General features: G+C 67.0%; 55 protein-coding genes, 1 tRNA gene and 1 pseudogene (1 of these 57 only partly in view). 32 read left to right on the forward strand and 25 right to left on the reverse strand.

What is annotated here, in order from left to right; all coding sequences use genetic code 11:
• Positions 1-313: 313 nt before the first annotated feature.
• From IU452_RS35780 to IU452_RS35790, 3 genes are all read left to right on the forward strand, one after another.
• Complete coding sequence (locus tag IU452_RS35780) at positions 314-1573, forward strand: AAA family ATPase (RefSeq protein ID WP_195113701.1); 1260 nt, start codon at positions 314-316, stop codon at positions 1571-1573.
• A gap of 84 nt (positions 1574-1657) precedes the next feature.
• Positions 1658-2095 (forward strand): Fur family transcriptional regulator, encoded by a 438-nt coding sequence (locus IU452_RS35785; RefSeq protein ID WP_195113702.1) that lies wholly within the window; start codon positions 1658-1660, stop codon positions 2093-2095.
• Positions 2096-2182: 87 nt separating this feature from the next.
• Entirely contained in the window at positions 2183-3655 is a 1473-nt protein-coding gene (locus IU452_RS35790; RefSeq protein WP_195113703.1) for a catalase, read from the forward strand.
• A 71-nt stretch (positions 3656-3726) separates the two neighbouring features.
• Here the strand turns inward: IU452_RS35790 and IU452_RS35795 are convergent, their stop codons facing one another.
• Positions 3727-4467: a TetR/AcrR family transcriptional regulator gene (locus IU452_RS35795; RefSeq protein WP_195113704.1), complete on the reverse strand. Its 741-nt coding sequence runs from the start codon at positions 4465-4467 to the stop codon at positions 3727-3729.
• A 154-nt stretch (positions 4468-4621) separates the two neighbouring features.
• Here IU452_RS35795 and IU452_RS35800 point away from each other — a divergent pair, with 154 nt between their 5' ends.
• A complete protein-coding gene (locus tag IU452_RS35800) occupies positions 4622-6142 on the forward strand; it encodes an MFS transporter (protein ID WP_195113705.1) in 1521 nt (506 codons plus the stop codon).
• A 54-nt stretch (positions 6143-6196) separates the two neighbouring features.
• Here the strand turns inward: IU452_RS35800 and IU452_RS35805 are convergent, their stop codons facing one another.
• The 3 genes and pseudogenes from IU452_RS35805 to IU452_RS35815 form a co-directional block, all read right to left on the reverse strand.
• Entirely contained in the window at positions 6197-6631 is a 435-nt protein-coding gene (locus tag IU452_RS35805) for a hypothetical protein (protein WP_228819331.1), read from the reverse strand.
• A gap of 466 nt (positions 6632-7097) precedes the next feature.
• Positions 7098-7727: a LutC/YkgG family protein gene (locus IU452_RS35810; RefSeq protein ID WP_195113706.1), complete on the reverse strand. Its 630-nt coding sequence runs from the start codon at positions 7725-7727 to the stop codon at positions 7098-7100.
• A gap of 227 nt (positions 7728-7954) precedes the next feature.
• A pseudogene (locus tag IU452_RS35815) lies at positions 7955-9142 on the reverse strand (transcription termination factor Rho, short form); the annotation flags it as partial.
• A gap of 725 nt (positions 9143-9867) precedes the next feature.
• On the opposite strand from IU452_RS35815, the gene IU452_RS35820 reads away from it, so the two are divergent.
• Entirely contained in the window at positions 9868-10899 is a 1032-nt protein-coding gene (locus IU452_RS35820; protein WP_195113708.1) for a tellurite resistance/C4-dicarboxylate transporter family protein, read from the forward strand.
• Here IU452_RS35820 and IU452_RS35825 read toward each other — a convergent pair.
• Entirely contained in the window at positions 10880-12532 is a 1653-nt protein-coding gene (locus IU452_RS35825) for a GMC family oxidoreductase (RefSeq protein WP_195113709.1), read from the reverse strand. The genes IU452_RS35820 and IU452_RS35825 overlap by 20 nt on opposite strands.
• 243 nt (positions 12533-12775) lie before the next feature.
• On the opposite strand from IU452_RS35825, the gene IU452_RS35830 reads away from it, so the two are divergent.
• Both IU452_RS35830 and IU452_RS35835 read left to right on the forward strand, forming a co-directional pair.
• Entirely contained in the window at positions 12776-14017 is a 1242-nt protein-coding gene (locus IU452_RS35830; RefSeq protein WP_324193017.1) for a cytochrome P450, read from the forward strand.
• Between the two features lie 61 nt (positions 14018-14078).
• Positions 14079-14564 carry a glutathione peroxidase gene (locus tag IU452_RS35835; protein ID WP_195113711.1) on the forward strand — a complete coding sequence of 162 codons (486 nt, stop codon included), beginning with the start codon at positions 14079-14081 and terminating at the stop codon, positions 14562-14564.
• On the opposite strand, the gene IU452_RS35840 is transcribed toward IU452_RS35835, so the two are convergent.
• Positions 14561-15910, reverse strand: a complete 1350-nt coding sequence (locus IU452_RS35840) for a cytochrome P450 (protein ID WP_195113712.1) — start codon at positions 15908-15910, stop codon at positions 14561-14563. The two genes, IU452_RS35835 and IU452_RS35840, sit on opposite strands and share 4 nt — an antisense overlap.
• Positions 15911-16195: 285 nt before the next feature.
• On the opposite strand from IU452_RS35840, the gene IU452_RS35845 reads away from it, so the two are divergent.
• Positions 16196-16618 carry a nuclear transport factor 2 family protein gene (locus IU452_RS35845; RefSeq protein ID WP_195113713.1) on the forward strand — a complete coding sequence of 141 codons (423 nt, stop codon included), beginning with the start codon at positions 16196-16198 and terminating at the stop codon, positions 16616-16618.
• A gap of 2 nt (positions 16619-16620) precedes the next feature.
• Here IU452_RS35845 and IU452_RS35850 read toward each other — a convergent pair whose 3' ends face one another.
• Both IU452_RS35850 and IU452_RS35855 read right to left on the reverse strand, forming a co-directional pair.
• Positions 16621-16860, reverse strand: a complete 240-nt coding sequence (locus tag IU452_RS35850) for a hypothetical protein (RefSeq protein ID WP_195113714.1) — start codon at positions 16858-16860, stop codon at positions 16621-16623.
• 1 nt (position 16861) lies between these two features.
• Complete coding sequence (locus IU452_RS35855) at positions 16862-17005, reverse strand: hypothetical protein (protein ID WP_228819332.1); 144 nt, start codon at positions 17003-17005, stop codon at positions 16862-16864.
• Positions 17006-17160: 155 nt separating this feature from the next.
• On the opposite strand from IU452_RS35855, the gene IU452_RS35860 reads away from it, so the two are divergent.
• The 9 genes from IU452_RS35860 to IU452_RS35900 all read left to right on the forward strand — a co-directional run bounded on the left by IU452_RS35860 (position 17161) and on the right by IU452_RS35900 (position 24206).
• Positions 17161-18186, forward strand: coding sequence for a helix-turn-helix transcriptional regulator (locus IU452_RS35860; RefSeq protein ID WP_324193018.1), 1026 nt, complete (start codon positions 17161-17163; stop codon positions 18184-18186).
• Positions 18183-18389: a DUF397 domain-containing protein gene (locus IU452_RS35865; RefSeq protein WP_195113716.1), complete on the forward strand. Its 207-nt coding sequence runs from the start codon at positions 18183-18185 to the stop codon at positions 18387-18389. Before IU452_RS35860 ends, IU452_RS35865 begins: the two co-directional genes overlap by 4 nt.
• Positions 18390-18571: 182 nt before the next feature.
• Positions 18572-18892, forward strand: coding sequence for a type VII secretion target (locus IU452_RS35870; protein WP_195113717.1), 321 nt, complete (start codon positions 18572-18574; stop codon positions 18890-18892).
• Positions 18889-19614: a WXG100 family type VII secretion target gene (locus IU452_RS35875; RefSeq protein ID WP_195113718.1), complete on the forward strand. Its 726-nt coding sequence runs from the start codon at positions 18889-18891 to the stop codon at positions 19612-19614. The genes IU452_RS35870 and IU452_RS35875 overlap by 4 nt, the downstream gene beginning before the upstream one ends.
• Before the next feature lie 5 nt (positions 19615-19619).
• Positions 19620-20117, forward strand: a complete 498-nt coding sequence (locus tag IU452_RS35880; RefSeq protein WP_195113719.1) for a hypothetical protein — start codon at positions 19620-19622, stop codon at positions 20115-20117.
• A 29-nt stretch (positions 20118-20146) separates the two neighbouring features.
• Positions 20147-20842, forward strand: coding sequence for a hypothetical protein (locus IU452_RS35885; protein ID WP_195113720.1), 696 nt, complete (start codon positions 20147-20149; stop codon positions 20840-20842).
• A gap of 118 nt (positions 20843-20960) precedes the next feature.
• Complete coding sequence (locus IU452_RS35890) at positions 20961-21533, forward strand: DUF3558 domain-containing protein (protein WP_195113721.1); 573 nt, start codon at positions 20961-20963, stop codon at positions 21531-21533.
• A gap of 55 nt (positions 21534-21588) precedes the next feature.
• Positions 21589-22104 carry a hypothetical protein gene (locus IU452_RS35895; protein ID WP_195113722.1) on the forward strand — a complete coding sequence of 172 codons (516 nt, stop codon included), beginning with the start codon at positions 21589-21591 and terminating at the stop codon, positions 22102-22104.
• 1340 nt (positions 22105-23444) lie between these two features.
• Positions 23445-24206, forward strand: a complete 762-nt coding sequence (locus IU452_RS35900; protein ID WP_195113723.1) for an ESX secretion-associated protein EspG — start codon at positions 23445-23447, stop codon at positions 24204-24206.
• Positions 24207-24688: 482 nt separating this feature from the next.
• Here IU452_RS35900 and IU452_RS35905 read toward each other — a convergent pair whose 3' ends face one another.
• Complete coding sequence (locus tag IU452_RS35905) at positions 24689-25252, reverse strand: TetR/AcrR family transcriptional regulator (RefSeq protein WP_195113820.1); 564 nt, start codon at positions 25250-25252, stop codon at positions 24689-24691.
• A 103-nt stretch (positions 25253-25355) separates the two neighbouring features.
• Between IU452_RS35905 and IU452_RS35910 the strand changes: the two genes are divergently transcribed.
• A complete protein-coding gene (locus IU452_RS35910) occupies positions 25356-26024 on the forward strand; it encodes a class I SAM-dependent methyltransferase (RefSeq protein WP_195113724.1) in 669 nt (222 codons plus the stop codon).
• Positions 26025-26039: 15 nt separating this feature from the next.
• On the opposite strand, the gene IU452_RS35915 is transcribed toward IU452_RS35910, so the two are convergent.
• Genes IU452_RS35915 through IU452_RS35955 form a run of 9 tightly spaced genes read right to left on the reverse strand, consistent with a single transcriptional unit; the run spans position 26040 to position 35016 of the window.
• Positions 26040-27113, reverse strand: coding sequence for a prenyltransferase (locus tag IU452_RS35915; RefSeq protein ID WP_195113725.1), 1074 nt, complete (start codon positions 27111-27113; stop codon positions 26040-26042).
• Complete coding sequence (locus IU452_RS35920) at positions 27100-27831, reverse strand: class I SAM-dependent methyltransferase (RefSeq protein ID WP_195113726.1); 732 nt, start codon at positions 27829-27831, stop codon at positions 27100-27102. Before IU452_RS35920 ends, IU452_RS35915 begins: the two co-directional genes overlap by 14 nt.
• Positions 27825-29090 (reverse strand): glycosyltransferase family 4 protein, encoded by a 1266-nt coding sequence (locus IU452_RS35925; protein WP_195113727.1) that lies wholly within the window; start codon positions 29088-29090, stop codon positions 27825-27827. The genes IU452_RS35920 and IU452_RS35925 overlap by 7 nt, the downstream gene beginning before the upstream one ends.
• Before the next feature lie 49 nt (positions 29091-29139).
• Positions 29140-30000: an LLM class F420-dependent oxidoreductase gene (locus IU452_RS35930; RefSeq protein WP_195113728.1), complete on the reverse strand. Its 861-nt coding sequence runs from the start codon at positions 29998-30000 to the stop codon at positions 29140-29142.
• A gap of 15 nt (positions 30001-30015) precedes the next feature.
• Entirely contained in the window at positions 30016-31524 is a 1509-nt protein-coding gene (locus tag IU452_RS35935; RefSeq protein ID WP_195113729.1) for an FAD-dependent oxidoreductase, read from the reverse strand.
• Positions 31521-31898, reverse strand: a complete 378-nt coding sequence (locus IU452_RS35940) for a carboxymuconolactone decarboxylase family protein (protein WP_195113730.1) — start codon at positions 31896-31898, stop codon at positions 31521-31523. The genes IU452_RS35935 and IU452_RS35940 overlap by 4 nt, the downstream gene beginning before the upstream one ends.
• Positions 31895-32776, reverse strand: coding sequence for an NAD(P)-dependent oxidoreductase (locus tag IU452_RS35945; protein ID WP_195113731.1), 882 nt, complete (start codon positions 32774-32776; stop codon positions 31895-31897). The genes IU452_RS35940 and IU452_RS35945 overlap by 4 nt, the downstream gene beginning before the upstream one ends.
• Positions 32773-33522 (reverse strand): SDR family oxidoreductase, encoded by a 750-nt coding sequence (locus IU452_RS35950; protein ID WP_195113732.1) that lies wholly within the window; start codon positions 33520-33522, stop codon positions 32773-32775. The genes IU452_RS35945 and IU452_RS35950 overlap by 4 nt, the downstream gene beginning before the upstream one ends.
• A 24-nt stretch (positions 33523-33546) precedes the next feature.
• Positions 33547-35016 carry an aldehyde dehydrogenase gene (locus IU452_RS35955; RefSeq protein ID WP_195113733.1) on the reverse strand — a complete coding sequence of 490 codons (1470 nt, stop codon included), beginning with the start codon at positions 35014-35016 and terminating at the stop codon, positions 33547-33549.
• Between the two features lie 324 nt (positions 35017-35340).
• On the opposite strand from IU452_RS35955, the gene IU452_RS35960 reads away from it, so the two are divergent.
• The 7 genes from IU452_RS35960 to IU452_RS35990 all read left to right on the forward strand — a co-directional run bounded on the left by IU452_RS35960 (position 35341) and on the right by IU452_RS35990 (position 41881).
• Positions 35341-36543 (forward strand): cytochrome P450, encoded by a 1203-nt coding sequence (locus tag IU452_RS35960; protein ID WP_195113734.1) that lies wholly within the window; start codon positions 35341-35343, stop codon positions 36541-36543.
• Positions 36543-37349: an SDR family oxidoreductase gene (locus IU452_RS35965; RefSeq protein ID WP_195113735.1), complete on the forward strand. Its 807-nt coding sequence runs from the start codon at positions 36543-36545 to the stop codon at positions 37347-37349. Before IU452_RS35960 ends, IU452_RS35965 begins: the two co-directional genes overlap by 1 nt.
• Complete coding sequence (locus tag IU452_RS35970) at positions 37349-37555, forward strand: ferredoxin (RefSeq protein ID WP_195113736.1); 207 nt, start codon at positions 37349-37351, stop codon at positions 37553-37555. Before IU452_RS35965 ends, IU452_RS35970 begins: the two co-directional genes overlap by 1 nt.
• Positions 37552-38100, forward strand: coding sequence for a nuclear transport factor 2 family protein (locus tag IU452_RS35975; RefSeq protein WP_195113737.1), 549 nt, complete (start codon positions 37552-37554; stop codon positions 38098-38100). Before IU452_RS35970 ends, IU452_RS35975 begins: the two co-directional genes overlap by 4 nt.
• A gap of 5 nt (positions 38101-38105) precedes the next feature.
• Positions 38106-39347: a hypothetical protein gene (locus IU452_RS35980; protein WP_195113738.1), complete on the forward strand. Its 1242-nt coding sequence runs from the start codon at positions 38106-38108 to the stop codon at positions 39345-39347.
• 22 nt (positions 39348-39369) lie between these two features.
• A complete protein-coding gene (locus IU452_RS35985) occupies positions 39370-40980 on the forward strand; it encodes an acyl-CoA synthetase (protein WP_195113739.1) in 1611 nt (536 codons plus the stop codon).
• 133 nt (positions 40981-41113) lie between these two features.
• Positions 41114-41881: an SDR family NAD(P)-dependent oxidoreductase gene (locus tag IU452_RS35990; protein WP_195113740.1), complete on the forward strand. Its 768-nt coding sequence runs from the start codon at positions 41114-41116 to the stop codon at positions 41879-41881.
• Positions 41882-42051: 170 nt separating this feature from the next.
• On the opposite strand, the gene IU452_RS35995 is transcribed toward IU452_RS35990, so the two are convergent.
• A complete protein-coding gene (locus IU452_RS35995; protein ID WP_195113741.1) occupies positions 42052-42873 on the reverse strand; it encodes a crotonase/enoyl-CoA hydratase family protein in 822 nt (273 codons plus the stop codon).
• A gap of 138 nt (positions 42874-43011) precedes the next feature.
• Here IU452_RS35995 and IU452_RS36000 point away from each other — a divergent pair, with 138 nt between their 5' ends.
• From IU452_RS36000 to IU452_RS36010, 3 genes are all read left to right on the forward strand, one after another.
• Entirely contained in the window at positions 43012-44610 is a 1599-nt protein-coding gene (locus tag IU452_RS36000) for a succinic semialdehyde dehydrogenase (RefSeq protein WP_195113742.1), read from the forward strand.
• Positions 44611-44846: 236 nt separating this feature from the next.
• A complete protein-coding gene (locus IU452_RS36005) occupies positions 44847-45365 on the forward strand; it encodes a DUF2231 domain-containing protein (protein ID WP_195113743.1) in 519 nt (172 codons plus the stop codon).
• A 19-nt stretch (positions 45366-45384) separates the two neighbouring features.
• Positions 45385-45834, forward strand: a complete 450-nt coding sequence (locus IU452_RS36010; RefSeq protein WP_195113744.1) for a hypothetical protein — start codon at positions 45385-45387, stop codon at positions 45832-45834.
• A gap of 59 nt (positions 45835-45893) precedes the next feature.
• Here the strand turns inward: IU452_RS36010 and IU452_RS36015 are convergent.
• The 3 genes from IU452_RS36015 to IU452_RS36025 all read right to left on the reverse strand — a co-directional run bounded on the left by IU452_RS36015 (position 45894) and on the right by IU452_RS36025 (position 48621).
• A tRNA-Pro gene (locus tag IU452_RS36015) sits at positions 45894-45967 on the reverse strand.
• Between the two features lie 56 nt (positions 45968-46023).
• Entirely contained in the window at positions 46024-47619 is a 1596-nt protein-coding gene (locus tag IU452_RS36020) for a hypothetical protein (RefSeq protein ID WP_195113745.1), read from the reverse strand.
• A 39-nt stretch (positions 47620-47658) separates the two neighbouring features.
• Complete coding sequence (locus IU452_RS36025) at positions 47659-48621, reverse strand: metallophosphoesterase (protein ID WP_195113746.1); 963 nt, start codon at positions 48619-48621, stop codon at positions 47659-47661.
• A 116-nt stretch (positions 48622-48737) separates the two neighbouring features.
• Here IU452_RS36025 and IU452_RS36030 point away from each other — a divergent pair, with 116 nt between their 5' ends.
• Positions 48738-49202 (forward strand): GatB/YqeY domain-containing protein, encoded by a 465-nt coding sequence (locus IU452_RS36030; RefSeq protein ID WP_195113747.1) that lies wholly within the window; start codon positions 48738-48740, stop codon positions 49200-49202.
• Between the two features lie 442 nt (positions 49203-49644).
• Here IU452_RS36030 and IU452_RS36035 read toward each other — a convergent pair whose 3' ends face one another.
• The gene (locus IU452_RS36035; protein ID WP_195113748.1) at positions 49645-52017 is read right to left on the reverse strand and encodes a penicillin-binding protein; all 2373 of its coding nucleotides are present in this window, start codon (positions 52015-52017) and stop codon (positions 49645-49647) included.
• A 378-nt stretch (positions 52018-52395) separates the two neighbouring features.
• Here IU452_RS36035 and IU452_RS36040 point away from each other — a divergent pair, with 378 nt between their 5' ends.
• Entirely contained in the window at positions 52396-52719 is a 324-nt protein-coding gene (locus tag IU452_RS36040; RefSeq protein WP_030516437.1) for a WhiB family transcriptional regulator, read from the forward strand.
• A 66-nt stretch (positions 52720-52785) separates the two neighbouring features.
• Here IU452_RS36040 and IU452_RS36045 read toward each other — a convergent pair whose 3' ends face one another.
• Together IU452_RS36045 and IU452_RS36050 are read right to left on the reverse strand one after the other, a co-directional pair.
• Complete coding sequence (locus IU452_RS36045; protein ID WP_195113749.1) at positions 52786-53991, reverse strand: ArsA family ATPase; 1206 nt, start codon at positions 53989-53991, stop codon at positions 52786-52788.
• A complete protein-coding gene (locus IU452_RS36050) occupies positions 53991-55028 on the reverse strand; it encodes an ArsA-related P-loop ATPase (protein WP_195113750.1) in 1038 nt (345 codons plus the stop codon). Before IU452_RS36050 ends, IU452_RS36045 begins: the two co-directional genes overlap by 1 nt.
• A 223-nt stretch (positions 55029-55251) precedes the next feature.
• On the opposite strand from IU452_RS36050, the gene IU452_RS36055 reads away from it, so the two are divergent.
• Together IU452_RS36055 and IU452_RS36060 are read left to right on the forward strand one after the other, a co-directional pair.
• Complete coding sequence (locus tag IU452_RS36055) at positions 55252-55416, forward strand: DUF4177 domain-containing protein (RefSeq protein WP_098698302.1); 165 nt, start codon at positions 55252-55254, stop codon at positions 55414-55416.
• Positions 55416-55803: the 5' portion of a RidA family protein gene (locus tag IU452_RS36060; RefSeq protein ID WP_195113751.1), read on the forward strand. It continues 80 nt past the right edge of the window; only the first 388 of its 468 coding nucleotides appear in the window; it begins with the start codon at positions 55416-55418; its stop codon lies beyond the right edge, outside the window. Before IU452_RS36055 ends, IU452_RS36060 begins: the two co-directional genes overlap by 1 nt.

The following is a 55803-nucleotide window of genomic DNA, read 5'->3' on the forward strand; positions in this document are numbered from 1 at the left end:
CAGTCGCTCACCTGGCGCTCGACACCGGCCGCATCTCCGGCGTCATCTTCGGAGATTCGGGCATAGATTCCAGCTAGTCGCTCTACCTGCATGGTTACCCATGCTACGGAGAACATTTCGAGTGGTCGCTCGTAGCGACGAAGGGTGCGGCCCGGGGCTGTCCCGGCGTCGGCAGTGTGGATCAACGCCCTGCGCCGCGGAATCTATTCCGCCACCGGCCATGTGATGTGCACAACTCGCGGAATCGGCTGGTTCGCCATCGGTGCCACCGCCTAGCATGCGGGGAACGATGTGCTGTGCGAGGGGGGAGACGATGACCGACGATCCGGTCCTGACCGAAATGCTCACCATGGTCGACCGCAACCCGGGTCTCCTGCCGCTGCGGGTACGCCTGATCGAGTTGCTGGCCGAGCGTGGCCGCTACTCCGACGCGCTCGCCCACTGCGCGACGGCGCTCGGACAACATCCGGGCAGTCCGGAGGTCCTGGCGCTGCTGCAGCAGTGCACGACAGCGCTGGCCGCGGGCGCGCCGGCGGGCCCCGCACCCGCCGCGCCCCCGCCCGATCCGCAGCCGCCGGAGGAGCAGCCGCGGCCGGGCTTCGACTGGGCCGCCGCCGAACGCGAGATGGGCGACATCATCGCCCCCGCCTTCATCGACGAGGGCCGGGCGACCGCGTACGCCGAGGGCGACGTGGGCCTGATCGAACGGCCGAAGGTGGCCCTCGCCGATGTCGGCGGCATGGAGAACGTCAAGCATCAGCTCGAGCTGTCGCTGCTGGGCCCGCTGCGCAATCCGGAACTGGCCCGGGCCTTCGGCACCAGCGCCCGCGGTGGCCTGCTGCTGTACGGGCCGCCCGGTTGCGGCAAGACGTTCATCGCCGCCGCGGTCGCGGGAGAGCTGGGCGCCAACTTCTATCCGATCGAGATCGCCGACATCCTCGACATCCACATCGGTGCCAGCGAACGCAATCTGCACCAGATCTTCGAGGTCGCGCGGCAGAACACGCCCTGTGTGCTGTTCATCGACGAGGTGGACGCGCTGGGACACAAGCGCAGCCGGATGTCGGGTTCGGCGGCGATGCGCACGGTGGTGAATCAGCTGCTCACCGAGATGGATTCGGCCACGGGCGACAACGAGGGCGTCTACATCCTCGGCGCCACCAACCATCCCTGGGATATCGACATCGCGCTGCGCCGGCCCGGCCGGTTCGACCGGATGATCCTGGTGACACTGCCGGACGCCGACGCACGCAGGGCGATCCTGCGACACCACCTGAAGGACCGCCCCATCGCCGGGATCGATCTGGGCAGGATCGCCAAGCGCACCGACGGCTTCTCCGGCGCCGACCTGGCCCACATCGCCACCTCCGCCACCCAGCTGGCGATGGCCGATTCGATCCGCACCGGCACCGTGCGCCCGGTCGGCATGGCCGATATCGAGACCGCCCTGGCCGGGATCAAGCCCAGCACCGGCGCATGGTTCGAGTCCGCCCGCAATGTCGTGGAGTTCGCCAACGCCGACGGCGCCTACGACGAGCTGGCCGCCTACATGCGCACCAAGAAGTTCCGCTGAGCCCGCGGGTGCCCGTGAGCTCGGGCACAAACATTACGATCGGTCTTTTCTTGACTTATTCCAGAAAAGGAGGAGACTGGGGTCATGCACACCGAAGGCTTCGATCCGCGCGAGCGACTGCGCGCGGCCGGTCTGCGGGTTACCGCCCCGCGGGTCGCGGTGCTGGATGCTGTTGTGGAACAACCGCATTCGGACGCCGATCGAGTGGCCGCCACGGTCCGCGGGCAGTTGGGTTCGGTATCTACACAGGCCGTCTACGACGTGCTGCGCGCCTGTGTGAATGCCGGACTGCTCCGGAGGATCGAACCCGCCGGTTCGGCCGCGCTGTACGAGGCCCGCACCGGCGACAACCATCACCACCTGGTGTGCAGGAACTGCGGCACGGTCGTCGACGTGGACTGTGCCGTGGGCCAGGCTCCCTGCCTCGATCCGTCGGATGCGCACGGCTTCGCGATCGATGAGGCCGAGGTCGTCTATTGGGGGCTGTGCCCAGACTGCCGTCGGACGCTCGACAACTCCTGACGGTCGATATCCCATCCCACCCGGGCAGCCCATACCCGGGTCCCGGCCGCGAGCCCGCCGGGATTGCTGAGCCCAAGGAGGCGACGAATGACCAAGCCGACCACCACCAATACCGGCACCCCGGTCGCCAGCGACAACGAATCGCTGACCGCGGGCACCGAGGGCCCGATCCTGCTGCACGACCACTACCTGATCGAGAAGCTCGCCCAGTTCAACCGGGAGCGGGTGCCCGAGCGCATCGTGCACGCCAAGGGCGCCGGCGCGTACGGCGAATTGGTCGTCACCAACGACGTGAGCCGCTACACCAAGGCCAAGCTGTTCCAGCCGGGCGCGCGCACCGAGTCGCTGGTGCGGTTCTCCACCGTCGCCGGTGAGCAGGGCAGCCCCGACACCTGGCGCGATCCGCGCGGCTTCGCGGTGAAGTTCTACACCGAGGACGGCAACTACGACCTCGTCGGCAACAACACGCCGGTCTTCTTCATCAAGGATCCGATCAAGTTTCCCGACTTCATTCGCTCGCAGAAGCGCTTGCCGGGCAACGGACTTCGCGACCACAACATGCAGTGGGACTTCTGGACGCTGCGCCCGGAGACCGCGCATCAGGTGACCTGGCTGATGGGCGACCGCGGCATCCCGAAGACCTACCGCCATATGAACGGCTACGGGTCGCACACCTACCAGTGGGTCAACGCCCAGGGCGAGCGGTTCTGGGTGAAGTATCACTTCCGGACCGATCAGGGCCACCAGTTCCTGACCCAGGCCGAGGCGGATCGCATCGCCGGAGCGGACGCCGACTACCACCGCCGGGATCTGTTGGACGCCATCGAACGCGGCGACTACCCGAGCTGGACCCTGTACGTGCAGGTGATGCCGGTCGCCGAGGCGGCGACCTACCGGTTCAACCCCTTCGATCTGACCAAGGTGTGGTCGAAGAAGGACTACCCGCTGATCGAGGTCGGCCGCTGGACGCTCAACCGCAACCCGCGGAACTACTTCGTCGAGATCGAGCAGGCCGCCTTCGAGCCCTCGAATGTCGTTCCGGGCATTGGCTTCTCGCCGGACAAGATGCTGCTGGGCCGGGTGTTCGCCTACGCCGACGCGCACCGCTACCGGATCGGCACCAACTATGCACAGCTGCCGCCGAACCGGGCCCGCGCCGCGGAGGTGAACACCTACTCCAAGGAGGGCGCGATGCGGTACGACTTCAACGCGCCCGACGTGCCGGTGTACGCGCCGAACTCCTACGGCGGCCCGCACGCCGATCCGTCGAAGGCTCCCGACGAGGCGACGTGGGGCGGCTTCGAGCCGGAGATGGTGCGCGCGGGCTACATTCAGCATCCGGAGGACAGCGACTGGGCCCAGCCCGGCACCCTGGTCCGCGAGGTCCTCGACGACGAGCAGCGCGACCGCCTGGTGGGCAATGTCGTCGGCCACGTGCTGGGCGGCGTGCAGGAGCCGGTGCTGAGCCGGGTGTTCGAGTACTGGAAGAACATCGACCCGGAGATCGGCAAGCGCATCGAGGAGGGTGTGCGCTCGGCCCTCAACGGAAACGGTAAGTAGATTCGAGATACAAAGGCCCGCACCGATTTCCGGTGCGGGCCTTTTGTGTTGTCAGCCGGAATCCCTGCGGATCAACGCTTTTCGGCGGTGCGCAGGCGCAACTCCAGGCCGTCCATGATCAGGCCGATTTCGCGGTCGAAGGCCTCGTCGCGAAATTGTGCCGAATCCCTGCCGCGGTACTCGACGTGGCGCTTGTGCATACGCGGGTAGGGCCGAGCGGCCTCCTCGGCCGCGGCCATGAATTGGTCTACCCATTCCTGCTCGCTGAGGCCGCTGCGCGCGGCGGTCATCAGGATCGTCGCCTCGCTTCCGGCGGTGCCGACCGCGTGGGAGAAGAGCGCGTTGGCGGCCAGGTCAACAGTGTCGTCGTCGAATCCTGCGGATTCGAGGATCTCCAGCATCGACTCGGACAGGCGCATCATGTTGGGCCCCAGCATGTTCAGCGCCGAGGTGCTCATCACCACTGTCATCCACGGGTGCCGCAAGATGGTCTCGCGCACGCCGTGCAACCCGATGAGCACCGTGTCCCGCCAGTTCTGTGGGTCCGGGTCCGGAATCGGCACGTCGCCCAGCACCTTGTCGACGGCCAGCTCGATCAGCTCTTCCTTGTTGGCCACATGGGTGTACAGCGAGGTGGCTCCGGCGTTGAGCTTGGTGCCGAGCCGACGCATGCTCAACGCGTCGAGGCCCTCGGTATCCAGTAGTTCGATCGCCTCGGCCACGATCAAGTCCCGGCTCAGCGCCGGAGTCTCCCGCCGTTGTCGCTGCGGACGGGACCACACCGTGGATATGCCCTGCGTCTTCGCGGCCATCGCGACTCCTCTCCTGTTCGAGGTCCAGCATAGCGCACTTGGCGCACAGTGTTCGGTATCGCGAACAACGTTTCTATTGCGCACGCTGTGCGATAACCGTACGGTGTTCGGCAAGCCCGCACGGTGTGCGGAACGGAGATTCGAAAGGCTTCCCATGGACAAGATCGAAACCGGGGTCGCGCGCAATCCGCGCCGCTGGCTGATCCTGATAGTGCTGTGCCTCAGCTCGTTGGTGCTGGTGATCGACAACATGGTGCTGACCGTGGCGATCCCGCAGATCGCGACCGATCTGCAGGCCGACGCTCAACAGGTGCCATGGATCATCGACTCGTATCTGCTGGTGTTCGCCGGGCTGCTGCTCACCTCGGGCAGCCTCTCCGACCGATTCGGCCGGCGGCTGGTGATGGTGATCGGCCTGGTGTTGTTCGGGGCGGCGTCCTTGCTGGCGGCGTATGCGAACAGTCCGGAAATGCTCATCGCCGGGCGCGTCGTGATGGGCATCGGCGGTGTGCTGATCATGCCGAGCACGCTGTCGATCCTGATCACCGTGTTCGACGATGCCGAGCGGCCCAAGGCGATCGCCTCATGGAGTGCGGTGGCCACCGTCGGCATGGTCGGCGGTCCGGTGCTCGGCGGTGTGCTGCTCGACCACTTCTGGTGGGGTTCGGTGTTCGTGCTGAACGTGCCGGTCGTGGTGATCGCGGTCATCGCCGCCATGACGTTGATGCCGGAGTCCAAGGGGCCGTGGCGCAAGCCCGATTACCTCGGCACCCTGCTGTCGGTCGTGGGTGTCACGGCACTGGTGTGGGCCATCATCTCGGTGCCGATGCACGGCTGGACCGACTCGACCACCCTGGCCGGTGCCGCTGTCGCAGTAATCGCCCTGGGCGGCTTCGTGATTCGGGAACTCAGCACCGACTCGCCGATGGTTCCGCTGCAGCTGTTCCGCAATCGGGTCTTCACCGGTTCCAGCTTCTCGCTGGTCCTGGTGACCTTCGCCAACGGTGGTCTGGTGCTGGTGCTCACCCAGTATCTGCAGTTCGTGCTCGGTTACTCGCCGATGCGCACGGCCCTGGCCTTCACGCCTATGGCGGTGACGCTGCTGGCCTTCAACGCCCTGGGGGCAACCCTGATGGGCAAGGTCGGGGCGCGTGCCGTCGCCATCGTCGGCCTGGTGGTCGTGGCCGCCGGTTTCGGGGTCCTGGCCGTGCTCGACGCGGGCACCGGCTTCTGGTTGCCCGCCCTGGCCATGGCGCTGCTGGGCGCCGGAGCCGGTCTGGCCATGCCCGCCGCGATCGCCACCCTGATGAGCGCCGTGCCGGGCGAGCACGCCGGTGTCGGCTCGGCGCTCAACGACACCTTGCAGCAGACCGGCGGCGCGCTGGGAGTGGCGGTGCTCGGCGCGATCCTCGCGGGCACCTACACCGACGAGATGCCGGACGGGGTAACACGGGCCGCCCGGGAGTCCATCGCGGGCGCATTCGGCACCGGCGATGCCGGAATCATCGCCGCGGCTCGCGAGGCCTTCACCTCCGGCATGTCGGCGGCCTTCGCGGTCGGCGCGGCAGGTGCCCTCGTCGCATCGGTGGTGGCCTTCCTGCTGATGCGCAATGCCGAACCGGTTTCGGCCGAGCAGGATTCGTCCGACACCGACGAATTGATCGAGGTGCGCTGAGTTTCGCCGAGTCGGTGTGCCCCGGCCCCGAAACGGGCCGGGGCACAGCCGTATTCACCAACTGCGACGAGCCCGCAGCGCCGCGATGCCGATCGCGAGGTCGGCCACGATCTCGAAAATTGCTGCGAACCAGGAGAATCCGGTGACGCGAGCCGAGGCCGGGGGATTGATGAAGCTGTCGCTGAGTGGGCCGAACCAGTCCGGAAGCAGATGGACGACGATGAATCCGGCGGCACTGGCGAAACCGACCGCGATGGCCGCCTGCGGAGCCCATCGGTGATGAACGAAGATCAGCACGATGGTGGCGATCGCCAGCACGGCCTGGATGGCGCCGAGCGTCATGACCAGCATCGAGATGGTGTTCATGCCGCGCCGCAGATGGTCGGCGCCGTGGACGGCGAGCGCGACCGCGAACACCACGGCGACCGATTGCAGCACAGTGGCGGTGGAGAGGGAGGATTGGCGCGGCTGCGCTGTCGAGTCGACCATGGCAACTCCGATCGAGTGCGATTGCCATTACTACTACATAGTGTAGTACGAGTCGCCCGACAGCGCGTCGTTTTACAGCAGGCCCCACCAATAAAGCAGGCAGGCCAATACGAAGACGACTACGGTGTCCATGGTCGCTCCCACTCTCCTTGACGCCGTTACCACCATCATTCCTCGAGATGGCGCGCCGCGCCGAAGACCAAGATCACAGCGTCACAACGGCCACGCCCCACCCGCCGGATGTGATCCTGCCGCCCCCTCTCGCGGCAGGAGCACGACCGGTGAGGCGGGTGTGGCCCGCCACCCCTCGTCGACGAGCCACACCCTTGTCCCACCCCCGGTGGTGGGCTTCCGGTGCCTTGTGGGGCAACCGGTGCGAGAGAAACGATGCCGGGGCGGGCTTGCCAGGGGCTTAAAGAGCCCTTGTGATCGCCGAAGGTGCAGGTAGGAACAGGTTTACGGACGTTCACTCGACGATGACGACGACCAGGCGGCGCGGGCCCTGCCCGGTCGGCACCGGGACGGCGTCGGTGTCGGCGGTGGCCGTCGGGCCGCGGAACCAGGTGATGGGCCGCTGCGGATCCAGCTTGTCGAGGACGTCCGGAAGGGTGGCGTCGATCTGTTCGGCGCGCACGATGCAGATGTGGCAACCGGCGGCCAGGGTCGCGGCACGGCCCTGGCCGGGTCCGCCGTCCAGGACGATGGTGGCGGAGTCGGCGACCGCGCCGGCACAGCCGGTGACCACGGCGTCGGGTTCGTCGGCCGCCACCAGGGGGTGATCGGTGACCACTCGATGCCCGTCGGATTCGGCCCAGGCGGTGAGCCATTCGAGGGGCAGGCCCTCCGGCGCCACCACCGAGTCGATGGCGTGGTCGTTCAATGCCTCGGTGACGATGGCCGGGATCTGCCTGGTGGACGCGCGGACCACGCGGGCACCGGATTCGCGCAGGCGTTCGGCAAACATTTCGACGATCGCGGGCCGATCTTCGGGCGCGTGACTGCGGTAGTGCCGCGGGAGCGTGACCGTGCGTTCGTCATCGGGCAGTGCCTTGAGGGCGTCGCGCACGCGGCGCAGCATCTCCTCCCGCGCAGTCATAGTTGCTTCTCGTTCGCGGCCGCTGCGGTGCGGGTTTTTGGCCTGCAATCACCGGATGGTTCGGTGCCTCCTCCGGTCCTGTTGTGCACCGGCAGTTCCACGAAAACCTCCAGATCGAGCCAGGTCGGCCCGGCCCACCCGGCGCCTTCCACGGACCCAGAGTATCGGGAAGAATCGGACACGGCCGTACCGGCCGGTTTACCAGGAAGTTTGCTGTCGCCACCGGGTCAGCGGGCGGCGGTGCGGATCTGGGTGAGGAATTCGGCGTTGGTCTCGGTCTGCCGCAGGCCGGTCAGCAGGAGTTCGATCGCGTGCTGCGGTTCGCGCCCGGCCAGGGTGCGGCGCAGCGACTGGATGGCGGTGAGTTCGCCGGGGGTCAGCAACAGGTCGTCGCGGCGGGTCCCGGATCGGTCGATGTCGACGGCCGGGAAGATGCGGCGATCGGCGACGTGGCGGTCGAGTTTCAGCTCCGCGTTACCGGTGCCCTTGTATTCCTCGAAGATCACCGTGTCGGCGACGGAACCGGTTTCGACCAGTGCGGAGGCGATGATGGTGAGCGATCCGCCGCCCTCGATATTGCGGGCGGCACCGAGGAATTTCTTCGGCGGGGCCAGCGCGGCGGCGTCCACACCGCCGGACAGCACGCGGCCGGATGCCGGGGTGGCCAGGTTGTAGGCGCGCGCCAGGCGGGTCAGCGAATCCAGCAGCACCACCACGTCGCGACCGGTTTCGACCAGGCGTTTGGCATGTTCGATCGCCAGCTCCGCGACCGCGACGTGCTCACGCGGCGGCCGGTCGAAGGTGGCGGCGGCGATATCGGCGGGCACCGCGCGGGACAGGTCGGTGACCTCCTCCGGGCGCTCACCGACCAGCACCAGCATCAGCTGGCATTCGGGATGGTTCTTGGCGATACCGTGCGCGATCGACTGCAGGACAGAGGTTTTGCCCGCCTTGGGCGGTGCGACGATCAGCGCGCGCTGTCCCTTACCGATAGGCATGACCAAATCGGTTGTGCGCGTGATCATCTCGTGCGGCTCGGTCTCCAGACGGAGACGATCCTGGGGATAGATGGGGATGAGTTTCTCGAAGTCCGGCCGTGACCGGGCCTGGTCGGGCGGCAACCCGTTGACGCTGTCGATGTGGACCAGCGGCGCCAGTTTGGCACCCTCGCGTTTCGGCCCGACAGTGCCGGTGACGGCATCGCCCCGCCGCAAGCCGAATTCGCGGATCAGGCGGTTCGGCACATGGGCGTCGCGCGGTCCGGGCAGATAGCCGTCGGTGCGCAGCGCCCCGCGATGCTCGGTGATGTCGAGGATTCCGCTCACCGGTGCGGTCGAGTCCACGGCGCTGCCGTCGGAACGAATTGTGTTGTGGGTCATGATATTTCTCCTGAATAACTGTTCATGGGTACGGCGAATGGCCGCGACTGCAGCAGAAGCTGCGGATGACGCCCCGGTCGTTCGCGGTGATTGCACTACCACCCGGACCACCGGGAAAATGAAGACCTTGTGGGCGGGACCAAGTCCACCTGCATCCACAAGCCGAAGACAACGCCTACGGTAGCGCCACCCTCTCCAACGCGCAACGCCCCACCTTTGTTCCAGCCGCACCCCTCGTCGGCATTAGCACCCGCTGTAGGGGGTGCAACAGGCAACAAGGGGTGCGCCTATGGGCCGGTCCGTTGCGCGCGTTGGGTGCAGGCGCGCAGTAGTGGTGTGTGGCTGCGCTGTGATGCCCCGCCGTAGTTCCCAGCCGCACCCTTTGTTGGTCTTCGCACCCCCTGCAACGGGTGCAAAGGGCAACAAGGAGTGCGGCTGTGGGTCGGGGGCGCCGAAGACCCGTGCGGTGGTGGCCTCGCTGCGAGGTGCACGGTTTGTGCGGGGTGCGCCTGCGGGCCGGTGCGAGGCGCGCGTTGAGTGGGGACGCGCAGTGGTGGTGTGTGGCTGGCGCTGTGATGCCGCGCCGTTGTCCCAGCCGCACCCTTTGCTGACGTTCGCACCCGTTGTAGAGGGTGCAAGTAGCAAGAAGGGGTGCGGCTGCGGGCGGGTGCGCCGAAGGCCAGTGCGGCGGTGGCCTCGGTGCGGGGTGCGGGGTGCGTCGTTGCGTGGGGGTGGGTGGGGGCGGTGCGAGACTGGCGCGTGTGGGCAGCAAATGGGTGGCGGCCGTGCAGAGGCTGAAGCCGGGGTGGTTTGCGGCGGTGATGGCGACGGGGATTGTGGCGCGGGCGGTGAGCGGGGCCGGGTGGGGGTGGGGTGGGGATGTGTTGCTGGGAGTGGAGATTGTTGCGTTCGCGGCGCTCGTTGTCGGGGCCCTGTTGCGCGTGGTGCTGTACTGGGGCAGCGTGGTTGCCGATGCGCGAAACCCCGCCACAGGGTTCACCTTTCTCACCTTCGTGGCTGCGGCGGCGGTGTTGTCGGCCGGTGCGGCCAAACATGGGTGGTCCACGGCGGCCCTGATCTTGCTTGCGGTGGCCGCGATGGCGTGGCTACCGCTGTGCTACCTAATCCCTGCGGCGCTGATGGTGCACCACGCTCCGCGCACGGCGGTGACCGGTGCCGACGGCACCTGGTTTCTGTGGGTGGTGGGCACCCAGTCCCTCGCGGTGGCCGCCACCGCACTGCCCGAACCGTGGGGACGACGGCTCGCCGTGCCGGCGCTGCTGTGCTGGTCGGTCGGCATCGTCTTGTACGGCGTGGTGGCGGCGCTGGTGCTCGGCACCCTGTTCGGAGGGCCGCTGACCGCCGCGAAACTCGTTCCGCCGTACTGGATCTTCATGGGCGCGACAGCCATCAGCGTCCTGGCGGCCGCGCAGCTGCTGGCCCACGACGCGACCACACTGATCACTCAACTGCGCCCGTTCATCGCGGGCGCCGCACTCACCCTGTGGGCCTTCGGCAGCTGGCTGATCCCGCTGCTGCTCGCCGCCGGAGTCTGGCGACATCTGATCCAGCACGTCACGCTGGACTACGAACCCGCCCTGTGGAGCATCGTCTTCCCCCTGGGCATGTACGGCGTGGGCACCAAGGAACTCGGCGGAGTCCTCGGCGAACACTGGATGGTCGCCTTCGGCCGCGACGAGGCCTGGATCGCCCTCGCCGCGTGGGCTGTCACCGCAATCATCCTGGTGCTCAGCGCATTCCGCCGCTCCCGCCTTACGACACCGCGCCCGTGATCAATTCGGCGCACTTCTCGCCGATCATGTAGCACGGCGCATTGGTGTTGCCGCCGGTGATGCTCGGCATGATCGAGGCATCGGCCACGCGCAGACCCTCGATGCCACGCACCCGCAGCTGCGGGTCCACCACGGCCCGCTCGTCCACGCCCATCCGGCAGGTGCCGACCGGATGATAAACCGAGTGCACGCGATTGGGGAGCTCGCGCCGCAGCGCGGTCTCGTCCCGGTAGGCAGGCCCCGGGGTGAACTCCTCGGTGACATCCCCGGCAATCGACTTGTCGGCCATGACTTCTCGAATCATCCGAATACCCTCGACCAGGAATTCGGTATCGGCCGGCTCGGACAGATAACCCGGATCGATCAGCGGCGCCTCGAGCGGATCGGCCGACGCCAGGCGCAGCTCACCGCGACTCTTCGGATAGATCAGAGTCGGGAAGATCGTCAGCCCCGCCCGCCGATCGACCATATGCAGTTTGTCCTCGTCCTGATTGGGCACCGGATAGTTCCACGGCAGAGTGTGAATCTGCATATCCGGAATTCCTTGGGCGAACGATGTTTTCACGAACCCGACCGCCTCGAACACGGTCCGCCCGAACCAGGAACTGCCCGGCCGCGCCAGCTCCCGCATGAGCCCGGCCGCGAAATGCGACGGAATACCCCGGTGCACAGCCTTTTTCGACAGAAAGGTCATCGGCACGAACAGGTGGTCGTGCAGGTTCTGGCCGACCGGAAGATCGGTGTGCACATCGATCCCCAGCTCCCGCAGCTGCCCGGCCGGACCGATCCCCGACAGCATGAGCAGCTGCGCCGAACCGATCACCCCGGCCGACACCACGACCTCTTTACCGGCACGAATGATGCGCCGCCCCGACTTCTCGATGATCTCCACACCCGTCGCCCGGCCGTTCTCCACCACGATGCGGGCCACGTGCGCACCGGTCACCACCCGCAGCCCCGAATTCGGCCGATTGGTGATGAAGCCACGAGAAGAGCTGTACCGCAACCCATCTCGCACACTCTGCTGGAAAATGCTGATGCCCTCCTGGGATTCACCGTTGTAATCGGCGATCTCGGGCACTCCGAGGGTATCTGCGGCCGCCTCCATGAACTGCTGGGCGATCGGGGTCAGCTCGCGCTGCCGGGTCACCTCGATCGGCCCACCCGCGCCGCGCAATTCGCTGGCCCCGCCCTCCCAGTTCTCCAGCCGCTTGTAAGCGGGCAGCACGTCGTCGTAGCCCCAGCCGGTGCAGCCCTCGGCGGCCCAGGAGTCGAAGTTGGCCCGGTTGCCCCGCACGAACAGCATCCCGTTGACCGAGCTGGAGCCGCCCAGCACCTTGCCGCGGGTCATCGGGATCAGCCGATCGTTGGCGTGCTTCTGCGGCACCGAGAACTGCTTCCAGGTGACCCGCTTCTTCAGCTGCGGCACCGTGTGCACCATCGTGATCATGCCGGGGACCGTCACCAGCCGGGTGTTGTCCTTGCGGCCCGCCTCGAGCAGGATGACGCTCGCGCCGTGCTCGACGAGCCGTCCCGCGACGGTGGCACCGGCGCTGCCTGCGCCGACGACGATGTAATCGGCCTCGGTGGCGGGCCCTTGCCCCGATGCAAAGGCGCGCGGAGAGTCGGTCATGTTCGGTTACCTCATCCTCGATCCGGTTCGTGCGGCAGGCGGCTGGGCTGGGGGCCGGAGGGCGCCCGGATTCACTGTAGAACAAGTTCTAAATTTTGTGCAGGTGTCAATACCAAGTGCCGCTGAGCGCTACTGCAACAGGTACTCGATTTTCCTGTAGCTACCTGCCTGTTCGTGATTCAATCGATGTAGAACTCGTTACATTTCTGCAGCGCCGCGACGATGCGGCCGCAAGGAGGAACCGTGTCTGTTCCAGCGGCAGCCGATCCCGGGATTCCGGCCGGATTCGACTTCAGCGACCCCGGCCTGTGGGCCACGCGAAGGCCGGTCGAGGAGTTCGCCGCCCTGCGCCGCACCGCCCCGGTGTGGTGGAACACCCAGACCGACGAGCAATCCGCACCCTTCTTCGACGGCGGCTACTGGGTGGTGAGCCGTCACGAGGACATCAAGGAGATCTCCCGGCACCCGGAGCTGTACTCCTCCCAACGCAAGGGCGCGATCATCCGGCTGCCCGGCGACACCACGCCCGAACAACTGGAGCTCACCGGCGCGATCCTGGTGAATATGGACCCGCCCAAGCACACCAAGATCCGCCGCATCATCTCCAAGGGCTTCACACCGCGGGCGGTCGAGAGCCTGCGGGCCGCCCTGACCGACCGCGCGGAACGAATCGTGCACGCCGCCAAGAAATCCGGCGGCGGCGACTTCGTCCAGCAGGTGGCGTGCGAGCTGCCGCTGCAGGCGATCGCCGAATTGATCGGCGTGCCACAGGAAGACAGGTTCAAGCTGTTCGCCTGGTCCAACGAGATGCTCAGCTACCACGACCCCGAGTACGGCGACTCCAACGCCGCCACCGCCGAAATCCTCGGCTACGCCTGGAATATGGCCGAGCAGCGGCGTGCCGATCCGCTCGGCGATATTGTCAGCCAGCTCGTCACCGCCGATATCGATGGCGAGGCGCTGGGTTCGGACGAGTTCGGCTTCTTCGTGATCCTGCTGACCGTCGCGGGCAACGAGACCACCCGCAACGCCATCACCCACGGCATGAAGGCCTTCGTCGATCATCCCGAGCAGTGGGAGCTGTTCCGTGAGCAGCGCCCGCGCACCGCCGCGGACGAGATCGTGCGGTGGGCCACACCGGTGACGGTGTTCCAGCGCACCGCGACCGAGGACGTCGAACTGGGCGGGCAGCATATCGGGGCCGGTCAACGGCTCGGAATGTTCTACAGTTCGGCCAACTTCGACGAGACCGCCTTCGACGAGCCGTTCACCTTCGACATCCTGCGCGATCCGAATCCGCACCTGGGATTCGGCGGCACCGGCCCGCACTACTGCGTAGGGGCGAATCTGGCGCGGCTGGAGATCGACCTGATGTTCAACGCGATCGCCGAAACCATGCCCCACCTGCGGCAAGTCGCCGAGCCGGAGCGCCTGCGGTCGGGCTGGATCCACGGCATCAAACACTGGCAGGTCGCCTATTCGTGACCAGCTTCCCGGACATTCGTACAGGGGCGTCGGAGAGGCGGACGCCCTATCATCGGGCCTTGTGACTATTCGTGACATTCCCGTGCGGACCCTCTCCGACGAACCCACCACCCTGGGCGACCTGATCGGCGACAAGGCGGCGCTGGTGGTCAACGTGGCCTCCAAGTGCGGCCTCACGCCGCAGTACACCGGTTTGGTGAAGTTGCAGCAGACCTACGGCCCGCGCGGATTCAGCGTGATCGGAGTGCCGTGCAATCAATTCATGGGCCAGGAGCCCGGCACCGCGGAGGAGATCGAGCAGTTCTGCTCGACCACCTACGGTGTGGACTTCCCGCTGCTGGAGAAGGTCGAGGTCAACGGCGAGGGCCGGCACCCGCTGTATGAGGAGCTGGTGCAGACCCCCGACGCCGAGGGCGCCGCCGGTGATATCCAGTGGAACTTCGAGAAGTTCCTGGTCGACCGCGACGGCAAGGTCGTCGCCCGCTTCCGTCCGCGCACCGAGCCCGAGGACCCGGCGGTCGTCTCCGCGATCGAGTCCGTCCTCTAACGTCGCCGCCGGTACCGCACCGCGCACGGCTGCTGCAATTGGACCACCATCTTGGAGTGGTCGTTGCGGTAGCTGTCGGACGGCTGCGCCATCTCGAATTCCCAGTCCCGCAACAGAATCGAGAAGATCGCCTTGAGCTGCATGAGCGCGAACGCCGCGCCGACGCAGCGGTGGCGGCCCGCGCCGAAGGGGATCCAGGTCCAGCGGTTGACCAGATCCTCCTGGCGGGGGTCGAGGTAACGACCCGGATCGAAGGCGTCGGGATCGGGAAAGTCCTCCGGCAGGCGATTGGACACCGCCGGGGTGGTGGCCACCAAGGCCCCCGGGGTAATGAGATTTCCGCACACCTCGAATTCGTCGCGGGCGACCCGCATGAGGATGATCAGCGGCGGATGCAGCCGTAGCGCCTCCTTCACCACCGACTCCAGCTGCGGAATCTGGCGCAGCGCATGGAAACTCACGTCCTTGCCGTCGGCGTAGAGCTCATCCAGTTCCGCAACGACCCGGGCGAGAACGTCGGGGTGCCGGAGCAATTCGATCACCGTCCACGCCGCAGTGCCCGAGGTGGTGTGATGCCCGGCGAACATCATGGAGATGAAGATGCCGGTGATCTCACTGGCCGAGAAGCGCGGGGTGCCGTCCTCGTCGCGGATGGAGACCAGCACGTCGAGCATGTCCCGATCCTCTTTGCCCACAGGAGGATTCGCGAGCCTGCGATCCATGATGGCTTGCACCAGCCCGACCAGCTGAGCGCGGGCCTCGTCGCGACGGCGGAAGCTGTCGATGGGGGCGTACGGATCGACGTAACACAGGGCGTCGGTGCCGCGTTCGAGCTCGTGGTAGAGGTGCGCGAACCGTTCGTCGAGCTCGTTGCGGAACTTCACCCCGATCAGACAGGCCGAGGACGTGTAGATCGTCAGTTCGGCGAAGAATTCGAGCAGGTCGATCTCGCCCTCATCGCCCCACCGCGCCAACATCCGATCTACTTCGTGCGCAATGGTTTCCGCATGCCCGCGCATATGCTCCCCGCGCAGCGCCTGATTGTGCAGCATCTCCTTGCGGCGCTCCGGCGGAGCATCGAACACCACACCCTCACCGAAGATCGGCTTCATGAACGGGTAGGCCGCGCTCTGATCGAGCTCGGCATCGGAGGCGCGGAAGAAGAATTCGTTGGCCTCGGCCCCGGACAGCAGAATCACATCCTTGTCCGCCAACCGAAACGCCCCCACATCCCCGCATTCGGCACGCACCCGCCGCATCAGCCCGATGGGATCAGTGCGGAACTCCTCCAGATGCCCGTGCCCATGCTCGCCCCCGGAGACCTGCCGCGGCTTGACCAGAGTCATCGGAAATCCCTTCCGCAGTACCGCATCCATCCCAGATGGACACCTGTCTGGACGCTACTACAGCCACCAGCCCACGGCAAGAACTCCCTCGAGCGAGCACTGAGGCAGGTGGCCTCTCGGGCGATGCCAGCACAGTTGCTCGGTGAACGATCAATGGCGGGGGGCACCGTCATTGTCATGATCTTGCTGGAAATTGTCATCTGAGCCGCTGGTGGCTGCTTGATTGCTGAGTCACTATGGGTTCTCTGGATCGCCTTGGCTGGGTAGTTACGAACGGAGTGCGTGATGACGGCTGGGAGAACCGCGGGAGAAAAACCCCTCGAGTGGCGGTCGGTGCGGGATGCCGACGGATTCGTCGCCCTGTTCGCCGCGGACGCCGTGGCGGCGATACCGCTGCCGCTACCCGGTTTCCCGGTTGTCACGGCGGGGCGCGAGGAGCTGCGGCAGGCGATTGCGGAATCGGGTATCGATGCGATCGGACTTCCGGATCTGCGCGTGCTCCGGCGTCGGCGACTGGAATCTCCGAACCATTCGCTGATCTATGTCGAGGGCCATCTGGTCCTCCGCGCCGGCAACCGCACCTATCGAACCGACTACATGGCCACCGCCATGCTTCGCGGTGGCGAGATCTCCTGGCTCGCGCTGGATATCACCTCTCCCGAGGCGGCGGAGGACACCCAGGGAGCTGTGGCTTATCCGGTGTTCTGAATTCATTGGCAGGGATCCGATTGCGCGGCACGCTGTTCGGCGCACATGGGACAGTCGTCGGGTGAATCGTTGGGGTGCAGGTGGCCCATATCGATCAGTTGGGTCCAGCAGGCGCGCAACATGTCGCAGGTGTGCAGCGTGCAATCGGCGTGCAGGCCGCTGTTGATCTCCTGATGCATCTGGGCCGGTGGCATCGCGTGACCGGGGTAGGAGTGCAGCAGAGGATTGACCGCCGGTCCCATGTCAGTACCCCATGTGCGGGACGTCGGCGGGTACCAGCTTTCCGGCTTCGATGAGCCTGTTCTTGGCCTGCGCCTTGACCGGACAGGACGCTGCGGCGCAGTCCTGGTGTATCTGCATGATCGCGTGTGCATATTCAATTGTCATTACCGGCAATTTGCTGTGATCGGTCACGGGAAGGCCGTACATGCTGCAACCCCCTGGAGTAGGTGCGTGTTTGGTGAACCCGATAGCCGGGGCCGGAACCGTCGCAGGGGCACAGGGATTCGGTAAGAAGCGGTCGGAACTTCCCGGCTATCGGGGTGTTTCAAGTAGTACGCTCTCAGCGGGCGGTCTGGAAGATTTCCGAGCGTGGGTGGGTCGAGTTTCTTTCAAAATTCCAGACCGAGCAGCAATCCGATTCCATTTTGACATCGTCCGATAGCGAGGCTAAGGAAATGTCCCTTGATACACCGGGTTCCACGCTTCCACGCAGGATGTTGGGCCGCGCTCTGAAGCGGCTTCGTGAGGGGGCGGGCGTACCACCGAAAGTCGCGGCTCAGACCATCCGCGTGTCGGCGCAGACCCTCTGGCGCATCGAGACGGGACAGCGGGGGCCACAGCTGAAAGAGGTTTATGTGCAGGCGCTGTGCCAGTTGTACGGAGCTGCGTCGGAGGAAACCATGAACCTGGTCGGACTGGTGGAGCAAGCCGAGAAGACGAACTGGTGGCAACCGTATGAGGATGTCATTCCGGATGTCTTCGCTCTGTTCATCGGTCTCGAGGAGTTCGCCCGTGAACTGACCACTTTCCAGCACACGCTGATGCCGGGTCTGCTCCAGACCGTAGACTACCGACGTGCCGGAGTCTGGGCACTGCAACCGCAGGCCAGCCCGACCGAGGTCGAACGCAACGTGGAGTTGATGATGCGACGGCAGGCGCGGCTCCAGGAAGATCGAGAGAACTTCACTCTGCACGCTCTGCTGGGCGAGGCCGTCTTGCGCTACCCGGTCGGTGGTCCTGCCGTGATGGGACGTCAAGCCCGGCATCTGCTCGATGTGGGACAGTTGCCGAACGTGTCGATTCGAGTGGTGCCCATCAGCAGGGGGATGCATATCGGCCTGCAGATGGGAGGCTTTGTGCTGATGGAGTTTCCTGAGCATCCGAGCCCCTACCTTTCGGAGCCTCCGGTGGTCTACGTGGAGGGACACACGGGTGCGCTCTACCTGGAGCGAGAGTCGGAGATCCGGCAGTACCGTTATGGCCTTGCGGGCGTCCGTCGCGTGGCATTGGATGAGATTGATTCCAGGGAACTCATAACTCAGATCGCGAGGGAGTACGAAGGGTGAGCATCGACCTATCCGGGGCGCACTGGTTCAAGTCGAGCCGCAGTAAGGATGCTCATGCATGCGTGGAGGTCGCGCACCTGAGTGAGGGCATGGTCGGAGTAAGGGACTCAAAGGACCGGTCCGGCTCGGCTTTGGTCTTCGCACCGGCCGACTGGGACGCCTTCACGGCGAAGTTGGCCGACGGGGAGTTCGATCGCTCCTGAACGGCCATATCCGCACGAAACCGCCGGAACCCCAGGTACTTTGGCTACCTGGGGTTCCACCGTTCCATGGCACTGCTGCCATGATCTGCGCTGGGGATGGAACCGTCGCCCGGGTCGCCGCGTCCAATGAGACAGGAGGGAGTCTGGATCCGACGTAGAGCAGGGGAGCAGCGAGGAATCCGATGGCTGAAGAGTTTCGAGTCGAACCCGACGACCTGGACAAGCTCGCGGGAGCATTCCGCGACCTTGCCGGTCAAGCAGCGGCGGCGTCGGGACATGCGACGAAGTGGTTCGACGTCAGTGCCGCGGAGACAGGGATCTACGTAGAGGTGAAGCGGATCGTCGACCAGATGCGGCAGAACCTGGAGGACAACTACAACCATCTGCGGACCTTGGCCGAAAGCTCGGCGACAGAACTCGGCAAGGCAGCCCAGATGTACCGGACCACCGACCGCGCGTCGGCGGCACGGCTGGACGCCACCTACCCGGGGGTGCGGCGATGACGCGCCCCGAGGAGACGCTGACTGCGCCTCGGGCCGAGGACCCGATGCCGGGGGTCATCCCGTTCTTCGCGGGCGGTAATTTCATCTCGCCTGCCTACTACATCTCGACGATCGTCAAGGGAGTCATCGGATTCGACATCTTCGGGTGGGCCTCCGAGAAGGTGCAGGGTGATTGGGAAGCGGTACGCAAGGCCGCCGAGGCGGCGGGCAATCTGAGCCGGTTCAACTCCGCATTCGCGGACTCGGTGCAGGCGGGGTGGCGGAATACGGTCGAACAGTCCTGGCACGGTGAGGCGGCGGGCTCGGCTGGAGCCTATTTCAATCAGCTGGCCGCGACCCTCGACTTCCAGGTCCGTCCGCTCGAGGAGATCGAGCGACAGTTGACGAATATCAGCACCGGTATGCGGGAGTTGGCTCGGCTGGTCGGCGACATTCTCCAGGACATCGCCGACTGGGGCCTCCTGTTGGGTGCGTCGATGGCCGCCCAAGCGGTTCTGGCGGCGACTCTCGTCGGGGGACCGGCGGCCGCTGCGCAGGCTGCCATATCCGCGACCTACGTGGTCATGATCATCCAGAGGGTGGACGCTGCCATCACGTTGGTGACACGGACGTATAAGACCATCTACGGCGGGATCGGCGCTCTGAACGTGCTCTCGAGCCAGACCATGCCGGATAAGCTTCCGCCACTGCCGAATTCGGCCTACAACCACCCTGGAGCGTGATTCGCATGGCCCAACCGTCCGAATTCGTCTTCGATGTCGCACGGGGTGACCTGGGGGTGTCGCGCCAACTGCGGCAGTCGCTCCAGGTGATCAAATCCGCGACCACCGACCCGGCCCTGCGCAGGCAGCTCGATGACGTGCTCGCCGGTCGCACCGGTATGCGGGAGTTCGGAACATCGGATGCATTCGCCAGGATTCTGGATCGAGTGCCCAGGCAGCAGTTCGATCGGGTTTTCTCGATGCCCGAAGAAGAACGGGAGAGGCTGGCCGCCCAGGGCCGGGCCGAACTGGAACGGCTTCGCAACGAGTCGCCCGAGCAGACCGCCTCGATGACACCGCCGCCGGAACCGCCTCGGCCGGGGCCTGCTTCGCCGAGCCCTGCGGGCGGTCATGTCATTCGCGGCACGCGAAAACCCAACCGCGAGCAGTTGTTCATCCCCGACGAACCGGATGACGACGATCGGTACTTCCAGGAACGACGGCAGCGTGGGTGGCTGGAGTGATGACAAGATTCTTCGGCCACAAGTGCGAGGTGGTGGTGCCGGTGCACCAGCGCCTCGAGTTCGACGTGGATCTGGAGGCGGCGGCCGACCCGGACGAGGCCGTCGTACTCCGGTTGTCTCAGGCACTACCCGATGTCTGCAGTACGCACGGTCGGTCTGCGGTGGAGCGACGCACCAATGACATTCGGTTTCGCCGGACAAGGAAGGGGTGGAGGCAGCGGACAGTGGGTGGTGACCTCCGGTTTCTCCTGGTCGGCATGCTTCGGGCCGCGGCGCAGATGCGGCGCCTGGACGAAGGCGCTGAAACCTTGCTGGAAGGCGAATGGCCGGTGTGCTCGAAGTGCCTGCGGAATTATCGGTGGTTCAACGGGATTGGGCACACCATCGTGGTGGCGGGCTTCGTCCTGATGTTCCTGTTGTTCGCTACTTGGTCGATGGGGTACCGAATTGTCGCGTTGGGAGTTGCGTTCTTTCCTGGGTGGCTTCCGATTGGATTGTTCGGGGCCATGTTCGCGTACACCCGGGCGAGGACGTTCCTTCGTGTGAAGCAGATCGTCGACAGGACGGCGGTGGTGATCCGTGCCCACCCGGACTTCGCGGCCGCGGTACCACAGATGGCATTGTCGGATGGGTCGAAGCCACATGGCAGCGCGCGGGAGCGATTCCTCGACCGTCTACTGAGGAGGCATCCCGCGCCCGAGCCGGGCGGCGCCGTGGAGCTCTAATGACCGGCCCGCCACCTTTGCGCGCTGGTCACCCGGCCGGTACGTTCGACACGAACTTGGCAGGGGGCGGAGAGCCGGTCCGGCCCCGGGCATCACGGCACCGGCGCAGGAGGACGAGATGGCCAGCTGGGGGAAGGTAATCCGAGGCGCGGCCCTCGGCTTGGGCGCGGTCGCTCTTGTGTCGGGGTGTAACTCCGGTGGTGGAGGGTCGAACGGGACGACGAGTGCGTCGGCGACGCCGACGATCGCGCCGGATGTCCCAGCAGGGTTCGATGCGTGTAAGGGCATCCCGCAGTCAGTTATTCAGTCGGAGCACTTGATCAAGCCGCAGGTCGACACGAAGGACGGCCGTGGTGGCACAAAGTGGCGCGGATGCATTTGGCTTCAGGCCGACGACGGATACTCCGCCACGATAGATACCACCAACATCACCCTGGCGATGGTGCGCGCGAACCATGAGTTCACTGTGGCCGAGGAGCTGACGGTCGCCGGGCGCGCTGCGATCACCTATCGCCCCAGCGGCCAGAAGAACCTGAGTGAGCACTGCCTGCTGAACGTTGAGATGGAAGGCGGCAGCCTCGAGATCAGCATCGTCAACCCGGCCTCACGCAAGACTGGGAACCAGGACTCTTGCGAGATCGCCAAACGTCTAGCACAGGGTATCGCTCCCGCGATCCCGGCTGGTGCCTAAACTTGAGCAGATCTCCGGCTGATTCTGGCTGGAACCACTGGGGAGGAACACGCACATGGGTGAGAATGCGGCGCCTGCGCCACCGGGGCCGTTGGCCAGCTTGATCAAGGATGCGCAGGACGGCAAGTTGACCGTCAGCTTCAGCCAAGAGGTGCGAGTCAACGCCGACGAGTTCGTCTATATCGAACGCGACTGCCAAGCATTCAAAGATGAGATCCGCTATCTTCAAGCTGTCGCTCAGAACATCTCCGATCGCGAGCACTGGGGTCTCGGTGAGACCACGGAGGGCCTGAACGCGGCGAGTACCTTGGTCGGCCGATTCCGAGGCAAGGCCAAGATCGTGGATCCTGGCAAGGACACGAATAACAACGTGTTCGACATTCTCGAGCAGCACTACAGAATAGTCGACGACATCCAGAATCTACACCGCACGATCGCTCAGAAATACATCGAAACGGATCAGGAGTTCGCCGCTCGGTACAAAGAGTTGATGGCGACTGTGGCGCCCAGCCCGATCGGTACGCTGACGGCGTCGGCGTGCGTTGAACCTCCTACATTGGGGCATTCATGACCGGGGCGTATGAGCCGCCGAAGATCTCCGGACAAGGGGAGTGGCGGGACAATTGGACCCACTGGAAAATCTACAATTCATTCGTATCCCTCGATCCGTCCGAGGCGAATAAGGGCTCCGACGAATACAAGCAGATCGCGCAGCGATGGTCGGCAGCAGTGGACTACTTCGCGGGCCGAATCCATCACTCGAGTTCAGCAGCGTGGGACGGTCCTGCCGCCGAGAAGTCTCGGCAAGTGATCGCCAATTACGCGCAGCGGGCCCTCGCGCTGAGCCAGCCGCTGCAGGATCTCGCCCAACGGGTGTCGCTGGCGGTAGATGGGGTCACCAACACCAGGAACGCCGTGGACCGGCCGCCTGACGGCGGCGCTCCTTGGAACCCGCGGAGCTGGAACCTGGGAGTGTGGCACGGTCCGAGTTCCGCTGCCGTGCGCAATGAGTGCGAGGCCGCCGCCCGAGAGGCTATGGCGAATTTTTACGGCGAGTCGTTCAAACAGGCGGATTTGCAGATACCGCTGCTCCCGGTACCCGAGAGCCCCACGAACCCGCTATACGAGCCGCCGGAGACGAAGCGAGACATCGGGATTGGCCCGGGTGTTCGTCCCGGCGGACCCGGCAACGACTCGGTCGGCCCAGGTGTCCCGGACCAGCCCGGGGATCCTCGGCAGCCCGGCGATCAGCCCACGGAGCTCCCGACTCAGGATCCGGCGGCTACCTCTCCCGCCGGTCTCGATCCGTCGGCGTCACCGACGACTCCGGCTGCCACCCTGCCAAGCGGGGCAAACCCCGGGGTGGGTACCTCGGCGGCGGGTACGCAAACCACTCCCAGCAGCTACTCGGGTGGGCCGGGCGGTGGCGTCGGCGGCTATGGAGGAATCGGTGGTGGTGCCGGTCGCCCCGGCGGCTTGTCTGGTGGCTCAACCGGTTCCGAGCGGGGCGGCCCGGGACGCAGCATGCCCGGTGCACCGGTCGCAGGTCCGGGCGCGGCAGCCGCCGCCGGTCGCACGATGGGTGGTCCCGGCGCGCCGGGTATGCCTGGGATGGGTGGATTGGGTCCTGGCCGAGGCAAATCCGAGGACGAAGAACGGAATCGTGAAGTCCCCGAGTGGCTTCGGAATATGGAGAACACCGAGGAACTGCTCGGCCCCACTCCGAAGACGATCCCGGGCGGCGTGCTCGGTGGTGACTCCACAGATCCGGAGAAGCCTTCTAGCTGACCGCCGATCGCGGCTGTTGCGCGGGCGCGGTGCTTCGCTGAATGTCCGGCCACCGCCGATTCCGTGGCGGCGGAGCGCCCAGGTCGGCAGTATCTGTTCCACGATGTGATTGGATGATCCAGGATGGCCGAATGGACTTGGGATCCGGATGATTTCGCGGTGCTGTGGTATAGCGACGGGAGGGATCGCATACCGCACCCACTGCACTACACGAGCCGTTTGGTTACCCAGGATGAGGTCGCCACCCACCGGGAGGCGGTGCGCGCCCGCTACGACACCGAGGAGACCGAGCGGATCAACCTCGCCCTGCATACCCTCGCCGAATCCGAGCTGCGCATCGAAATCACGGGCTACTCAACCGTTCTCGGTAAGGGTAGACCCCGCGAATACCGTGTTCTCGGTGCCCGCACGCCTTACCACGCGGTCATGCTCACCCAGACCGCCGCAGATGACGTGGACGGCCCCATCCGCTGTCGGTTGTTTCGCACGGAGCAGCTGCCCGGTCGTCTGGCCGCCATCCTGCCGTCGGCGCCTCCCGGAAAGGCCAAGCCGGACAACTTCCACGTCGAGGACCTGCGCTCGCGCAACCACGGCTACGGAAATACTCGGAACAGCCCGCAGGAACGGTTCGAACGCCTGACTCACCGCCCGTTCGACGGCACCGGCGTCGCCGGGCTGATCGCCGCACCCCTGTACCGCCGCTGCGACCCGTGGTATGCCTTCGGATGGTTCGACGTCACCGACGATGGCCGCTACCTGCAGCAGCAGTCCCGCGAACACATCACCATTCGCCCCGCCACCACCCAGGACCTCGCCAGACATTTCGAGGCGTGGATCGAGCTCGCCCTCCAACGACTCCGCGAGGACGAACCTGCCACCTGGTGACGAACTCCACTGAGCAAGCACTGAGGCAGGTGGCTTCTCGAACGATGCCAGCACAGTTGCTCGCTGAGTGATCTGAAGGATTGGGCGGCGAGGAGTGCGGCCACTTTCGTTGGCATGATCTTACGGAAATATGTCACCTTTCCCACTGGTAGCCACATGGTTGCCGGATGATTATGAACTCCCTCTATCGCCATGGCTCGGCAGTGACGAAGGAGTGCGTGATGACGAAAATGGCGACCGGTGTTCCCGGTCGGGGATCCCGTACCGCCGTCAGCGGCCTGGTGGAGAAGCCGATGGCGCTCTTGATTATGGTGACAGTTACATTGGGAGTGAATATCGCTGCGGCACGGGCGGATGCGGGGATGAGGGCCTTGCCCTACTCGGTCAACAGGTTTGTCGAGCGGCCGTTCGCGGCCATCGAATTATCCGACGGCAAGCATGTGAAGGTGTTGCTGTCATGGCCGCCGGCCGAGGCCCCGTCGTCAGCTCCGCAGGACCTGCAGAGCCGACTTTTCCAGGCGGTCGGCAATTTCCGCATAGGACGCGTAACCGACGCCCGCTCGGACCAGCGCACCCGCGTACAACAATTCCAGCGTCTCCACGGTGTCGGGGTCGGCTTCGTCGCCGAGGGCGTCCACGAGGCGCCTGCGGATCTCGGTGCCGATCCGCGTGCGCAGGTGGGCGACATCGGGATCGGTGCCCAGTAGCGCGCTCGTGACCGCACCGGCGAGTGCGGGTTCGTCGGCGACGAGCAAGGCAATCTGGCGTAGCACCGCCAGCGTTCGGGTGACGTTGTCGGCGCCGTCGTCCTTCGGCGGGGTCGTGGCGGCCAATCGGCGCCAGAAGACCTCGGCGACCAGGTGTTCCTTGGAGGAGAAATAGGTGTAGGCGGTGGCCGTCCCCACGCCCGCGGCGGCGGCCACCATGCGTACCGTCAGGCCCGCGAATCCCTCGCGCGACAACACTTCCAACGCGGCCCGGGTGAGCCGGTCGACGGTGTCGGCCTGCTTCTCGGTGAGGCGGCGGCGCGTGGCCTCCAAATTCACCGGCACGGGCTCGCTGGAAAGGGGATCGGACACGTGTCTGGATGCTACTATGAGGCGGCTTCGGGGGCAACTCGACTCGCCCCGGCGAGAAAGGCTTGCGTTCATGACTCGTGCCGATTCGGCGATTTCCAGGGATACGGCGAGATTGTTCGGGATCGCCGAGCGGACAACCGGTTTCATGCCGCCGGAGGAGGGGCGGGCGCTGTACGAGGCAGCGCGTCGTTACGGCGGTGCCGGCACAATTCTGGAAATCGGTAGTTATTGCGGAAAATCGGCGATCTATCTGGGTGCCGCCGCGCGCGAAACCGGTGCGACCGTGTACACCATCGACCACCATCGCGGTTCGGAGGAACATCAGCCGGGGTGGGAGTATCACGACAGTTCGCTGGTCGACCCGGAGACCGGGCAATTCGACACGCTGACCACCTTCCGGCGCTCGATCGTCCGCGCGGGCCTCACCGACACCGTCGTCGGTATGGTCGGCGCCTCGGCCACGGTCGCCCAGATCTGGCGCACGCCTCTGCAATTGCTGTTCATCGATGGCAGCCACACCGAGGAGGCGGCACAGCGCGACTACGACAGCTGGGCCCACTGGGTTGCCGCGGGCGGTGCGCTGGTCATCCACGACGTCTTCCCGGACCCCCGCGACGGCGGCCAGGCGCCGTACCACATCTACCGAAAGGCCCTGGAGAGCGGGAGGTTTCGCGAGGCGTCGGTGACCGGCTCGCTGCGAGTGCTGGAGCGCCCCGCCGGGTGCGGCGGGGCTGGTTAGATTCCGGTCGGGACCTCACTGGTGCGTGGGAACGCAATCGCAGGCGAAGCCGGTGGTGATATCGGCGGTACTGGCCAGGTCGCGGAAGATGCCGTTGCCCGGTGTGGCTCGGGACAGGGCGTCGGCGGCGAGGATCATGGCGGCGCCCGTCCACGTGGTGCGTTCCTCCGGCCAGCGCTTACCGTCGGCGAAAACCAGTCCGGTCCAATAGGAGCCGTCGTCTTCGCGCAGATGTTGCATGGACGCCAGTAGTCGGTGCGCGCGCTCGTGGTCGCCGAGGGTGTCCAGGGCCAGGACCAGTTCACAGGTTTCCGCGCCGGTCACCCACGGACGATCGTCGACGCAGCGGATGCCGATCTCGCCAACCACGAAGTCGTGCCAGCGAGAGGCGATCCGGGAGACGGCATCGGCACCCCGGAACGCGCCACACAGCACCGGGTAATACCAGTCCATCGAATAGCGGTCCTTCTCCGCGAACGCTTCGGGGTGATGGCGGATGGCATGGCCCAGCCGCAGCGCCGCAACCTCCCATTCCGGCTGCGAGTCTCCCAGGAATTCGGCCAGCGCCAGGGCGCACCGGATGCTGTGGAACATACTCGAACAGCCGGTGATCAGGGCCTCGGGCACGACTCCGGAAGCATCACGCAGCCAATAGATCTCGCCATTGCTGCCCTGCTGCAGAGACACCACATAGTCGATCGCCGCCCGCACGGTGGGCCAGAGTTCCACGGCGAAGGCGCGGTCGCCGGTGCAGCGCACGTAATGCCACACGCCTGTGGCTATATAGGCGCAGAAATTCGTGTCGGTATCGGCGTCCTCGACCGATCCGGACCGAAACTGCCTGGGCCAGGAGCCATCCGGCCGCTGTGTCCTTGCCGACCACTCGTAGGCGGCGCGAGCCTCGCCCAGCAGCCCGGCAGCGGTGAGCGCCATTGCGCCCTCGATGTGGTCCCACGGGTCGGTGTGGCCGCCGGTGAACCACGGGATCGCCCCGCCGCTCTCCTGTGCCGCGGCAATGGATTCGGCGGTCCGTCGGCATTGGGCGGCAGTAACGATGCCCGGGACCGCGGGCAGCTCAGGCGCCGGCACGCCGCACCGCCGGTTTCGTGAAATACAGCGCGACGCTCTTACCGATCACCGGGTTGAGCGCCGACTCGGCGATCCGAGTGATCCGCGGCGCTGCCATCATGTCCCACACCAGCATTCGGTGGTAGGCCCGGACGAACCGATTGTCGTCGTCGTTCACGCCGACCAGGCACTTCAACCACCAGTAGGGCGCATGCAGGGCGTGGGCGTGGGTGCCGTGCACGAATCGCAGAGCGTGGGCGGTGATCTCGGAGCGCAGCTCGTCGGCACGGTAGATCCGCACATGGCCGCCCTCGTTGGCGTGGTATTCGTCCGACAGCAGCCAGCAGATCCGCTCGGGCAGCCAGCGCGGCACCGTCACCACCAGCGCACCACCGGGCGCCAGCACCCGCACCAGCTCGGATATGGCCCGCTCGTCGTCGGGAATGTGCTCGAGGATCTCCGAGGCGATGACGACGTCGAATTCCCCGTCGTCGTAGGGCAGGGCGAGGGCATCGCCCTGGACCGTCTCGGCCTTCGCGCACGACGGCACCTCCCCGGCCTCGGCCATGGCGCCGAACATGACCTTCACATCGGCCAGATCGGAGGCACTCTGGTCGAAGGCGACGATATCCGCACCCCGCCGATACGCCTCGAACGAATGCCGCCCCTGACCGCAGCCCACATCGATGACGCGGGTGCCGGTCCGGATGCCCAGGCGGTCGAAGTCGACGGTCAGCATGCGTTCGCCTCCTCGGTTGTGCGCGTCCCCGCGTCGGTCCGGGGAGCGTGTCGTGCGATGGCCCGGTCGTAAACCGAAACCGTCTGTGCCGCCACGGCTTCCCAGCTGTACACGGCGAGTGCACGGGCGCGCCCGGCATGTCCGAGCGCCTGCCGTCGCTGTGATGAGTTCAGCAATCCGCCGACCGCCCGGGTCAATTCGTCGACATTGCCGGGTTCTACCAGGTGAGCGCAGTCGCCCACCACCTCCGGCAGGGCACCGGCCCGGCTGGCCACCAGCGGTGTTCCGCTGGCCAGCGCCTCCACCGCGGGGAGCGAGAACCCTTCGTACATCGACGGAATACACGCCAATTCCGCCGAGGCCAGCAGCTCGGCCAGTTCGAGATCGGACAGGCCACTGGAGACGGTGACGATATCGGACAGCCCAAGTTCGGCGATGAGCTTGGCCGTCGGCCCGTTCGGCTCCAGCCGGGCGACGAGCCGGAGCTCGATATCGTGCGTAAACCGCAGGCGCGCAACGGCTTGGAGTAGATGGCCGATGCCCTTGAGAGGCTTGTCGGCGCTGGCGACGGCGACGATCCTTCCGGGCGTGCGCAGCCCGCGTGGACGGAACAGCTCGGTGTCCACGCCCAGCGGCACGACGCGCAACTGCTCGGCCGCGACACCGAAATCGTCGGCGATATCCGCGGCCGATGACGAGGACACGGTGATGAGATCCGGAATCCGGCGTGCTACGTCCTTTTGCATTGTCAGGAATCCGTACCAGCGGCGGACGAGCAGTTTGCGCCGCCAGGGCGCCGCGGCGAGGTCGACCGCCCGGTCGCGGGTGATCGGGTGATGAATGGTCGCCACCAGCGGCAGCCGCTCCGCGATATCGAGCAGGCCATAGCCCAGGCATTGATTGTCGTGCACCACATCGAAATCGGCGACGCGCTCGCGCAGCAACCGTGCGGCGCGCAGGCTGAAGGTGCGCGGCTCCGGGAAACCGGCCGTCCACATCGTCGCCAGCTCCAGCAGATCGATCCGATCGCGGATCTCACCGGGCCGCGGCGTGCGGAACAGATCGGGCTCGCGATACAGATCCAGGCTCGGCACCTCGGCGAGCCGCACGCGCGGGTCGAGGTGCTCGGGATAGGGCTGACCGGAGAACACCTCGACGTCGTGGCCGAGTTCGGCCAGTCCACGGCTCAGGTGCCGGACGTAGACCCCCTGTCCGCCACAGTGGGTCTTGCTGCGGTAGGACAGCAGGGCGATACGCACTTTCTCGGCTCACTCTCCGAAGATTGAAGGATGAAGGGATACAGGCTGTTCAGGAAGTGAAGCCGGCGGGCTCCAGCTTGGCCGACAGTCTGTCGAGGTAGGCCAGGACGTCGGCCTCGGGCTTGTCGGGGAGGCCGTACAGCACGTCGGATACTCCGGCTGCCGCCCAGTCGGCGAGGCGCTGCGGCTCCGGTTTGCCGTCGAGGGCCACCACGCGCGGCATGCCGTCGCGCCCCGCGTCCTGCCACACCTTGGTCAGCAGCGTGAGTCGCTGCAGCAGCAGGTCGGGCTCGTAGGGGGTCGTGATCCACCCGTCGGCCGAGCGGGCGATCCAACGGAAACCCTGTTCGGTTCCGGCGGTTCCGATGAGCACCGGCAGCCGCGGCTGCACCGGTTTCGGCCACGACCAACTCGGGCCGAAGTTCACGAACTGCCCGTCGTAGTTCGCCTCGTCCTGCGTCCACAGAGCGCGCATGGCCTCCAGGTATTCGCGCAGTGCGGTCCGGCGTTTGCCGCCGGGGATGCCGTGGTCGGCGAGTTCATCGGTGTTCCAACCGAATCCGGCGCCCAGCGTGACGCGGCCGCCGGAGAGGTGGTCGAGGGTCGCGATGGTCTTGGCGAGGGTGATCGCATCGTGTTCGGTGGGAAGTGCGACCGCAGTGGCCAATTCGATGCGGCTGGTGACCGCGGCGGCGGTGCCCAAGGCGACCCAGGGATCGAGGGTGCGCATATATCGATCGTCGGGCAGGCTCGCATCGCCGGTCACCGGATGCGCCGCTTCCCGTTTCACCGGGATGTGGGTGTGCTCGGGCACGAAGAACGAGGCGAAGCCGCGCTCCTCGGCGGCGCGGGCGGCCGCGGCGGGCGTGATGCCGCGGTCGCTGGTGAACAAGACGATGCCGAAACGCATGGGGACGTGATCCTTTCAGTGCTGCACGGCTGCGGCCCGTGCGGCGGCCACGGTCGGGGCTGCGGCGGCGGCGCGACCTGCCCGGCGGCCATAGAAACTGCCGTCGCCGAGCGAGGAACCGCTGACGTAGCCGCCCGCGCAGATGCCGGAGGTGCAGCGCCCGGCTGCGTACAGGCCGGGGATGGGCTCCCCGGAGACATGCAGCACCCGGGCCTCGAGATCGGTGCGCAGACCACCCAGGGTGAAACCGGCGGTGAACCCGCGCATGTCGAAACCGGCCAGGGGAGTGCCGATCGGCCTGACCCACTGCGGCTTCTTGCCCAGCAGCGGGTCGTGTCCCTGCGCGGCGTGCCGGTTGTAGACCTCGACCGTGGTCAGCAGGGCACCCGCGGGCAGGCCCATCTCACTTTCCAGTTCCTCGACCGATTCGGCGGCCCAGGTGGGCGGCTGACGGAAGAACGGGGTCGAGGTCTCGGTGCCGAGTGCCTCCTCGAGCGCGGCCTCGTCGATGATCAGGAAGGCCTGATTGTCCTGCTGGATGAGGGTGGCCTGGCCGATCCGGCCGGGATAGGTGTCCTCGGGGATGTAGCGCTGGCTGCGGCCGTTGACCATGATGCCGCGGGCCATCAGCTGTGGATCGCCGAAGAAGGCGACCTCGGTGGCATCCATATGGGCCAGATCCGCGCCGAGGGCCTGGGCGATGCGGATGCCGATGCCGTCGTGCTCCTCGATGGCGGCGGCCGGGCGGCCGATCAGCCGGGGCGCGTAGTTCTCGATCATCTGCTGCTGATAGGCGAAACTGCCGGTGGCCAGCACGACACCGCGCCGGGCTCGGATATTGAGCACTGTGCCATAACGCTTGGCGACCACCCCGACCACGCGGTCGGTGTCGTCGACGACGAGGCGCTGAATGCGGATGTCGTATTCGGCTCGCACACCGAGCTTTTCGGCGGTGTCGGTGAGCGGCTTCATCAACATGTAGCCGCCGCCCTTCTCCCCGGTGCGCTTGTTCTGCATCTGCGGCAGATGTCCGCGCGGTGCGGGCGTGGCGATCTCGTTGAACGGCGCGGCGTTCTCCCCGCCGGAATACATCAGGCCCTCGTCGTGCGGTGGCTCCCACCCCGGTTCGCCCCAGAATTCCTCTTTGAACGGAACACCTTGGGCGACGAGCCAGTTGAAGTGTTCGACGCTGCCCTGGCAATAGTCGTGGATCTTGGCCTTGTCCACGCCCGGGCCGACCGCGGCCAGCAGGAACTTCTCCATGTTCTCCGGCGAGTCCTCGAAGCCCAGCGCCCGCTGCAGCGGGGTCCCACCGCCGAGGTAGATGAAGCCGCCCGACAGCGCGGCCGCGCCGCCCCAGCCGCCGGTGCGCTCGAGGACGAGCACATCGGCACCGGCCCGCGCGGCCTCGATGGCCGCGGCGGCACCGGCGACACCGTAGCCGGCGATCACCACATCGGCCTCGAGATCCCACGCGGTGATCGCACCGGCCCGCTGCGGGCGCACGGTGGCGATTTCGGTCATGATGGGTTGCTCCTCTTCTTCTCCTGCGCCACAACCTTTCCCACCACACCGTCGAGCTTGGTGCCCGCGGGCCAGCCGACGTAATGGCAGAGAAACAGGGCGATCTCGCGCAGCTGCTCCTCGGACAGTTCCGCATTGCGCAGCGCCGCACCGATCTGGATCTCGGCGATGTCGAACAGCCCCTGCGCGGTCAGGGCACCGAGCAGCAGCAGCCGCCGGTCCCGCACGGTGAGACCGGGCCGGGACCAGATGTCGGCGAACAGGTGGTCGGCGGTGACGGCGAAATGGGCGCCCGGCCCGTCGGAGAACTCCCAGCCGTACACCTCGGTCATCTTGGCCAGGCCGCGCTGTCGCCGATTCGGATCGTCGGTCATGACCGCTCCTTCGCGATATCGCCGGTCCCGACCCCGAGTCCGGGGCCGAGACGATCGAGAGCCATTCGAGCCAAGGGCAATTCGATACCCAGGCGCGCACCCAGCGCCAGTGCCAGCGACAGATCCTTCTCACCCAGATCGCGCACGTGGGTGAAAATCGGTGACCAGAAATCGTCCGGAGGCACCGGGGAGGTGGTGTCGCGCAGCATGATTGCGCCGGGCCCGCCGGTGATCGCATCGGAATGCCGGACCACCTTGCCCAGCGCGGTGATATCGAGTTCGGCCGCCTCGGCGAGGCGCTGGGCCTCGGCGGCGGCGGTGAACGCCACGAAATGCAGGAGGTTGCGCGCCAGCTTCATCCGGGTGCCCGCGCCGACCGCACCGGCGTGGATGACGAGGTCGGCCCAGCAGCCGAAGGGTTCGCGGACCCTGTCGTAGGCGGCGTCCGAGCCGCCGATCATGACCGCCAGCTTGCCGCGCTGTGCGGCCGGGGCGCCGCCGCTGATCGGGGCGTCGACGAATTCCACACCGGCCGAGGCGCAGTCGGCGGCCAGCTCGACCGCGGTCCGGTCATCGATGGTCGAGTGCACGGCGATTACGGTGCCCGGCTTCGCTGCGCGCAGGATGCCGTCGGGCCCGCCGACCACCGCGCGCACCTGAGCGTCGTCGACCACCACCACCGAGATCACCGTCGCGTGTTCGGCGACCTCTGCGGCCGTGGGCGCCGCTCGGGCGCCCGCCGCGGTGAACGGGTCCAGCACCTCCGGCCGCATATCGCAGACGACGAGCCCGCCCGGCCAGGACAGCAGGCGCTCGGCCATCGGCGCGCCCATATTGCCCAGGCCGATGAAGCCGACGGGAATGCTGCTGCCGGTCATGAGCGGAAGATCTGTCCGCCGTCGACATTGAGGATGTGACCCGTCACCCAGCTCGCCTCGTCGGAGAGCAGATACAGGCAGGCGCCGATCAGATCGTCGGGAGTTCCCATGCGCTTCAACGGAAGCCGCTTCACCATGTCCTCGACGATGCTGCCCGGAGTGACGGTCTTGGTGGCCTCGGTGTCGATCGGGCCGGGGGCGATGGCATTGATCCGGATGCCCGAACCGCCGAGTTCGTGGGCCAGCTGCTGGGTCAGGCCGTTGATCCCCGCCTTCGCCAACCCGTAGAAACCCGAGTACAGCCATGCGGCCGTGGAGGATTGGTTGACGATCGAACCGCCGCCCTTGGTCATGTGCGGCCACACCGCGCGGGTCACGTTCAGTGCGCCGTCGAGATTCACGCCCATGAACTTCTTGTAGTAGTCCCACGGCACCGTTAGCAGCAGATCGAGTTTCATCTCACCGTAGATGGCCGCGTTGTTCACCAGATGATCGATGCCGCCGAATTCGGCGACGGTGAATTCGGCCAGCGCGGCCGCCGATTCGGGATCGGACACGTCGACCCGGTGGAAGACGGCGGTGCCGCCGTCCGCGGCGATCTGCTTGGCGACCTCCTCGCCCTTGTCGGCGTTGAGGTCGGCGACGACGACCTTCGCGCCCTCGCCCGCCAGCGCCCGGGCATAGGCGGCGCCGATGCCCTGCGCGGCGCCGGTGACGATCGCGGATCGTCCGGTGAAGCGGGCCATGGTGAACACTCCTTATCGGCAGGCCTATTCGGCGGTCGCGATCAACTTGGTCTGGGTGTATTCCTCGAATCCGGCCACGCCGAGTTCGCGGCCGATGCCGGACTGCTTGTAGCCGCCGAACGGCGCGTCGGCGGCGTACCAGATGCCGCCGTTGACGCTGAGCGTGCCGGTGCGCACGCCCGCGGCGACACGGCGGATGCGTTCGGGGTCGGTGCCCCAGACCGCTCCCGAGAGCCCGTAGGGCGATTCGTTGGCGAGTCGGATCGCGTCGTCGTCGCCGTCGTGCGCAATGACGACCAGTACCGGCCCGAAGATCTCCTCCTGGGCCACCGTCGATGTATTCGGCACACCGGTGATCAGGGTCGGTTCGATGTAGTAGCCGCGGTCGACGGCCCGCGGCCGCCCGCCGCCGACCACGATCGTGCCGCCCTCGAACCGGGCGATGTCCAGATATCGTTCGACGCGGGCGCGCTGACGTTCGGAAATCAATGGCCCGCAGACGGTTCCGGCATCGGCGGGGTCGCCCGGCGCGATACCGCCCATGGTCTTGGCGGCGGCCCGAACGGCCTCGTCGAAGTGCCGGCGCGGCACCAACAGCCGAGTGGTGATCGCGCAGCCCTGTCCGGCGTGCACGCATACCGAGAAGGCGGCGTAGCGGCTCGCGGTGGTGATGTCGGCGTCGTCGAGGACTATGAACGCCGATTTGCCGCCCAGTTCCAGGAAGACCTTCTTCACACTCGCTGCGGCGGTGGACATCACCGTTCGGCCGGTCGCGGTGGAGCCGGTGAACGAGATCATGTCCACGCGCGGGTCGGCGACCAGTTGAGCGCCGAGTGCGTGATCGTCGGAGGTGACGATATTGACCACTCCGGTGGGGATGCCGGTTTCCTCGGCGATGACCTTGCCGACCACCGCGGCGCACCACGGGGTGTCCGGGGCGGGTTTGAGCACCACGGTGGCACCCGCGGCCAGTGCCGGGCCCAGTTTGGCGAAGTTGATCTGGTGGGGGAAGTTCCACGGGGTGATGGCGCCGACCACGCCGATCGCCTCGCGGCGCAGGGTGCGGGCGGTCTTGATGCCCATCGGGGAGGCGGTTCCCAGATCGGTGTCCCAGCAATAGGTTTCGGCCAGCTCGGCGAAATAGCCGAGATCGCCGATCGGGCCCTCGAGCTGTGGCCCGCCGGTGAGCATGCGCGGTGCGCCCGCCTCGGCGATGGTGATCTCGCGCAGTTCCTCGAGGTGTCCGCGCAGGGCGTCGCGCAGCTGCCGCAGACATGCCGCGCGGAACGAATGATCGTGGGACCAGCCGGTTTCGTCGAAGGCGGTGCGAGCCGCGGCGATGGCGGCGTCCATATCGTCGGCATTCGCATTGGCGGCGTGGCCGAGAGTTTCCTCCGTCGCGGGATTCACCGTGCCGAATACCCCGGCACCGCCCGGCACGAGTTTGCCGCCGATCAGCAGCGGTGTTCCGTCGGCGGTGACGAGCCTGCTCATCGGTAGCTCCCATCGTGTCTGGACACGTGTACGGACTCTACGGTCGAGGCCGCTTCCTGCGCAAGAACTTGTTTCAGTCAAATACCCGTCTCACCATTCCGGCGTGCTTTCGACCGGAATCATGAGATGGGGTGCGCCGGGATGGGGTAGTGGGAATGTCCCGCCTGGCTGGGAACGGCCATATCGCCGAGAAATTCGGCAACTCCCTGTTGGGATCGACACGACGGTGGTACCGTCCAGACACATGTCCAGGTGCGTGTCTTCCCGGTGGCCTCGAGCCGCTGTCGGAGGAATGAACTCGTTCTCGAAACCGGGGTGGTGGCGATGACCGCGGCCTCCTTGGAACCGCTCACGTTCGACCCCTACGACTACGTGTTCCACGAGGATCCCTACCCGGTTTATCGGCGGCTGCGGGCGGAGGCGCCGCTCTATCACAATCCGGATCTGGGGTTCTGGGCGCTGTCGCGGCATGCGGATGTCGCCGCGGGGTTCCGGGACGACGAGCGGTTGTCGAGTGCCAACGGTGTGTCGCTGGATCCGGCCGCCTGGGGGCCGAAGGCGCACAAGACCATGTCGTTCCTGGCGATGGACGATCCGCGGCATCTGCGCATGCGCCAGCTCGTCTACAAGGGTTTCACGCCGCGCCGGGTCACCGAAATGTCCGGCCGCATCCGCGAATTGACCCTGCAGCATCTGGAACCGGCGCTGCGGCAGGGACGGTTCGACTGGATCGAGGATGTCGCGGGCAAGCTGCCGATGGATGTCATCTCCGAACTGATCGGCGTGCCGGATGCCGACCGCGCCGAACTGCGGCGCCTGGCCGATCTGGTGATGCACCGCGAGGACGGCGTGCTCGATGTGCCGGTGGCCGCGATGGACGCCTCGCTGCAGTTGGTCGGCTACTACGCCGAGATGCTGGCCCAGCGCCGCCGCGCCCGCACCGAGGATCTCACCTCCGCGCTGCTGGACGCCGAGATCGACGGCGACAAGCTGACCGACGAGGAGATCCTGGGCTTTCTGTTCCTGATGGTGATCGCCGGTAATGAGACCACCACCAAACTGCTCGGCAACGCCTTGTATTGGGCCGCGGTCGATCCCGCGCAGTACGCGAAGGTCGCCGCCGATCCCGATCTGGTCGGGGACTGGGTGGAGGAGACGCTGCGCTACGACACCTCGAGCCAGATCCTGGCGCGCACCGCGGCGGTCGACCTCGAATTCCACGGCGGCACCGTGCAGGCCGGGGAGAAGGTGTTGCTGTTGGTCGGCTCGGCCAACCGGGACGAGGAGGTGTTCGCCCGCGCCGACACCTACGACATCGAGCGGTCCGACAAGGGCGCGCTGCTGAGTTTCGGGCGTGGTGTGCATTTCTGCCTGGGAGCCCACCTGGCTCGGCTGGAGGCGGGAATCGCGCTGCAGGAGTTCGTGTCTCGGGTGCGTGCCTACGACATCGACGACGGGGGTGTCGTGCGGGTGCACTCCACCAACGTCCGTGGTTTCGCGAAACTGCCGGTGGAGGTGCATCGGTAATGCCCAGGTTCGCACCGCACCCCGCGCGGAGACCGGCGCTCGTGGCCGGAGCCTCGTCGGGAATCGGCGCGGCCACCGCGGTGGCGCTGGCCGAGGCCGGTCATCCCGTCGCCCTCGGCGCACGCCGGGTGGAGATCTGTGAATCGCTGGCGGAGAAGATCCGCGCCGACGGGGGCGAGGCCTTCGCCTACCGGCTCGACGTCGCCGACGGCGGTTCGGTCGAGGAATTCGTCGCCGCTGCCGAAAAGGCCCTAGGCACAGCCGAGGTCGTGGTCTCCGGTGCGGGTGACCTGGAATTCGGGCACGTCTGGGAGATGGATCCGGAGAAGTTCCTCCAGCAAGTGCAGGTGCATCTGGTGGGCGCGCAGCGGCTGGCCCATCGCGTCCTGCCGGGCATGATCGAGCGCCGCCGCGGGGATTTCGTGGTGATCGGCTCGGATTGCGCGGACACCCCGCGGCCCGGTGTGGGTGCCTACAACGCCGCCAAGACCGGTTTGGAGGCCATGGCCCGTCAGTTGCGGATGGAGTTGGAGGGCACCGGCGTGCGCGCCTCGGTGGTCCGCCCGGGCCCGACCCAGACGGCCATGGGAATGAGCGCCGAGCCCGAAGTGATCGGGCCGCTGCTCGAGGACTGGGTGCGCTGGGGCTTCGCCCGCCACCCCTACTTCCTGCGGGCCTCCGATATCGCCGCCGCCGTGCTGGCGGTGGTGTCCGCGCCGCGGGGCGCGCATCTGGTGCTGGTCGAGGTGCAGCCCGAGGCCCCGCTGCGCGAGCCCGAAACCCCTGCGACGGAAGGGAACCGGTGATGCGCATCGTGGTGGATCTCGATCTGTGCCAGGGCCATGCCGTCTGCCAGGACGAGGCCCCCGAGCTGTTCACCGTGCCCATGAACGGCCAGGTGCAGATCCTGCGCTCGGATCCCGGCGCGGATCTCGACGCGGCCCGCGCGGCCGTGCGGTACTGCCCGACCCAGGCGTTGTCGATCGTGGATGAGGAAAACGGAGACCGATGATGGTTGCTCGTGACGAGCTGGACGAGATGGTGCGCCGGTGGGTGGAGGAGAACGAACGCTGTGAGGCGCAAGGGGATTGGCGACCTTTGGCGCAGATGTACACCGAGGACGCCACCTACGGGTGGAACTACGGGCCCACCCAGGAGTTCATGGCCGTCGGCCGGGACGAGATCCGCGAACTGGCCCTCGGGCAGGAGATGGCCGGGTTGGAGGGCTGGACCTACCCCTATCAGGAATTCGTCGTCGATGACCGTAGCGGCAGCGTGATCGGTTTCTGGCGACAGGTCAGCGACGCCACCCGCGCCGACGGCAGCCACTACTCCACGGCGGGCATCGGCGGCAGCTGGTTCCGCTACGGCGGCAATTTCCAGTGGTCGTGGCAGCGCGACTTCTTCGACTTCGGCAATGTGTCGGCGCTTTTCGCGGAGATGATCGCGGCCGACGCGCTCTCGCCAGGCATGCGCCGACGTATCCAGCGGTCCATGTCGGGCGAACCGCTGAAGGGGTGGTACCACATCGGTGAATCCCCGGTTCCCTTGTGGTGAGCGACATGTCGTCCAGCCGATTCGCCGAGCTGTCCCGGGCCGAACTGGCGGTGCTGGTCCCGGAGCTGCTGCTGTGCGGACATCTCATCGACAGGTCCGGTATGGCGCATTCCATCGCGGCATTCGGTCGCGACGGCATGGCGGAGATAGCCATCGAAGAGTGGCAGCTGGCCAGTCCGGTCTACACCCGGAGGATGCGGCGGGCGCTGCGCATCCCCGGGGACGGCGTGGACACCATATTCAAGGGGCTGCAGCTCGATATCGGCGCGCCCCCACAGTTCATGGACTTCCGGTTCCGGGTCGACGATCACGATCACGGCGAATTCTGGCTCGATCACTGCGGGGCACTGGCCGATGTCGAACCGATGGGGGAGGACTTCGTGGTGGCCATGTGCCACACCATCGAGGACCCCACCTTCGACGCGACGGCGTTGGCCACCAACCCCCATGCTCAGGTGCGGCCGATCCACCGTCCGCCGCGGCGACCGGCCGATCGCACGCCGGTGTGTGCGTGGACGGTCATCATCGATCCGGCGCACCGGCCGCCCGAGGAACCCGAGAATGCGGCTTTGATCGCCGAATCGGCCGCCGCCCGAGTCGAATTGGCGCCGATCGATCCCTCCGATCCGGGCTGCTCCGACTACGCCGGACCGCTGTTGAGCGATCTGCGGTTCGCCGACTTCTCGAAATCGGCGCTCGTCCGCCTTGCCGATGAGGTCTGTTTGCAGCAGCACCTGCTGACCCTGGGCTTCCTGGTCGCCGTGCGCTCGCGGACCGACCGGCCACGGACGACCGAGATCGCGCGGAAACAGTTCATCGGCATCGCCGGGCTCACCTCCGAGCGACTGCGCCGAGCCTTGTGTCTGGGCGGCGACCCGGAGGCTCTGGCGCGAGTGCTGCGCCTGCATCCGGCCTGGAATCCGTTGCCCTACATCGACATCGATATCGCGGTCCATCACGACAGCGTGGTGCTGCGGCTCGGGCGCGACTGTGCGGGCGTGGCCGACGGCGGCTGGCCCGCCCTGATCGATGCCGACCATCTGGACCCGGTGAATGCCATGGCTCGCGGCGTCGATCCGCACTACGACGCCCGCCTCCGCTCCGTCGACGACACCGAGTTGGTGATCGAGATCGGCGCGGCCGAACGGCCGTTTCCGCAGGCGCCCGAGGTCGCCGTCACCCGCTTCAGCACCGGCGCCGACTTCGTCTTCGGCGACCGCCGGCCGCTGCCGCTGACCGTCGTGTAACCCCCAGCGAGAGAGACCCGCCATGCCGAACAACTTCGCCGACCTGTTCGAGCACGCCGTCGACGCCATGCCCGATCGCGTGGCGCTCATCCAGGGTGGGCGCCGAAAAACCTTCCGCCAGTTGGAGAGCCGCGCCAACCAGCTCGCCCACCACTTGGCCGCCGTCGGCATCGGGGTCGGCACCCATGTCGGGTTCCAGATGCACAACAGCATCGAGACCATCGAAACCCTGATCGCCTGCTTCAAACTGCGCGCGGTGCCGATCAATATCAACTATCGCTACGGCGCCGAGGAGCTGCGCTACGTCTTCGACAACGCCGATCTGGAAGCGCTGGTCCACCACCGGTGCTACGCCCCGGTGGTCGATCAGGTGCTCGAACAGGCCCCGGCGATCCAATACGCGCTCGTCGTCGAGGACGATGCGGGTGGGGCGGGCCTGCCGAGCCGGTCGGTGCCCTACCAACATGCATTCGAAACCACTTCCACAGCACGGGATTTCGGCGAGCGTAGCGCCGATGACCTGTTCATGATGTACACCGGCGGCACCACCGGCCTGCCCAAGGGGGTGATGTGGCGGCAGGAGGACATGTGGCGGGTGCTCGGCGGCGGCATCGACTTCTTCACCGGCGAACCGGTCGCCGACGAATATCAGCAGTCCCGCACCGGCGCGCAGGGACAGCCGATGGTGTGGTTCGTGCTGCCGCCGCTGATCCATGCCGCGGCCATGATGCCGACCTTCACCGCGCTGTGGTCCGGGCAGGCGGTGATGCTGGAGCCGAGATTCGACCCCGCCCAGGTGTGGCAACAGGTGGCGCGGGAGCGGGCCAATATTCTCGTCATCACCGGCGATGCCATGGCCCGTCCGCTCCTGGACGCCTACCGGGCGGCGCCCGTGGACGCCTCGAGCCTGGTGAGCATCGGCTCCGGCGCCGCCCTGCTGTCCCAGCCGGTGAAGAACGCACTGCTGGAACTGTTTCCGCAAGCGATCCTCACCGATTCCATCGGCTCCTCGGAAACGGGTTTCGGCGGAATCGGGTTCGCGCAGAAGGACGACGATCCGGCGCGCGGACCGCGGGTGCAGACCGGGCGCGGGGCGGTGGTGGTGGACGACGACGGGCATCCCGTCGGTCCCGGCGGCGAGGGCTGGATCGCCAAGACCGGTTCGGTGCCGCTGGGCTACTACAAGGATCGGGCCAAGTCGGACAAGCTGTTTCGGACCGTGGGCGGCGTTCGCATGGTGGTGACCGACGATCGCGCCCGGGTCGAGGCCGACGGCGCGATCACGCTGCTCGGCCGCGGCAATATGGTGATCAACACCGGTGGCGAGAAGGTCTTCACCGAAGAGGTGGAGGCGGTGGTGAAGGCCCACGACGGTATCTACGACGCCGTTGTGATCGGTGTGCCGCACGAACGCTGGGGGCAGCAGGTCGCCGCCGTCGTCTCCGCCGAGGATGCGCGATCGGTCGATTTCGACGCCCTGGAAAGCCATGTCCGTACGCACCTGGCCGGGTACAAGCTGCCCCGCCGGATCTGGGTGGCCGAGGTGGTCGGGCGCACCCCCAGCGGCAAACCCGATTACCGCTGGGCCAAGGCGTACGCCGCGAGCCGCGAACCGGACCATCAGGTGGGCTGAGCAGCGACGACGGCCATCCCGCTCAACGGGATTCGACCCCGAAAGCCTGGAGCCCAGAACAAGAACGTGTTCTACTTTGGAGGTGTCGGCGGTGCCTGCTGCCCGACGCCATCGTCGATGCTCAGGAGGTTGGATGAGTAAGACTGCACTGGTGACCGGTGCCGCCAGCGGGATGGGGCGCATCGTGGCTCAGCGTCTGGCCGCGGCGGGGTATCGCGTGGCCGCGGTCGATCTGAACGAGACCGGGCTGGCCGAGACCGCTCGTCACTCGCCGAATACGAGCACCTACGTCTGCGACGTCTCCGATACCGACGCGGTGCAGGCGACGGTGGAGAAGGTGCGGGCCGATCTGGGGCAGATCGACCATGTGGTGCACGCCGCGGGCTTCGCGCGCGTGGGCGGCACGCTCACCCAGGACATTTCGGAAGTTCGGCGCTTGATCGAGGTCAACTACCTCGGCACGGTGAATGTGTGCCAGGCGGTGATCCCGGCCATGCGCAATGCGGGTTCGGGGACCGTCGTGCTGTTTGCATCGATGGCGGGCTGGCTGTCCTCACCCGGCTTGGCGGCCTACGCGGCCTCCAAATTCGCCGTCATCGGCTATGTCGACGCGCTGTATCAGGAACTGCACGGCAGTGGGGTGCGGCTACTGTGCGTGTGTCCGCCGCACGTGGAAACCCCGTTCCTGGAAGGGGTCCGGGCCGTCGATCCGGCGGTGCTCGCCGGGCGCAGCGGTATGTCGCCGGAGAAGGTCGTCGATGCCATGGAGAAGGCGCTGGCCAAATCCAAGATGCCCCTGTACATCTTCCCCGGCCAAGCGCACGTCATGGTGCTGGCGCGCCGCTTCACGCCGAACCTGTTGCGCAAGCAGATCATCCGCCTGGTGAAGCCGAACGTGTGATTCGACCGACGCAAGCCGCCCTGGTGTGGGCCGCCGCCATGTCGGCGTGGCCTCACACCAGGGCTGCGTGGCCTCACACCGTCCCGGCGTGGCCTCACACCGTCCCGGCGTGGCCTCACACCGTCCCGGCGTGGCCTCACACCGTCCCGGCGTTCTTTTCGCCGGGATCCTCAGCGGCCCTTGAACTCCGGCTTGCGCTTCTCGGCGAACGCGCGTGGGCCCTCCTTGGCGTCCTCGCTGCGGAAGACCGCCAGACCCAGCTCGGCGTCGATCTTGAAAGCGTCGTTCTCGTGCAGACCCTCGGTGTCGCGCATGGTCTTCAGGATCGCCTGCACCGCCAGCGGGCCGTTGGCGTTGATCAGCTCCGCGAGCTCCAGGGCCTTGTCCAGTGCGGTGCCATCGGGCACCACGTGGCCGATCAGGCCGATCTCCTCGGCCTCGCGGGCGGTGATGTGACGGCCTGTGAGCAGGATGTCGGCCGCGACGGTATACGGGATCTGGCGGGGCAGCCGCACCGCAGAGCCGCCCATCGGGAACAGGCTCCAACGCGCCTCGGACACACCGAATTTCGCGCTCTCCCCCGCCACGCGAATATCGGTGCCCTGGAGGATCTCGGTGCCCCCGGCGATGGCCGGACCCTCGACCGCGGCGATCAGCGGCTTGGTCAAACGACGGCCCTTGAGCAGGCCGGGCATGTAGGTCGGATCGAAGCCGCCGCCGCTGCTCATATTCTCGGCCGGATCCTGCTTGGTCATGGCCTTGAGGTCGGCGCCCGCGCAGAACGAGCCGCCCGCGCCGGTGAGGATGCAGGAGCGGATCTCCGGATCGTTGTCGACGGTGTCCCACGCCTGCACCATCAGCTCCAGCATCTCGCCGGACAGCGCATTGCGGACGGCGGGACGGTTCATGGTGACGATCAGCGTGGCCCCGCGCCGCTCGATCAGGGCATGCGGTTCTGTATTGCTACCGGTTTCAGTGGCTGCCGTCGCCATGGCCGACCCTCTTTCTCTGGGCGATTACCTGCTCTTTACCGAAGAAGTTACTCCGCGACATTGTCCCAAACAATAACGTGTTCTAGTTTGAAACATGGTGACCGCCGTCACGGGCGGCAAGTGGATGGAGAGATCCTTATGGCGACAACCACGCAGAGCGGCACGGCGACGCTGCCGCCGCGGATCACGACAGCGCTCATCGACCGGCTGACGGGGATGGTGACCGCGGGCGCGGCCGGGGAGAAGCGCGAACCCTACGAGATGATCGAGGTCTACACCGGCAAGGTCGTGGGTGAGCTGCCGCAGTCCTCACCCGAGGATGTCGCCGCGGCGGCCGCGAATGCCCGTGCCGCGCAGAAGGAGTGGGCCTCCTGGCCGCTGCGGCGTCGGCTGGCGGTGTTCGAGCGGGCACATGAGCTGATCCTGTCCGAGCAGGAGACCATCGCCGATCTGATCCAGATCGGGTCCGGTAAGACGCGCCGCATGGCCTCGGAGGAATCGTGCGATGTGCCGATGGTGATCAGCCACTACCTCAAGACCGCCAAGCGGGTGCTGAAGCCGGTGCGCCGCGGCGGCCCGATGCCGATCATCTCCACCTCGATCGAACAGCATCGGCCCAAGGGCGTGGTGGCGGTCATCTCGCCGTGGAACTTCCCGTTCGCGGTGTCGCTGTCGGATTCGGTGCCGGCGCTGATCGCGGGCAACGGGGTGGTGCTCAAGCCGGACAACAAGACTGCCCTCTGCGTGCTGTTCGGCGTGGAGCTGCTGTACAAGGCCGGACTGCCGCGGGGGCTCGTTCAGGTGGTGTGCGGGACCGGCCCGGATGTCGGGCCCAGCCTGGTGGAGAACTCCGATTTCGTCATGTTCACCGGATCCACCGCCACCGGTCGTGTCCTCGGTGAGCTGGCCGGGCGTCACCTCATCGGGTGCAGCCTGGAATTGGGTGGCAAGAACCCGATGATCGTCCTCGATGATGCGGATCTGGACGAGGTGATTCCGAGTGCGGTGTTCGCCGTTTACGGCAATACCGGGCAGGCGTGTATGCACATCGAGCGCATCTATGTACACGATCGGGTCTACGACGAATTCGTCCGCCGCTTCGTCGCCGATGCCGAGGAACTGGGCTCGAAGGCGGGGGCGACCTACGACTACACGCCCGAATTCGGTTCGCTGGTCTCGGTGGAGCAGATGCAGCGGGTGGCCTCGCACGTCGACGATGCCGTCGCGAAGGGTGCGAAGGTGCTCACCGGCGGTAAGCCGCGGCCCGATCTCGGCCCGGCGTTCTACGAGCCGACCGTGCTGACCGACGTGACGCCCGATATGGTCCACGCCACGCTGGAGACCTTCGGCCCGGTGGTAACGGTGTACCGCTTCAGCGACGAGCAGGAGGCCATCCGCAAGGCCAACGCCACCACCTACGGCCTCAACGCCAGCGTCTGGAGCCGAAACCGGGCGCGCGCCAAGAAGATCGCCGATCAACTCGAGGCCGGCAACATCAACATCAACGACGGCTACGTGGCCACCTACTCCGCCAAGGCCACCCCGTCGGGAGGCGTCAAGGAGTCCGGCGTCGGCAACCGCCACGGCGACGCGGGCCTACTCAAGTACACCGACACCATCAACATCGGCATCCAAAAGGTCCAGGTCCTCTCCGCCCGAGCCAAGATGCCCATAGAAAAACAACTCCGCACCACCCTCCTAACCCTCCGCCTGATGCGCCGCCTCCGCCTCCGCTGACCACCCCTGTTGTTCCGGCCCTGGGGGGCCGGAACAACAGGGAATCATGAGCCCCCTGCCCTCCCGGCTGGGCTGTGGCTCTCGCGTCCGTGGGCTGTGGCTCTCGCGTCCGTGGGCTGTGGCTCTCGCGTCCGTGGGCTGTGGCTCTCACATCCCGGGGCCGTGCCCCTCACATGCCCACGCTCGCCGCGGAACGACGAAGGTGATATCCGAAATGTCGTGGGTACCCGGTCGGCATGGCGCCGAGTAGCGATCTGCAGCAGGCCAAACGCCCTGTGAGCGCGATGCTGGCCGGGCCCTATGGGCATCCGTTCCATCCGATCCTGGTGACCGTGCCGATCGGCGCCTGGATGGCGAGTCTGGTGTTCGACATCGGGTCGCACCTGGTGGACGACCCCGACTTCCTCGCCCGAGGGGCGCTGTGGCTCATCGCCATCGGCGTGGTGGGTGCGCTGGCCGCGGCCGCGATCGGGTTCCTCGATCTGCTGGGGATCCCGACCGGTACGCCCGCTTTCCGGACCGGGCTGCTGCACATGAGCCTGAATCTGGCGGTGACCGTCGCCTTCGCCATCGCTTTCCTGTGGCGTAGCTCCGGCGGGGGGCCGCACGGCGCCGTCGCACTGGGCCCGCTGCTGTTGACGGTGGTGAGCCTGGTGGTGCTGGCGGTCTCGGGCTACCTCGGCGGCAAACTCGCCTACCACTACGGCGTGCGGGTGGCCGAGCAGGCCGACCAGGCCGCCGGATTCCGGCGCTGAACTCCCCTAGGAGACCGATATGGGTATCGCGGCATTGATTACCTGGCTGCTGACCGCGGGCGGTGGTTTCGTTCTGCTCGGCACGTGGATCTCGAAAGGCGGTGTGCGACAACCCGGCTCGACCCACCTGCCGCCGCCGGTGCTCTTCGCGCACTTTCTGCTGGCGGCGGCCGGACTGATCGTCTGGATCGTGTATCTGGTCGTCGACTCCGACGTCCTGGCCTGGATCGCGTTCGGCCTGCTGATCCCGGTGGCGCTGCTCGGCTTCTTCATGCTGATCCGCTGGCTCCCGGTCTACCGGTCCCGGATAACCGCCACCGCCGCGACCACGCCCGCGGTCGGAGCCACTGCAGTCCAGCCCGAACCGGCCGAAAAGCATTTCCCGGTCGCCATCGTCGGCGGCCACGGCGTCTTCGCGGTCGCAACCGTGGTGCTGGTGCTACTCACGGCCCTGGGGGTGGGCGGCTGAAACGAAAACGGCTCCCAGCTGAGTAAGGCTGGGAGCCGTGTCGTGTCTCCACACACGAGTCGGGGTGACAGGATTTGAACCTGCGACCTCCTCGTCCCGAACGAGGCGCGCTACCAAGCTGCGCCACACCCCGTGAGGCGAACCTGTCGTAGCTTACAGCAGGGGTCCGTCAGACGTTAAATCGGCTGGTCATCGGTTCGGGAGGGGGCGGATGCTGGTGACGATCTTCTTCGCGGTCTCCTTGTCGACGGCCTTGGGGATGCCGGTGTCGCCGGTGACCGCGATCACGAAATTGCCGTTCTCGCTGGGGAAGGCGAACGTGTAGACCGCGAAGGTCTTGGCGCAGCCGGGGGCCGGGGAGGTGCCGCCGCCGGTGGTTTCGACGAAGCTGCCGTGCAGCTGACCGTCCAGGGAGACGACCTGTTCGGCCGGTGCGGGTTTGGCGCCGGTGGCGGTCGGCCAGCCGATCTTGACCATGCGCATGCCGATATCGGCGGCCGCGGCGGCCGGGTCCGCGTGCGGTGACATGGTCAGGAAGGAGTTGGTGCGCACGGATCTGGGGCAGTAGTCCTTGCCGTCCTGCGCCAGCCCGGCGATCACCAGCTGGTCGGGCGACTGGCCCAGCGTGCTGGTGCCCGCCTCGATCTTCCAATCCTTGGGGATGTCGTAGGCCGCGCCGCGCTCGGGAACCTGGACGGTCTGAAACCCGGGGACCAACGGTTCCGAGGATGCCGCGCGGCCCGCTGTGGTCGTCGGGGCCGACCGGCTCGTGCTGGGCGCATTCCTACCGGTGCTGGTCAGGGCGCTGATCATGGACGGTGCCGCGGCCTGTGTCGGCGTGCCGGCCTCGGCCTTGTCGGAGCGCTGGCCCGCGGCCACGACCGCCAGGGTGGCCACGGCGGCCACCACGACCGCGGCGCCGACTCCGGCGAAGATCCACGCTTTGCGGTTGCGGCCGGGCGGCGGCCCGTCGGGGGTCTTGGTCTCGATCATGGTCGTCGGCGGGCCGGAGGGCGGTGCGGCTGCCGACCGGGTGGATTCGCGTCCGGTCGCCGGGACGCCGAGCTGCCAGGGTTGTTCGGGCTGCCGTCCCCAACCCGCATCGTGCGGTGAGAATGCCTGCGTTGCACCGGGATTGGGCTGGCGGGTGCGCTGATCGGGGGAAAAGCCCGCTGCGCCGGCCTGATTGCTTGCGCCCGCCTGGCGGGTGGGCTCGCCCGAGGGGAGGTTCAGCCACTGCGTCGGCTCGGGCTGCTGCCCGGCGCCACCCTGGGGATTCGGGCGGCCGCCCGGCTGATTCGAGGTCTGCGGTGGCAGCGAAATGCCCGGCACCGGACCGTGATTCGGCATATTCCCCCCGCCCTGCGGCGGACCGGGCCGGGGCCCCGAGGGGCCGCCGGGAGGGCCGGGTTCACGCTGCGGCAAACCGGGACCGGGGCGGTGTGGCGGCGCGGGGTTCGCGGGCCCACCGAGGTCGAGCTGCCGGGTCGGTTCGGACTGCGCGGCCGCATCCTGCCCGGCCCAGTCCTGCCTCCCGGGGGCGGGTGGTCGCCGGTGGAACATCTCCGTCTGCGCGGATTCGTTCGGAGGATCGGTGCGCCGGATCGCCTGGGTGGGCACGGCGTCGTCCGCGTCGGGACCGCTCGCCGGTGCCCGTCGTGGCGGTTCCGGCGGTCGGCGATGTATCCGCTCGGTCGGCACCGCCTCGTCCGAGCGGCCGGACTGTTGCGGTCCGGGCGCGTTCATCGACGGGTCGTTCGGTCGTCCCTCGAACCCACTGGTCACCCTCGTCCCCTGCCTGACGTTCCGGCTCGGCGCGCAACCCTAGCGCGCGATCGCCTCCGATGCCACGTGTCCGTGGCCGGTGTCGGCGGCGGGACGCTGCGGCGGGGCGGCCACCAGGGTGAGAAGCGTAGCCTCCGGTCGGCAGCAGAACCGGTACGGGGCCCACGGTGAGGTGCCCAGTCCGGCGGAGACATGTAGCCGGGTGTGTGCGCCCCAGCGTGAGGCGCCCTTGACGCGGGAGCGGTCGATGCCGCAGTTGGTGACCAGGGCGCCGAAGCCCGGCAGGCACAGCTGGCCGCCGTGGGTGTGACCGGCCAGCACCAGGTCGTAGCCGTCGGTCGCGAATCGGTCCAGCACCCGCGGCTCGGGGGAGTGGGTGAGGCCGATGCTCAGGTCCGCCAACGGGTTCGGCGAGCCGGCGATGGTGTCGTAGCGGTCGCGGCGCAGGTGCGGATCGTCGACGCCCGCGGTGGCGATCTTGATCCTGGCGACCTCGACATCGCGGCGCACATGGGTCAGATCCAGCCAGCCGCGTTCGGTGAAGGCCGCGCGCAGATCCTGCCAGGGCAGCGGCGCGCCGTGCACCCGCTTGTGGTTCTTCTTGAAGTACTTCATCGGGTTCTTCGGCACCGGCGCGAAGTAGTCGTTGCTGCCGAAGACGAACAGGCCCGGCCGCGACAGCAGACCCGACAGCGACTGCACCACGGCAGGTACCGACCGCGGGTGGGCCAGATTGTCACCGGTATTGACGACCAGATCCGGCTCGAGCCGTTCCAGTTCTCGCACCCACGCCTGCTTCATCCGCTGCCCGGGGGTCATGTGCAGATCGCTGAGGTGCAGCACCCGCAGGCTCGACGAGCCCGGCTGCAGAACCGGTAGCGTCGCCTCGCGCAGGACGAAGGCGTTGCGCTCGATCAGCGAGGCATAGCCGATTCCGGCTGCCGCGGCCCCTGTGGCACCCAGCGCGGCTCGTCGGAGTGCGGGAGACGAGAGTACGGGCATTCGCCCAGAATAGGCGACCGGTGTGACGAACACCGAGTGTGATTCCGCACAGGGACACGCTACGGGCGGCGCAAATGCAGTGGGAGGGAGCTCTCCCACCGGCTACCGTGTGGCGCATGTCGGAACTCAAAGCCAAGCTGCGTGCCGATCTCACCGCCGCGATGAAGAACAAGGATGCGCTGCGTACGGGCACCCTGCGCATGCTGCTGGCCGCGGTCCAGACCGCGGAGGTCGCCGGCTCGCAGGCGCGCGAACTCACCGACGCCGAGGTGATCGCCGTGCTGAGCAAGGAGGCGAAGAAGCGCAACGAGGCCGCCGTCGTCTACGAGCAGGCCGGGCGCGGTGAGCTGGCCGCCAACGAGCGCGCCGAAGAGGAAATCATCGACGAATACCTGCCCACCCCGCTGACCGACGCCGAGGTCGCCGACATCGCCGACACCGCCATCGCCAACGTCGCCGAACAACTCGGCGAACGCCCCGGCATGAAGCAAATGGGCCAGGTCATGAAGATCGCCACCCAACTCGCCGCCGGCCGAGCCGACGGCTCCCGCCTCTCCGCCGCCGTCAAGTCCCGCCTCTAACCCCGGCCAAAAGCCCGCCGGGGACAGTGAGGGCCGAGCCCGCCGGGGACAGTGAGGGCCGAGCCCGCCGGGGACAGTGAGGGCCGAGCCCGCCGGGGGCAATGAGGGGCGAGCCCGCCGGGGACAGTGAGAGTCGAGCCCGCCGGGGACAGTGAGGGCCGAGCCCGCCGGGGGCAATGAGGGGCGAGCCCGCCGGGGACAGTGAGGGGCGAGCCCGCCGAGGGCGGTGAGGGCCGAGCCTGCGAGAGCTACCAGGCTCCGTGGTGAGCCACCGGCCGGGCTTCGCCTTCTCCCGTTCGGGTGGGCGCTGGCACCCACCTGCTGCACCCCGTGAGCTTGGGCGCCTGTCTCGTGCATTCGGGGGGCGCGCCCATCCTCTCGGGGCTTCGGGGCTTCTCGTTCCCTGTCGTCCGGCCCCCAGGGCCGGACGACAGGGCCACCCTCACCGAGGAATGGGAATCGGAATCGGCGGCAACCGCGGTGGCGGAGGCAATCCCGGAAGGTTCGGCAGCCCTGGCGGACCCGGCGGCGGTCCCGGCGCAGGTGCCTCGCGCTGGGTCCCGTCACTCACGTGGACCGTGATCACCGAACCCGGGATGGCCGAGCCGTTGGGTGTGGTGCCGATGACCGTTCCCTTGGCCGCCGATCCGGGCACCGTCACCATCGTGACCTGGAAGCCCGCGCCGATCAGGGTGGAGCGCGCCTCGCTCTCCGACATGCCGGTCACGTCGGGGATCTGGGAGTTGTTGGCGCCCCGCACATATTTGTCGTCCAGCGGCGGCAGCGCGGGCGGCGGGAAGCGGTCGAGCACCGGTTTGATGCCGCCGAGCCAGCTGCGCGCCGGCTCGTTACCGCCGTACAGGTTGCCGTCGCCGCAGCTGCGCAGCGGGAACGAGCAGATCTCGCCCGGCGTGGGCGAGTCGCCGTAGATGTAGGCGGCCCCGGCCAGCGAGTTGGTGAAGCCGAGGAATGCCGAGGACCGGTGCGATTCGGTGGTCCCGGTCTTGGCCGACAGCGGCGCGTTCCAGCCGACCGCCCGGGCCGATCCGGCCGCGGTGCCGTGGACGTCGTCCTTGCTCATGGCATTGGCGAGGGTGTTCGCCAGTCCTGGCTCCACGACCTGCTCGCACGCCTGCTGGGTCAGCGGCACCGGCTTGCCGTTGCGGTCGACGACCTCCTTGATCGGATTCGGCGGGCACCACTTCCCGCCGGAGCCCAGCGTGGCGGCCACATTGGACAGCTCCAGCGGGTTGATCGGGAACGGGCCGAGGGTGAACGAGCCCATGTTCTGCTGTTTGACCATGTCGGCCAGGCTCTGGTTGCCGTGCCCGGAGGTGCCCGGCTGCGTGTAGGAGCGCATGCCGAGGCGGACGGCCATATCGACGGTCGGGGTCACCCCGACGTCCTGGATGAGCTTGACGAAGGCCGTATTCGGCGACTGGGCCAGCGCCTCGGTCACCGACATCGGTGACTTGTAGTTGCCGACGTTCTTCACGCAGTACGCGTCCGCCGGACAGCCCGGCGTGTTGCTGTAACCCATACCCTTGGCGACGACGAACGACGGCACGTCGAGCTGGGCGTTGATCCCCAGCCCCTTCTCCATCGCCGCGGCCGTGGTGAAGATCTTGAAGATCGAGCCCGCACCGTCACCGACCATCGAATACGGCTGCGGCTGCATGGTCTGATGTGTCGCGGTGTCGAGGCCGTAGTCGCGGCTGGACGCCATGGCCAGCAGCGGGTGCGAATCCTGGCCGGTCCCGATGATGCTCATCACCTCGGCGATGTCGTCGAGCTTCGGGTTGGTCACCGAATCGACCGAGGCCTTGATCGAGTTCTGCACCGCCGGATCCAGATTGGTGCGGATCAGGTAACCCCCCTTGTCGATCTGATCCTTACTGATCCCGGCGTTCTGCAGGTACTGCAGCGCGTAGTCGCAGAAGAAGCCGCGGTCCGCGGCGGCAATGCAGCCGCGCGGCAGCCCCTTCGGTTCCGGCAGCACGCCCAGCGGCAGGTTCTTGGCCTCGCGGAACTCCTCGGCCCGGCTGGGGATGTTCTGGATCATCGTGTCCAGCACGATGTTCCGGCGGTCCAGCACGCCGTTGGGGTTGGTGTAGGGGTTCAGCTTGGAGCTGGACTGCACCATGCCGGCCAGCATCGCCGCCTGTGAGACGGACAGATCCTTGGCGTCGATCCCGAAGTAGGTCTGGGCGGCGTCCTGCACGCCGTAGGAGCCGTTGCCGAACGGCACCAGGTTCAGATACCGGGTGAGGATCTCGTCCTTGGTCAGCTCTTTTTCCAGCGTCAGGGCCATCCGGATCTCGCGCAGCTTGCGCGCGGGGGTGGTCTCGATCGCGGCCCGACGCTCGGCGTCGGTCTTCGCGACGACCAGCAGCTGGAAGTTCTTCACGTACTGCTGGTCGATGGTCGAACCACCCTGCTGCACTTCGCCGCTCGAGGTGTTGCGCAGGAAGGCCCGGAAGGTGCCCTGCCAGTCCACGCCGCCGTGTTCGGCGAAGCGCTTGTCCTCGATCGACACGATCGCCAGCTTCATATCGTTGGAGATCTTGTCGCTGGGCACCTCGAAGCGCCGCTGCTCGTAGAGCCAGGCGAAGGGCGCACCGGAGGCGTCGACCATGGTCGACACGGCGGGCACGGTGCCCTCCACCAGTTCCGCGGAGACGTTGTCGACGGCGTCGGCGGCCCGGTTGGACACGTACCCGAAACCGCCGGCGAGCGGGAACAGCAGCCCGGCCACGAGCACGGCCGCCAGGATGCATGCACCGGCCAGCCTCGCGAGCGTTTGTGAGATCGGCACGAGACCAAGCCTAATTGGATGTCCCGAGGCCGCGCGGTGTGCGGTCGAGGCGGACTGTCTCCGCCCTGTTCAGGGCGACGGAGGGGGACTCGCGAACCGCCGCCCGGGCGCGTCGCGCACGGCCGCGCCGGGCGTGTCGTCCGGTTGCTTTCGCCCTGTCCGGTTCCGGTTGGAATTTGCAGGGACGGTCGTACCAAAAATTCCGGGGACGGTCTTGCGCAGTCGCCATACCTTTACCTAGATTGAGAACCCAGTGTGATAGAGCTAACACTCAAAGTGGAATGTGGTGCAGGACGCAGTGGGGTTGGGTTGCTGCGCACTGCACGCGATTCTGGAGCGCCGTTGACCCGGTGTTCGGACTGCAAAGGGGCACACCAAATGCACATGACTACCCCCATCGCTCGATTGGACGTGGAGCAGGCCGAAGCGAGAATCGCCTGGGTGTCCCAGGCCCGATGCAAGGAAGTAGATCCCGATCAGCTGTTCGTGCGCGGCGCGGCTCAGCGCAAGGCGGCGACTATCTGCCGACACTGCCCGGTGTTGATGGAGTGCGGTGCCGACGCCCTGGACAATCGAGTGGAGTTCGGTGTGTGGGGTGGCATGACCGAACGGCAGCGGCGGGCGCTGCTCAAACAGCATCCGGAGGTGACGTCCTGGGCCGACTTCTTCCGTGCCCAGCGTCAGCAGAAGGTGGCAATGTAGCCCGACAGACGAACGGTCCGAGCCCGCGCGAGCGGGCTCGAACCGTTTCACTCCGAGTTTCCAGGCTCAGCGGCCGTTCCCGGCCAGCTGATCACCCACCGCCCGCAGGGCGTCGAGATCCGACACCTCGAACGGCAGCGCGGTCACCGCGACAATCGGGACCCGTGGGTGGGCGCCGGTGAACCGATGCAGCAGATGCCGTTCGCGCTTGGCAGTGGTCGCCCGATGCGCATGAATGCGCAGCACATTCGCGGCAAGCGCATTCGCATCCTCCCCAGTTCCGGCACGTCCCCCATCCCCAATGGTTCCGGCATGCTCGGGGCCGGAACCATTGGGAACCAGCCGATCCGCGGCAGCCAGGGCATGTTCGGGCGACAGCGAGCACAGCACGGGATGGGTGCGGTTGAGCACCAGTCCGGCCGGCGGCATGTTGTCGGTGGAGAGCCGGTCCACGAAGAACGAGGCCTCGCGCAGCGCATCCGGTTCCGCCGCGGCCACCACCAGGAAGTGCGTGCCCGGCCGCGACAGCATCGCGTAGGTCCGCTCGGCCCGGTCCTGGAAACCGCCGAACATCGACTCCAGCGACTGCAGGAACAGCGAGGCGTCCTTGAGCATCTGACCGCCCACGATGGTCGAGACGCCGCGCACCGCCAGGCTCATCGCGCCCGTCACGAACCGGCCCACGCCCCGGCCCGGTGCCATGATGACGCGAATCATGCGGCCGTTGAGGAAGTTTCCGAGCCGCTTCGGCGCGTCGAGGAAGTCCAGCGCATTGCGCGAGGGCGGGGTGTCGACCACGATCAGGTCCCACTCCCGCCGCGCGGCCAGCTGCCCCAGCTTCTCCATCGCCATGTATTCCTGTGTGCCCCCGAAGGATGAGGCGACGGTCTGATAGAAGGGGTTGGCGAAGATCTGCTCGGCCTTCTCCGGGCTGGTGTGCTCGAGCACCATCTCGTCGAAGGTGCGGCGCATGTTCAGCATCATCGCGTGCAGCTCACCCTTGGCCTCGGGCCCGAGCTGCACCCGCTGCGGGGCGTTGCCCAGATCGCTGACGCCCAGCGACTGCGCCAGCCGTCGCGCCGGGTCGATGGTCAGCACCACGACCTTGCGGCCCTGTTCGGCGGCGCGCAGCGCGATCGCGGCGGCCGTAGTGGTCTTCCCGACACCGCCGGAGCCGCAGCAGACGATCACCCGTGCGGTCGGATCGGCGATGATGCCCGAAACGTCGAGCGGGGTAACGTTCGGCGGGAGCAGCGTGGGTGTGGCGGGCATCAGCGGACTCCCTGCTCGCTCAGATGTTCGGCCAGCTCGTACAGCCCGCCCAGATCCATGCCGTCGGGCAGGGCGGGCAGGTACAGCCGGCTGATATCGACCTTGGCCAGCGCGGCCGAACTGTCGTCCTGTGCCTGCAGGGTGGCCGAATGTTCCACCGTCTCGCGCAGCAGGCCCTCGAAATCGCCGTCGGACAGGGTGATTCCGGCGGCCTTCAGTCCGGCGCGCAGCGCCTCGGTGTCGAGGTCGCCGGTGGCCGCTCGGGCGCGCAGCTCCAGCGGGAGGTAGCCCTGGGTAGCCCGGTTGACGATCACGGTGCCGATCCGGAAGTCGGACTCGGTCAATTCCGCGACGGCGTCGGCGGTTTCCTGCACCGGCAGCGCCTCGAGCAGGGTCACCAGGTGAACGATGGTCTGATCGGAGTGCAGCAGATTGGAGACGCCCTCGGCCTGCGAGGCGATCGGGCCGCCCTTGGCCACCTCGGCCATCGCCTTGGTGACGTCGAGGAAGCTGGCGATGCGGCCGGTCGGCGGCGCGTCCACGACCACCTCGTCGTAGGCCGGCTTACCCGACTTGTCCACGCGCACAGCGCATTCCTTGATCTTGCCGGTGAGGATGACGTCCCGCAGGCCCGGCGCGATCGTGGTGACGAATTCGATGGCCCCCATGCGCCGCATCGCCCGCCCGGCGAAGCCGAGGTTGTAGAACATGTCCAGGTATTCGAGGAAGGCGTGCTCGATGTCGAGGGCCAGCGCCATGACCTCGCCGCCGCCGTCGGCGGTGGCGATCTTGGTTTCGGTCGGCGGCAGCGGCGGCAGATCGAACAGCTGGGCTATCGACTGCCTGCCCTCCACCTCGACCAGCAGCACCCGCCGCCCCCCGGCCGCCAGTGCGAGTGCCAAAGCCGCGGCGACGGTGGATTTGCCGGTCCCACCCTTGCCGGAAACATAATGCAGGCGAGCCCTGTCCGCCCGTTCCGGCCACCCTCGTTTCAACCCCGGCTCTTCCGAAACGGGCGCTGCAGTCGGTACTCCCACGTCCGCGAGCCTATAACCGGTTGCGAAACCATGGCCACAGGCCGCACCGACTGTTCGCTAGGCCACAGTGCCTTCCCACAAGGTCTACCCGCAGCGTTCGCGGCCCGGCTCGTTTCTGGACTGACGGAGCGGGGGAGCGAAGCGGAGGAGCGGAGGAGGGAAGAAACGAGCCTCAGGGGCCGCGAACCCGCGACGCCGGAGGCGGCGCCATAAACTCAGCGCCATGAGTGATGTGACCCTGTGGGAGTACGCCACCGTGCCGTTGTTGACGCACGCGACCAAGCAGATCCTGGACCAGTGGGGAGCCGACGGCTGGGAGCTGGTGACGGTGCTGCCCGGTCCGACGGGCGAACAGCACGTCGCCTACCTGAAGCGGGAGAAGCGCTGATGACCGACTCGACTCCGTGGCGGACGAATCTGGAGCGGCTCGGACTAGAGCTGCCTGCGGTGGCCGCCCCGGCGGGTGCCTACATCCCCGCGCTGCGCTCCGGATCGCTGGTCTTCACCTCCGGACAGCTGCCGTTCGTGAACGGTCAGCTGTCGGCCGTCGGCAAGGTCGGCGCCGAGGTGAGCCTGGAGCAGGCCAAGGAGGCTGCCAAGCTGTGTGCGCTCAACGCCCTGGCCGCGGTCCACGACCTGGTCGGGCTCGACGAGGTGGTGCGGATCGTCAAGGTGGTCGGATTCGTGGCGTCGGCGCCGGGATTCAACGACCAGCCGCTGGTGATCAACGGCGCCTCGGAATTCCTGGGCGAGGTGTTCGGGCAGGCCGGTGTGC

Source organism: Nocardia transvalensis (assembly GCF_015477765.1).
Classification (GTDB): Bacteria; Actinomycetota; Actinomycetes; order Mycobacteriales; family Mycobacteriaceae; genus Nocardia; species Nocardia transvalensis_A.

What these genes read in the sequence shown, in the direction of transcription:
- IU452_RS35780 (WP_195113701.1), top strand. Translation starts at nt 314, where the DNA reads ATGACCGACGATCCGGTCCTGACCGAAATGCTCACCATGGTCGACCGC.
- IU452_RS35785 (WP_195113702.1), top strand. Translation starts at nt 1,658, where the DNA reads ATGCACACCGAAGGCTTCGATCCGCGCGAGCGACTGCGCGCGGCCGGT.
- IU452_RS35790 (WP_195113703.1), top strand. Translation starts at nt 2,183, where the DNA reads ATGACCAAGCCGACCACCACCAATACCGGCACCCCGGTCGCCAGCGAC.
- IU452_RS35795 (WP_195113704.1), bottom strand. Translation starts at nt 4,467, where the DNA reads ATGGCCGCGAAGACGCAGGGCATATCCACGGTGTGGTCCCGTCCGCAG.
- IU452_RS35800 (WP_195113705.1), top strand. Translation starts at nt 4,622, where the DNA reads ATGGACAAGATCGAAACCGGGGTCGCGCGCAATCCGCGCCGCTGGCTG.
- IU452_RS35805 (WP_228819331.1), bottom strand. Translation starts at nt 6,631, where the DNA reads ATGGTCGACTCGACAGCGCAGCCGCGCCAATCCTCCCTCTCCACCGCC.
- IU452_RS35810 (WP_195113706.1), bottom strand. Translation starts at nt 7,727, where the DNA reads ATGACTGCGCGGGAGGAGATGCTGCGCCGCGTGCGCGACGCCCTCAAG.
- IU452_RS35825 (WP_195113709.1), bottom strand. Translation starts at nt 12,532, where the DNA reads ATGACCGACTCTCCGCGCGCCTTTGCATCGGGGCAAGGGCCCGCCACC.
- IU452_RS35840 (WP_195113712.1), bottom strand. Translation starts at nt 15,910, where the DNA reads ATGACTCTGGTCAAGCCGCGGCAGGTCTCCGGGGGCGAGCATGGGCAC.
- IU452_RS35845 (WP_195113713.1), top strand. Translation starts at nt 16,196, where the DNA reads ATGACGGCTGGGAGAACCGCGGGAGAAAAACCCCTCGAGTGGCGGTCG.
- IU452_RS35850 (WP_195113714.1), bottom strand. Translation starts at nt 16,860, where the DNA reads ATGGGACCGGCGGTCAATCCTCTGCTGCACTCCTACCCCGGTCACGCG.
- IU452_RS35855 (WP_228819332.1), bottom strand. Translation starts at nt 17,005, where the DNA reads ATGACAATTGAATATGCACACGCGATCATGCAGATACACCAGGACTGC.
- IU452_RS35870 (WP_195113717.1), top strand. Translation starts at nt 18,572, where the DNA reads ATGGCTGAAGAGTTTCGAGTCGAACCCGACGACCTGGACAAGCTCGCG.
- IU452_RS35875 (WP_195113718.1), top strand. Translation starts at nt 18,889, where the DNA reads ATGACGCGCCCCGAGGAGACGCTGACTGCGCCTCGGGCCGAGGACCCG.
- IU452_RS35880 (WP_195113719.1), top strand. Translation starts at nt 19,620, where the DNA reads ATGGCCCAACCGTCCGAATTCGTCTTCGATGTCGCACGGGGTGACCTG.
- IU452_RS35890 (WP_195113721.1), top strand. Translation starts at nt 20,961, where the DNA reads ATGGCCAGCTGGGGGAAGGTAATCCGAGGCGCGGCCCTCGGCTTGGGC.
- IU452_RS35895 (WP_195113722.1), top strand. Translation starts at nt 21,589, where the DNA reads ATGGGTGAGAATGCGGCGCCTGCGCCACCGGGGCCGTTGGCCAGCTTG.
- IU452_RS35900 (WP_195113723.1), top strand. Translation starts at nt 23,445, where the DNA reads ATGGCCGAATGGACTTGGGATCCGGATGATTTCGCGGTGCTGTGGTAT.
- IU452_RS35910 (WP_195113724.1), top strand. Translation starts at nt 25,356, where the DNA reads ATGACTCGTGCCGATTCGGCGATTTCCAGGGATACGGCGAGATTGTTC.
- IU452_RS35920 (WP_195113726.1), bottom strand. Translation starts at nt 27,831, where the DNA reads ATGCTGACCGTCGACTTCGACCGCCTGGGCATCCGGACCGGCACCCGC.
- IU452_RS35930 (WP_195113728.1), bottom strand. Translation starts at nt 30,000, where the DNA reads ATGCGTTTCGGCATCGTCTTGTTCACCAGCGACCGCGGCATCACGCCC.
- IU452_RS35935 (WP_195113729.1), bottom strand. Translation starts at nt 31,524, where the DNA reads ATGACCGAAATCGCCACCGTGCGCCCGCAGCGGGCCGGTGCGATCACC.
- IU452_RS35940 (WP_195113730.1), bottom strand. Translation starts at nt 31,898, where the DNA reads ATGACCGACGATCCGAATCGGCGACAGCGCGGCCTGGCCAAGATGACC.
- IU452_RS35945 (WP_195113731.1), bottom strand. Translation starts at nt 32,776, where the DNA reads ATGACCGGCAGCAGCATTCCCGTCGGCTTCATCGGCCTGGGCAATATG.
- IU452_RS35950 (WP_195113732.1), bottom strand. Translation starts at nt 33,522, where the DNA reads ATGGCCCGCTTCACCGGACGATCCGCGATCGTCACCGGCGCCGCGCAG.
- IU452_RS35955 (WP_195113733.1), bottom strand. Translation starts at nt 35,016, where the DNA reads ATGAGCAGGCTCGTCACCGCCGACGGAACACCGCTGCTGATCGGCGGC.
- IU452_RS35960 (WP_195113734.1), top strand. Translation starts at nt 35,341, where the DNA reads ATGACCGCGGCCTCCTTGGAACCGCTCACGTTCGACCCCTACGACTAC.
- IU452_RS35965 (WP_195113735.1), top strand. Translation starts at nt 36,543, where the DNA reads ATGCCCAGGTTCGCACCGCACCCCGCGCGGAGACCGGCGCTCGTGGCC.
- IU452_RS35970 (WP_195113736.1), top strand. Translation starts at nt 37,349, where the DNA reads ATGCGCATCGTGGTGGATCTCGATCTGTGCCAGGGCCATGCCGTCTGC.
- IU452_RS35975 (WP_195113737.1), top strand. Translation starts at nt 37,552, where the DNA reads ATGATGGTTGCTCGTGACGAGCTGGACGAGATGGTGCGCCGGTGGGTG.
- IU452_RS35980 (WP_195113738.1), top strand. Translation starts at nt 38,106, where the DNA reads ATGTCGTCCAGCCGATTCGCCGAGCTGTCCCGGGCCGAACTGGCGGTG.
- IU452_RS35985 (WP_195113739.1), top strand. Translation starts at nt 39,370, where the DNA reads ATGCCGAACAACTTCGCCGACCTGTTCGAGCACGCCGTCGACGCCATG.
- IU452_RS35990 (WP_195113740.1), top strand. Translation starts at nt 41,114, where the DNA reads ATGAGTAAGACTGCACTGGTGACCGGTGCCGCCAGCGGGATGGGGCGC.
- IU452_RS35995 (WP_195113741.1), bottom strand. Translation starts at nt 42,873, where the DNA reads ATGGCGACGGCAGCCACTGAAACCGGTAGCAATACAGAACCGCATGCC.
- IU452_RS36000 (WP_195113742.1), top strand. Translation starts at nt 43,012, where the DNA reads ATGGCGACAACCACGCAGAGCGGCACGGCGACGCTGCCGCCGCGGATC.
- IU452_RS36005 (WP_195113743.1), top strand. Translation starts at nt 44,847, where the DNA reads ATGGCGCCGAGTAGCGATCTGCAGCAGGCCAAACGCCCTGTGAGCGCG.
- IU452_RS36010 (WP_195113744.1), top strand. Translation starts at nt 45,385, where the DNA reads ATGGGTATCGCGGCATTGATTACCTGGCTGCTGACCGCGGGCGGTGGT.
- IU452_RS36025 (WP_195113746.1), bottom strand. Translation starts at nt 48,621, where the DNA reads ATGCCCGTACTCTCGTCTCCCGCACTCCGACGAGCCGCGCTGGGTGCC.
- IU452_RS36030 (WP_195113747.1), top strand. Translation starts at nt 48,738, where the DNA reads ATGTCGGAACTCAAAGCCAAGCTGCGTGCCGATCTCACCGCCGCGATG.
- IU452_RS36040 (WP_030516437.1), top strand. Translation starts at nt 52,396, where the DNA reads ATGCACATGACTACCCCCATCGCTCGATTGGACGTGGAGCAGGCCGAA.
- IU452_RS36045 (WP_195113749.1), bottom strand. Translation starts at nt 53,991, where the DNA reads ATGCCCGCCACACCCACGCTGCTCCCGCCGAACGTTACCCCGCTCGAC.
- IU452_RS36055 (WP_098698302.1), top strand. Translation starts at nt 55,252, where the DNA reads ATGAGTGATGTGACCCTGTGGGAGTACGCCACCGTGCCGTTGTTGACG.